Raw genomic sequence first — 54,707 nt, 5'->3', positions numbered from 1 at the left:
TGCTGCGCGATCGAGGAGCGCTCGGCATCGGAACAGGGCAGCGGATCGGGCGGGTCCGAGATCACCCCGCCAATCTCGACGCGCGCCTGATCGACGCCAAGCGCCAGAAGTGTCGCGGAGGTTTCCGCGTCGCGCACCAAAACCCGCCGCACCCGCCGCAAAAGTGAGCGTGCCTCGTTGCGCAGCAACGGGTTGCGGGTGGTGCCACCGGCCAGATGCACATCGACAAGCAGGATCGGCACGCTGCGCGCGGCGCAGATCAGTGCGGCGGGCAGGTCATTGCCGATCAGCACGATCAGATCGGGCCGCCAGCCATCCAGCACCATGCGCATCGACGCGGGGGTGTTTTCCGGCATCGCCTCAATCCGGGTGCGCTGCGGCCAGGTGATACTGTCCGCGATAGGGCCTCGGGTTGTGACGATCAGGTTCAACTGCGGGCGCAGGCGGTTCAGTCGGCGCGCCAGAAGCGCCGCATCGGCGGCCGCCTCGGCGCTGTCGTTCAGAACCAGCCAGATCAGCGCGCCTTCCTTGCGCGTCTCGGCGGCGATGCGGCGTGCTTCCGGCCCCGGCCGGCGCAAACCGGCCAGCGCAAGGCGTAGCCAGAGCAGGAAGGAGCGCTGCATAACCGCTGTGCGGCTCAGTTGCCGAGTTCTTCGGTCGAGGAGGCGGCGGCTTCCTCGTCGCGCAGGCGGTGCAGGTGCGCGATGAAATAGCGGGAATGGGCGTCATCGACGGTGCGCTGCGCCTCGGCCTTCCAGGCCGCATAGGCAGAGGCATAGTTCGGGAAGATGCCTACGACGTGGATCTTTTCCACATCCTTGAATTCGCTGCGCTGCGGATCGACCAATTCACCGCCGAAAACGAGGTGAAGGCGCTGAGGGCTTGCTTTGGACATGGGGCCTCCTGTCGGGTAATGCTGCGCTGCGGGACACTAGTGCAAGGGCAGCAATGCCACAAGCGCCGCGTTGCGGCGACTGGTTGCGAAATCCGCGCAAACGCCTTCTTTTCAAAGCCCGCACCACGCGATACCTAGTCCGAATGAAACAGACGCTGACCGAGATCTACGACGCGCGGGTCGCCGCGGGAACGCTCCATGCCGATGCGGCGCAGCGCGCGGTGCTGCCGATGCTCGAACAGGTACGCGAGCAACTGGAGGCCCCGGCGAAGAAGGCGGGGATCTTCGGGCTCTTTGCCAAGCCGCCCGAGGCGGTGCGCGGCCTTTATCTCTGGGGCGGGGTCGGGCGCGGCAAATCCATGCTGATGGATCTGTTTTGCGATGCGGTCGATGTGCCCAAGCGGCGCGTCCATTTCCACGCCTTCATGCAAGAGGTGCAGGCCAAGATCGACGTCGCCCGCCGCGCCAAGGTGGAAGACGCCCTGATGCCCGTCGCGAAAGAGATCGCGGGTTCGCTGCGGCTGTTGTGTTTCGACGAGATGCAGATCACCGACATTGCCGATGCGATGATCGTGGGCCGCCTGTTCGAGACGCTGTTCAACCTGGGCGTCACGGTGGTCACCACCTCGAACCGGGTGCCCGAGGATCTTTACAAGAACGGCCTCAACCGGCAGCTATTCCTGCCCTTCATCGGCGTTCTGCGCGCGCAGCTTGATGTCCATGAGATCGAGAGCGAGACTGACTATCGCCAACACCGGCTGGCAGGCGCGCAGGTCTATTTCCAGCCACTCGGCAAGGTCGCGCGCACCCAGATGGATGCGCTGTGGGACGAGCTGACCGGCCATGACGAGGCCACGCGCCTTGTGCTGACCGTGAAGGGCCGCAAGGTGGTGATCGAGCATTTCCACAACGGCGTCGGGCGCGCGTCCTTTTGGGATCTTTGCGCCGCGATGCTGGGGCCGGCCGACTACCTCGCCATCGGCGAGGCGGTCCGGGTGTTGTTGATCGACGACATCCCGCTGCTGTCCGCGTCGAACTTCAACGAGGCCAAGCGCTTCGTCATCCTGATCGACGCGCTTTACGAGGCCAAGGTGCGCCTGATCTGCTCGGCCGCCGATGTGCCCGAGCGACTTTATATCGAGGGCGAAGGCACCTTCGAATTCGAGCGCACGGCCAGCCGCCTGCGCGAGATGCAAGGCGCCGACTGGGGCGCCGAGGCCTAGGCCAGCAACTCGCGCACCATGGGCGCGACGCGGGTGCCATAAAGCTCGATCGTCTTGAGCAGGTTTTCCGGCGCCTGCGGACCTGCACTGTATTTAAGCGTGAAGCGCGCAAGGCCAAGCGTCTTGACGGTCGTGGCGATCTTGCGTGCCACCGTCTCGGGCGAGCCGACATAGAGCGAGCCATGCGCGATCTCGGATTCGAACGCCTCGCGGGTCAGCCGCGGCCAGCCGCGCGAGCGGCCGATAAGGTCATGCATCTCGGCATAGGCGGGGAAGTATTCCTCTTTCGCCTCGGTATCGGTACGGGCGACATGGCCGGGCGAATGCACGCCGATGGGCTGCACGGGCGTGCCGATCTGCGCGTGGGCACGGTGGTAAAGATCGACCAGCGGTGCGAAGCGCGCCGCATTCCCGCCGATGATCGCCATGACCAGCGGCATGTTCATCGCCGCGGCCTCGACCACCGATTGAGGGCTGCCGCCCACGCCACGCCAGACGCGCAGCGTCTGTTCGGGGCGCGGATAGACCGTCACGCCGCGCAGATCGGGCAGGTGACTGCCCTGAAAGCTGACCTTGGCCTGCGTCGTCAGCAGATGCAGAAGCTGGGATTTTTCCTCGAACAGCGTCTCGTAATCATCAAGCTTGTAGCCAAAAAGCGGGAAGCTTTCGGTGAACGAGCCGCGCCCGATGGTGATCTCGGCCCGGCCCGGCGCGATGGCGTCGAGCGTGGCAAAGCGCTGGAATAGGCGGATCGGATCGTCCGACGAGAGCACCGTCACCGAGGTGCCCGCCTTGATCCGCTCGGTTCGGGCAAGGATCGCAGCCAGGATCGGCTCGGGTGCCGAGACTGCGAAATCGGGGCGGTGATGTTCGCCTATCCCGAAATAGTCCAGACCCACCTGGTCGGCGAGGATCCCCTCGGCCACCGTGTCGCGGATGACCTGCGCGCCCGAACGGTTGCCGCCCGCATCGCGGGTGATGTCGCCAAAGGTGTCGAGGCCGAATTCAAGGCTCATGATGCGCTCCTGCTGTTGGGCGCAAGATAGGACCAGCGGGCCTGTGCGTATAGCGCACTTTACGCACAATGCTTGCTATATGGGCGCGCGGAAGGCCTAGCCGTTGTCGCGCAGAACCTGCCCGGCAAGGTAAAGCGAGCCGCAGATCAGCACGCGGGCTTGTGCGTCCTTCGCGGCGATCGCGGCCAGCGCCTCGGCCACCGACGCCGCCGTGCCGCTGCGCGCGAAACCCGCGCGGGCGGCAGCCTCGGCCGTGGTCTCGGCGGGCAGGGTGTTCGGCTCACCGGGGATGGCAACGGCGGTCAGGCTTTGCGCATGGGCCGCCAGTGGGCGCATGTAGCCCGCGACATCCTTGGTATTGAGCATCCCGCAGATCAGATGCGTGGGACGCACGGGCATACGCGCGAGCGTCGCGGCCACGGCCTCGCCCCCCGCCGGGTTGTGCCCACCGTCGAGCCAAAGCTCGATCCCCGGCGCCTGTTCGACCAGCGGACCACGGCGCAGACGTTGCATCCGCGCGGGCCATTCGGCGCGGGTTACGGCGGCCTCGCAGGCGGTCTCACCATAGCCGAGCGTTCGCAGCGCCGCGATGGCCGCGCCCGCGTTCTGGATCTGATGCGGCCCGGGCAGGTTCGGCAGCGGCAGGTCCATCAGCCCGTTCTCATCCTGATAGATCAGGCGGCCGCGTTCTTCGAAGGCGTGCCAGTGCTGGCCATAGGCGAAGATGGGCGCGCCGAGGCGCTCGGCCCGCGCCTCGATCACGGCCAGGCCTTCGGGCTCTTGCGGGCCGACCACGACGGGCACGCCGCGCTTGATGATCCCAGCTTTCTCGCCCGCGATCTCGGGCAGGGTCTCGCCCAGGAATTGCTGATGGTCGATCGAGACAGGCGTGATGATGCTGAGCGCGGGGCGGTCGATCACGTTCGTCGCGTCAAGCCGCCCGCCGAGGCCGACCTCGAGCAGGGTGTAATCGGCCGGGGTGCGGGCAAAGGCCAGGAAGGCCGCCGCCGTGGTGATCTCGAAGAAGGTGATCTGCACGCCGCCGTTCTTCGCCTCGCATTCGTCAAGCAGCGCCGCGAGCGCGGGTTCCGAGATCAGATCGCCCGCGAGCCGAATGCGTTCGTGGAAACGCGCGAGATGGGGCGAGGTATAGGCGTGGACGCGCTTGCCCTCGGCCTCAAGCCCCGCGCGGATCATCGCCTGGGTCGAGCCCTTGCCATTGGTGCCCGCGATATGGGTCGCGGGGGGGATGGCGCGCTCGGGGTGATCGAGCGCGGCCAGAATGCGGTGCATCCGGTCAAGCGTGAGGTCGATCACCTTGGGGTGCAGCGACATCAGCCGCGTCAGGATCTGGTCGGAAGGCAGGGTCATCTGGGTCACCCGTTCAAGCCGGGCCGGGGGCGCTGCCCCCGGACCCCCGGGATATTTATGCCACGTTGAAGATCAGGCCTTGGTCGCTTCGGCCGATTTGCCCGGCGCCGGAAGGTCGCCCGCAACGGCCGGCGGCAGGCCCATGAGCATCCGCAGGATCGTGATCAGCTCCTCGCGCAGTTTCATGCGATGGGTCACGCGATCGAGCATACCGTGATCGAGCAGGTACTCGGCGCGCTGGAAGCCCTCAGGGAGTTTTTCGCGGATAGTCTGCTCGATGACGCGCGGGCCGGCGAAGCAGATCAGCGCGTTGGGTTCGGCGATCTGCACATCGCCCAGCATCGCGTAGGAGGCCGTCACGCCGCCCGTCGTCGGGTGGGTCAGCACGACGATATAGGGCAGGTTGGCTTCCTTGAGCATCTGCACGGCGACCGTGGTGCGCGGCATCTGCATGAGCGACAGGATGCCTTCTTGCATCCGTGCACCGCCTGCAGCCGAGAACAGCACGAGCGGGCGCTTGAGTTTCACCGCGCGCTCGGCCGCCGCGATGATCGCGTTGCCGACATACATGCCCATCGAGCCGCCCATGAAGGAGAAGTCCTGCGCGGCGGCGACGATCGGGGTGCGGCCGATCTCGCCCTCGGCGACCAGCATGGCTTCTTTCTCGCCCGTCGACTTCTGCGCGGATTTCATCCGGTCGGGGTATTTTTTCTGATCCTTGAACTGGAGCGGGTCCGCGATCGGATCGGGCACCTTGACCTCGGAGAAGATGCCGCCGTCAAAAAGCGCGGTGAAGCGTTCGCGCGGGGTGATCGCCATGTGGTGATCGCAATTCGTGCAGACGTTCAGGTTGTCGGCCAGTTCGCGGTGGAACAGCATGGTTCCGCATTCGGGGCACTTGGTCCACAGGTTCTCGGGCACCTCGCGGCGCGAGAACAGCGAGTTGATCTTGGGTCGGACGTAGTTCGAGATCCAGTTCATCTGCCTGTGTCCTTCTGCAATGCGCCTTCCGTCACGTCCGCCCCAGATAAGCCCGTAGCGCGGGAAATGCAATCAGACGCGCAGCATAAGCCGCGCCAGAAGCCACGAGACGAGCATCCCGACGAAGTCGGTCGCAAGATAGGGTGCGAGCGAGGCCAAGTCCCGATTGTTGATCACCAGCGTATAAAGCGCCAGCCCGTCGAGATTGCCATAAAGCCCTACAAGGAAGATCGACGAGAAATTCGTGGCGAAATGCATCGCCAGCGCCGCGCCGAGGTTTCCGGTGCGCGCCGTCAGATCGGCGGCAAGGCAGCCGAACACAAAGGCCCAGAGCGCGGGCCAGATCGCATTCGCGCCGAAATCGCCTGGCGCGTAATGCAGCACACCGAAGAGGGCCGAGGGCAACGCCATCCAGACAAGCGGACGCGCGCTGCGCACACCAAGTTGTTGCAGCAGGTAGCCGCGAAAGACGACCTCTTCGGCGGTAACCTGAATCAGCAAGAGCGGCAGCGCCACAGGCAGCCAGCGCAATAGCACCGCGAAAGGCGTCGCCGCGCCGACATCGGGGTTGAGCAGCGACAGCGGCATCATCAGCAAGACCAGCAGCAGAAGGGGTGCGGAAACCTTCACGAAGTCACGCAGCGCCCCGCGCCCGGTCAGCGTGGACAGATCGCGCCCATGCAAAAGCTTGGCCACCAGAACCACCGCCATCAGCATCGGGATGAAGGTGGCCAGTGTCAGCGACAGCCCGACCGGCGTCGAGGCGCCGACCATCCCGGCTACGAGGCGCGCGAATTCGAACTCGCTCATCATCTTGGCGACGGCGCTGAGCGCACCGAAGACGAAAGCCATGTAAAGGACCGAGATCCCGACCACACCGGCGAGGGTGCGCCAGATCTCGGCGCTGTTACGTGCCGGGGCGCTGAACTGGGAAAGACGCGGATAGGGGGCCACGGCGGTCACTGCATTTGTCCGAGGAGTCTGAGATCGCCTTGATAGAGGCGCGCGATGCGGGCTTGCAGATCCGGCGTCACAAGCTGTCCGCGCGCAGCTGGCGGGGTCAGCGTCGGATTCTTGCGCGGCAACGTCTCCAGCGCCGCTAGCTGCGCCGTGCCAAAGCCCATCTCGCGCAGCGTGGGCATTAGCGCTTCGTCGAGTGTTTCAAGCATCAGCACGCGATCGTATCGAATCAGATCTTCTCCGATGATCCGGCCCTGCAGACTGAGATGCGAATTCCATTCGGAGCCGTGCCGCTCCATCCCGGCCACGAACTGCTCGAACGGGATCAGCTTGCGGATATGGCGGTTCGCCTGCTCGATATGGGGCCAGGCGCCGAGGCCGCTCAGGGCCTGGCGCAGCTTGCCCCACAGATAGGCGTGTCGGGCAAAGCGCTTGGCATAACGGTTGATCTTGCTGAAATAGCCCGACACGAAACGCTGCGTCGGATCACGCAGGACGGTCATGAAGCGATAGCCCGGGTCGCTTTTCTGCATCTGCGTCAGCTCAGTGAATCGAGCGACGCGCACCTCCAGCCCCGCAGCGAGCATCTGCGCCCTGCCCTCTTCCGAGCGAATGAAATTGCGGGTGCTCAAAGCATGTGCCCCCAGACCCGCAAGCGTCAGGAACGCCGCGATCATCGTCGTCGAGCCGCATTTGGGAACGAGAACCACCACCAGCTTGGCGGGCGCGTAGTGGATGATCGTGGTCGAGCGTTGCATTGGCCTTGGGTCCCCGCAGGTGCCGAACGGTAATACGCGCACCGCAGAGCCGCAAGCAATCGGCTCTCTTTACATTGGGCGGAGGGCAGCCGATGAAAGGCGGTCTGACCCTTTGGTGCCGCATGTTCGAAGTCTCGTTGGAGCTTGCCCTGATGCTGATCGCCGCGGCCTTTGCCGCGGGCTTCGTGGACAGTATCGCGGGCGGCGGCGGGCTGATCACCCTGCCCGTTCTACTACTAGCCGGCGCCACGCCCTTGCAGGCGCTCTCGACAAACAAGGTGCAGGGCTCGTTCGGCGCGGCCACCGCGGCGCTGTCCTATGCGGCCTCTGGGCATGTGAACCTTCGTCGCCAGATCCGCGCGGCGGGATTGGCCTTTGTCGCCGGGTTGGTGGGCGCGCTTCTGGTATCCGTCATCCCGACCGAGGGGCTGCGGCTTGCGCTGCCCGTCGTGCTGATCGGGATCGCAGCGTTCTTTGCACTAAAAAAGGGCCTTGATGACACCGATCGGACCGAACGGATCCGCCCTGCGAGTTTTACCGCCTTCGTGGTGCCGCTGATCGGGTTCTATGACGGGCTGATCGGCCCTGGCGCGGGGGCCTTTTACATGATCGGCTTCGTCACGCTGGCGGGTTACGGCGTGCTGCGCGCGACCGCGCATACCAAACTGCTGAACTTCGCCTCGAATGTCGGGGGGCTCGTGGCTTTTGCCGCCGTGGGTGCCCCCTGGTGGATCACCGGGCTTGCCATGGGGCTGGCACAGGTCGCGGGGGCGCGGCTTGGCTCGCGCCTTGCGATGCGGGTGGGGGCCAAGGTGATCAAGCCGCTTCTGGTCGTGACCTCAACCGCGCTTGCGCTGCGGCTGATCTGGCAGATGATCTAGGCGAATCCCGGAGCAAGCCGCATCTCGCCCACCACCAGCCCGCGCCGATTGGTCATGGCGCGCGGGATATACTGCTCGACCACCGGATCGGCGGCCTCAAGCGCCCCGAGCCGCACAAGGATCGCGGTGATCGCGGCCTCCGCCGCGCGGGTCGCACCATCGGCGAACTTGACGGCGATACCCCGGCTCTGTTCGGGCAGGATGGCGACGAACACGCCCTCGGCCCCGGTCTTGACCGCGCCCTTGCCGTTCAACGCACGCATGAGCGCCGTGCAGGCCCGCCCTTCGCCCGCGACCAACTCGGGGAAGGTCATCATGGCACGGGTCAGCCGCGCGGCGGCGGCCTCGCGCAGCGGGCCATCGGGGTTCGCGGCGGCGAAGAACTGCATCGCGCGCGCAAGCCCGGTGATCGTGCAGGCGAAATTCGGGGCCGAGCAGCCGTCGATCCCGAAGCGGGGTGAGGTCTCTTGCGTGACCTCTTCGAAGGCCGCCTTGACCGCGCGCTGCACGGGATGGTCGATCTCGACATATTCCGGGCCTGCGCCCAGATGGCGGCCGAGCGTCAGGAAACCCGCATGTTTGCCCGAGCAGTTGTTATGCAGCTGGCAGGGCGCAGCCTCCGAACAGATCACTTGTTTCATCTCGGCCCGGTCGCGCGGCATCTGTGGGCCGCAACGCAGGTCGGGCTCGTCCAGACCCAGGGTCGCAAGCCACGCCTGCAGGCCTTGCACATGCATGGCGCCCCCGGAATGCGAGGCACAGGCCAGCGCCAGCTGCCGCTCGCCCAGACCCGCCGCATGGGCCGCGCCGCTTTCAATCAGCGGCAGCGCCTGCACCATCTTGCACGACGAGCGCGGATAGATCACCGCGCCGGGATCGCCCCAGACCGCCTCGATCCCGCCGGGGCCATAGATCACCGCATGGCCCGCATGGGCCGATTCCAGCATCCCGCCCCGCCACAACTCGATCATCGGTGCTGCCGTCATCGCCCTCTTTCCCGTTCACGCATGCGCGAATTCCCGCCGTTGGGGCTTTCCCCGATTGGCACTTTTACGTTATCTGTGGGATATCGAGTTGAAATCCCTTCCGCCATTGGAAAAAAGGGCACAAAGCCCGCCTGGCGGGGCAGAGGCATCTGGCAGCTGGAGGCTGTAATCATGAAGAATTCCGTTCTGCGCGGCGCTGCGATCCTTGCCGCTTCGGTCCTGACCCTCGGCACGGCTCAGGCGCAAGAAACGATCAATCGCGTTGCCGCGAACACCGACTGGGGTGTGTTCGTCGGCGAAAATCCCAAAGAGTGCTGGGCCGTCTCGGCGCCGATCGAGACGGTGAACACCAAGGACGGCAAGGTCGTGGAGGTGCGCCGTAGCGACATCCGCCTGTTCGTGACTTTCCGCCCCGGCAAGCCGGGCGAGATTTCTTTCGCTGGCGGATATACCTTCAAGGACGATTCAAAAGTGGAAGTCGTGGTGAACACTGGCGCCAAATTCTCGCTCTTCACGTCTGGCGAAGGCGCCTGGACCGCTCCGGGAGAGGACACTGGCGTCATTACCGCCCTCAAGGCGGGGGGGGATGTCACGCTGACGGGCATTTCGAGCCGCGGCACGCAGACCCAAGACAAGTTCTCGCTCATGGGTTTCACCGCAGCGATGGACGAAGCCGCCAAGCGCTGCCAGTAAGCCGCGCGCACCGCGCCAGGGCCCCGGCTTGGCCGGGGCTTTTGCATTTGCACTACACGTTTGGCAGCGAATCCCCTATATGAGGCGCTTGCCCAGCCAGGACACTGCCATGAACACGCCCTCCGCACCGATCACCCAAGACGTGCACACGATCCCGCGCAAGCTGCCCGAGGGCGGCAAGGTCAACCTTGTGGGTCTGACCCGCGAGCAGTTGCGCGATGCGCTGATCGAGGCCGGCACGCCCGAAAAGCAGGCCAAGATGCGCGTGGGCCAGATCTGGCAATGGGTCTATCACTGGGGCGTGCGCGACTTCGCGCAGATGACGAACCTGGCCAAGGATTACCGCGCGCTGCTGGACGAGAAGTTCGATATCTCGGTCCCCGAGGTGGTAACCCGGCAGGTCTCGATGGACGGCACGCGCAAATACCTGCTGCGCATCGCAGGCGGGCATGAGGTCGAGGTCGTCTATATCCCCGAGGAAAACCGCGGCACGCTGTGCATCAGCTCGCAGGTGGGCTGCACGCTGACCTGCTCGTTCTGCCACACCGGCACGCAGAAGCTGGTGCGCAACCTGACGGCGGGCGAAATCGTCGGTCAGGTCATGGTCGCGCGCGACGATCTGGACGAATGGCCCCAACAGGGCGCCCCCAAGGACGAGACCCGCCTTGTGTCGAACGTCGTTCTGATGGGCATGGGCGAGCCGCTTTACAATTTCGACAACGTCCGCGACGCGATGAAAGTGGTGATGGATGGCGAGGGGATCTCGCTCTCGCGCCGCCGCATCACGCTGTCTACCTCTGGCATCGTCCCCGAGATCGCCAAGACCGCCGAAGAAATCGGCTGCCTTCTGGCGATCAGCTTCCACGCCACCACCGACGAGGTCCGCGACAAGCTGGTGCCGGTGAACAAGAAGTGGAACATCGAGACGCTGCTCAACACGCTGCGCGACTATCCGCGGCTGTCGAATTCGGAACGGATCACCTTCGAATACGTCATGCTCAAGGACGTCAATGACAGCGATGCCGACGCCAAGCGTCTGGTCAAGCTGATCCGCGGCATCCCGGCCAAGATCAACCTGATCCCGTTCAACGAATGGCCCGGCGCGCCCTATCAGCGCTCCGACTGGGAGCGGATCGAGGCTTTCGCCGACATCATCTACAAGGCGGGTTATGCCAGCCCGATCCGCACGCCGCGCGGCGAGGATATCATGGCCGCCTGCGGGCAGCTGAAATCCGCGACCGAGCGCGCGCGCAAGTCGAAGGCCCAGATCGCCTCGGAGGCGGGGCTCTAGGCCCGCCTCACCCGGCCTTGCCTTCCCACAGGCACCAATCGGCACCGTAGAAATAGACGTGCTCCGCCTTGGTGGGGTCGAGCGGGACTTTCTTGCAGATCCCGGCGAGCATCCCGCTGGGGTGCGCGGCCAGCCACTCTGCCGCCTCTTCCGCCTTGGGCAAGTCGATCGCGTTGAAGAGGCGGCCTTCAAAATCGAACTCGTCGTTGTAGCGGTCGGTGACCACCGCGACGCCATCGGCCTGATGCAGCGCAAGCTGGCGCCCGATGACCCCGGCGTCATAGGCGCGGTGCAGGCCCGTCGTGGCGATCAGCCCCACCGCCGCAAGGATCAGCCCCAGCCCCAGCGTCGCCATCCCCGCCGCGCGCGGCTGTCGCAGCGCGGCCACGGCCAAAAGGGCACAGACCAGTGCAAAACCCACCACCGGCGCAACCGGATGCAGAAGCGCGCTGAGCTTGGCATCGCCCCAAAGCCCAAGAGACACCCCAAGCGCACCACCCCCCAGCAGCACGGCCAGCACCGCGGCAGGCAGCGCCCCCCAAAGCCCCCGCACAGCCGATTTGCCGCTGACAACAAGGCCGCGCCCGAAGATCAGCGCCACTGCGGGCATTTCGGGCAGCAGGTAATGCACCTGCTTGCCCGAGATCAGCGAGAAGAGCACGAATCCCGCCCCCGCCTGCACCAGACACAGGCGCAGCGCACGATCGCTCGGGCGCAGGCTGCGCAGCCCCGACCAAAGCGCGGGCGTCCAGACCCAGGGAAAAAGCACAAGCGGCAGCGTCGCCAACAGCCAATACCACGGCCGGGCATGGGCAAAGCTTTGCACGGTGCGGCCGGCGGTCTGCTCCCACAAGATCATATGGCGATATTCGGCCCCGCCGGTGATCGCGGCGGGAACGACCCAAAGGCCAACCAGCGCCAGCGCTACACCGAAGGCAAGTCCCGCGCCCTTTGCGATATCGCGCCCCGCAGGGCGTTGCGCGGGATCGGACCAGAGCGCATAGGCCGCCAGCGCGGGGCCAAGGTGGAACAGGATCACCGGCCCCTTGGCCAGAATGCCGAAACCAAGCGCCAGACCCAGCCCCGCCCAGGCCCGCCGGTTTAGCCCCGGCGCTGCAAGGGCCGACAGCATCGCCCAAAGCCCCGCCAGCGTCGCGGTGGAGAGCATCGTGTCGAACATCGTCGCGCCCCCATAAAGGGCGAACACCGACATCCCCGCCAGCACCACAGCGGCCAGCGCGCCGCTGGCATCATCCCACAACCGGCGCCCAAGCGCCCAGGTGCCCATCAGCGTCAGCACCGCGAAGATAGGGCCGACAAGGCGCGCTGCGAACTCGCTGACGCCACCCGTCACAGTCCAGGCGAGGTTCATCAGCCAGAACAGCATCGGCGGCTTGTCGGTATAAAGCTGGAAGTTCTTGAGCGGCAGGAACCAGCTGCCGCGCTGGCGCATCTCCCATGCGACGTCGATATAACGGGTCTCGTCAATCGGGATCAGCGGGCGCAGCAACACGCCCAGAACAGCCACCGCCGCAAAACCCGCAATCATCGCCAGCCCGAGCTGGCGGGTCGAAAGACCCTTTTCAGTCACAGCCATACTCCCAACCATCGATGATCGCGATGGCTTCCTCGGCGTTGTCGACAAAGCTGATCAGATCCAGATCCTCGGGCGAGATGGTCCCGGCATTGGCCAGCGCCTGCCAGTTCACGACCTCTTCCCAGAAGGCGCGACCGAAGAGGATGAACGGGATCCGCCGCATGCGCCCGGTCTGAATCAGCGTGAGGCTTTCGAACATCTCGTCGAGCGTGCCGAAGCCGCCCGGGAAGATACAGATCGCCTTGGCGCGCATCAAGAAATGCATCTTGCGGATCGCGAAGTAGTGAAAGTTGAAACACAGGTCAGGTGTCACATAGGGGTTGGGCGCCTGCTCGTGCGGCAGCACGATATTGAGGCCGATTGAATGCCCGCCCGCCTCATGCGCACCGCGGTTCCCGGCCTCCATGATACCCGGCCCGCCACCGGTCACCACGACCTCCTCGCGGCCATAGGTTCTCATGCTGCGCTCGGTGATCAGCCGGGCCAGCTTGCGCGCCTCGTCATACCAGCTCGACAGCGCCGAGGCCTTGCCCTCACCGCCCGGCTCGGGGATGCGCGCCGAGCCCATCAGCACCACGGTCGAGTTCACGCCGCGCTCATCGAGGATCATCTGCGGCTTGAGGAGTTCCAGCTGAAGCCGCACCGGGCGCAGCTCTTCGCGCATCATGAAATCGGTGTCGCTGAAGGCCAGACGATAGGCCGGGGCGCGGGTTTGCGCGGTATCGGGGACGCGCTTGGCGGCCTTGGCGTCTTGATGGCTGTGGCGGAACGGGTGGCTGCGTGAGTCATCCATCGGAACGATCCTTTCGCGCGTTGATCCAAGCGCCGCATTGCGCGAGGCCTGCCTTCCAACTATAGGCTGTTCCCTGACAAGACCATATACAACGCGCCAATCTGCAAAGGGGACACCATGTCGAACGCCGCCCTGGAAACCGCCATCGAAGCCGCCTGGGAGGCGCGCGACACGATCACCCCGCACACCAAGGGCGAGGTCCGCGACGCTATCGAGTCGACGCTGCACGCGCTTGACCAGGGTCAGCTGCGCGTGGCCGAGCGTCAGGCCGACGGCAACTGGCACGTCAACCAATGGGCCAAGAAGGCCGTTCTGCTCGGCTTTCGCCTGAAGGACATGGAAGTGCAGACCGGCGGCCCGCAGGGCGGTTCCTGGTGGGACAAGGTCGACAGCAAGTTCGCCCATTGGGGCGAGGCGCAGTGGAAGGCCGCGGGCTTCCGCGCTGTTCCGAACTGCATCGTGCGCCGCTCGGCCTATATCGGCAAGGGCGTGGTGCTGATGCCGTCCTTCGTGAACCTCGGCGCCTTTGTCGATGAGGGCACCATGGTCGACACTTGGGCCACCGTCGGCTCCTGCGCGCAGATCGGCAAGAACGTCCACCTGTCGGGCGGCGTCGGCATCGGCGGCGTGCTTGAACCCATGCAGGCCGGCCCGACCATCATCGAGGACAACTGCTTCATCGGCGCGCGCTCCGAGGTGGTCGAGGGCTGCATCATCCGCGAAGGCTCGGTCCTGGGGATGGGCGTCTATATCGGCCAGTCCACCAAGATCGTCGACCGCGAAACCGGCGAGGTCATGTATGGCGAGGTTCCGGCCGGTTCGGTCGTCGTCTCGGGCTCGATGCCCTCGAAGAACGGCATCAACCTTTACTGCGCGGTGATCGTGAAGCGTGTCGACGCCAAGACCCGCTCGAAAACCTCGATCAACGAGCTGCTGCGCGACTGATCGCAGATCGCACCCTGTGCAAGGCCCGCCCTCGCGGCGGGCCTTTTGCGTAAGGGGCGCGGAAGAACTTGACATGACCAGCCCGACGGGTGACCCCGGACAGGCAGAACCCCGGAGATCGCCATGACCGACACGCCCGAAAAACCCGTCAAGGAAAAGCGCCCGCAGCAGGTTTACACGCTGCTGGTCGAGGTTGGCCGCAAGGCGGGCGACGGTCTGCCCAAGGGCGCGACCGGCGCGGGTATCCTGTGCTATGCCTCGGGCGTCGATGAGGCCGAGGCCGTACGCGAAACCGTGGCGATCCTCAAACTGGCCGACATGGCGCCGCTTGATGTCACCGGCTACGGCACGCTGGCCGAGCGCGAAAAACAGGGCGACGAGATCGACCCCGAGGAACGCGCCCTGATGGACCGCGCGCTTGAGGAAAACTCGGTCATCGTCGTGCAGATGACGCCCTTCTTTGGCGAGAGCGAATAGGCGGTTTGCCGCGAAGCCGATTTGCGCCTGCCACTGCATTTGCTAGACTGCAGCAAAACAACGAACAGCAGGCAGGCCATGAAACGAGCAGTCAATCTTGCCACCGTCACCGCTTTGGCCTTCAGCGGCCTGTCGGCCTGTGCCGGCCCGCTGGAGACCTCGCCCCGCCCGGCGATGCGCGCAGGAGCCCAGATGATCGACGAGATCCCCCCCGTTGACCCCGCCGTGCAGCGCGGCTTTGAAAACTGGCTGGAGGGCTTCAAGCCCCGCGCCACGGCGGCCGGCATCTCCGACGCGACCTGGGCGCGCGCCACGCAAGACATCCGCTACAACCCCAAGGTCATCGAGCGCGACCGCAACCAGGCCGAGTTCACCAAGACGATCTGGGAATATCTCGACAGCGCGGTTTCGGACACGCGCATCGAGAACGGCCGCGCGGCACTGGCTGAAAACGCGGCGCTCCTGCGCCAGATCGAAGCGCGCTACGGCGTCGAGAAAGAGGTCGTCGTCGCGGTCTGGGGGATGGAATCGAACTTCGGCAAGAACCGGGGTAGCACGTTGATCATCCCGGCGCTGGCGACGCTGGCCTATGACGGGCGGCGTGGGAACTTCTTTGCGCAGCAGTTCATCGCGGCGCTGCAGATCATCCAGGCCGGTGACACCGACGCGCGGCACATGACCGGCTCCTGGGCCGGGGCGATGGGCCATACCCAGTTCATCCCCAGCTCCTACCTTGCCTTTGCGGTTGATTTCACCGGCGACGGAAAGCGTGACATCTGGTCGGAGAACCCGGCCGATGCGCTGGCCTCGACCGCCGCCTATCTCGCCCGGTCCGGCTGGTCCAAGGGGCAACCCTGGGGGGTTGAGGTGCGCCTGCCGCAGGGTTTCAACTACAACCTCGCCGGCAAGACGGTGAAGAAATCGCCCGACGAATGGGCGGCGCTTGGGGTGCGGTCTGTGAATGGCGGGCGGGTGCCGAATTACGGCTCGGCCTCGATCCTGCTGCCTGCGGGCGCGCAGGGGCCGGCGCTGATGATCTTTGGCAATTTCACCGCGATCTCGCGCTACAACAACGCCAATGCCTATGTGATCGGCGTGGGCCATCTGTCGGACCGGCTGAAGGGTCACGGCCCCTTCGTGCAGGCCTGGCCGCGCGACGGGCGCGCGCTGAACGCGGCCGAGCGGCAAGAGCTGCAAGAGCGCCTGACCGCGCGCGGCTTCGACACGCAGGGCACCGATGGCAAGATCGGCCCCAACACCATATCGGCCATCATGGCCTGGCAGCGCGCCAATGGCCACGCGCCCGACGGCTATGCCTCGATGGAGATCCTGCTCGCCCTGCGTTAAGGCAGCGGCGAGAACCCGATGACCGGCGCGTGCAGGTGGAAGATCGCTGCCCAGAGCACCACGGCCAGACTCAGACGCAAGAGCGACGGCCCCTGCCGGGGCTGCCAACGCCCGGTGATCAGCGCCTGAAACGGCCAGTCAGAGGTGCGCCCGGACAGCCGCGCCCACTCGGCCTCGCCCCAGAGGCGGCGCTTGCGGGCCTCCATCGCGCGCATCCCCATCAGCGAGAAAGCAAAGAACACGCCAAAGAGGATGACATGCGCCAGATCGCCATTGGCGATCAGATGCGCGCCCGACCACAGGATCAGCGCCCACAAAAGCGGCTGGCGCACCACGCCCGCGATGCCGGGGTGATCGGGGTCAAAACCCTCGGCCCGCCCCTCGAAGGCGAAGGGGTTGGGCGCGGCAACACCGAATGTTCCCAGCACGACCGCAAGTGGCATAGCGATGTTGAGCAGCCAGCGCGGCCAGCCCGCCTGCGGCCAAAGCTCGACAAACGGCGCGCGACCGGCGGCGAAGATCACCCAGAACAAGAGCCCGGTCGAAAGCAGGCTGAACCCCCAGACCCAGCCGCGCTGACCCATCACCGCCACGATCCGCCCCTTGATGCGCGGATTGGCTGGCACCGCGTGGGATGCCATGAAAATAAGCCCCGCGATCAGAAACTCGGCCCAGCCTGTCATTTGCCTCTCCTTCTTGCCGTGGACCCTGCCACGAAATCATGCGAACGTGCCTTGACGAAAATCAGCCCCGGAACGCCATGACCACGCCCCTCGCCCGCGCGCTGCGCGCCATCGACGCCGCCAACTCCGCCGACCCGACGATCGAGGCCAGCCAGCCCGCCGCGCTGCTGTATGGCCAGCGCATGTCGTCTGAACTGGCGCGGCTGTTTCCCGATGCGTCCGAGCCGCTGCAAATCGCCGCGCGCGGCCAGCATATCGAACGCTGGCTGCTGCCGCGCGCAGAGTTTCCCGAGGGGCGCGAAGGCTATCTGAACTGGCGCCGCGAACAGGGCCGCCGCCATGCCGAGCGCGTGGCCGACATCATGCGCGAGTCGGGCTATGACGAAGACGCCGTCGAACAGGCCGCGAAGATGCTGCGTAAGGAGGGCATCAAGCGCGACGCCGAGGTGCAGGCGCTTGAAGACGTGATCTGCTTTGTCTTCGTGCGGCACTATTTTGCCCCCTTCGCCCCCTCGCAAGAACCCGAGGCGCTGCTGAAAATCGTGCAGAAGACCGCGCGCAAGATGTCGCCCGAGGGCCGCGCCCGCGCACTGGCCGAGTTCGACCTGCCCGAGCCCTTCGCCTCCGCCTTCCGCGACTAGGCCTGTTTCGACAGCTGCACCGCAAGAATACCGCCCGCGATCACCGCGACCCCGGCCAGATCGAGCCAGCCCAGCCGTTCGCCCAGAACGGCTGCGGCGATGGCCACGCCGAAGAACGGGTTGAGGAAGTGGAAGGTCGCCGCCTTGACCGCGCCGATCCGCCCGACAAGACGAAACCAGATCCAGGTTGCCAGAACGCCCGGCACCAGCGTCGTATAGGCGAAGGCCCCAAGTAGGCGCGGCGTCCAGTTGACCTCATAGGTCTCAAGCCCGGCGGAGGCCACGGCCAACACCGCCGAGCCCACGAACATCTGTAGCCCCACGATCATCATCACATTGCCGCCCGAGGCCGCGCCGCGCACGCTGAGCGTGGCAATCGACAGCGCCAGCGCCGCGACAAAGCACAGCGCCATGCCGACCGGATCGACGCCGCCCGACAGGCGCGCCCCCATGATGATGGCCACGCCCACAACCCCGGCCATCAGGCCCAGCACGCCCAAGGGCCGCACCCGGTCTCGGAACACGGCCCATCCAAGGCCCGCCACCATCAACGGCATGGTCGAAGCGATGATCGAAGCGACCGAGGCCTCGACCCATTGCATCGCCACGAAGTTGAGGCCTAGGTAGAGCGCGTTCTGGCACAGCCCGAAGATCAGCGTCGCGCGCCATTGCGCACGGCTCAGCCGCCAGGTTTGCCCGGCCGCAAGCGCGATCCCCACGCCGATCATCCCCGAGATCAGGAAGCGCAGCGCCAGCGAGGCCAGCGGCGGCGCATCGGCCACGATCATCCGCGCCGAGGTGAACGCCGAGGACCACATCAGCGCGAAGGCCAGCCCCATTGCGATTGCGCGAAGATCCATCGAAACCCTTTCCCGGCCAAAGAAAAAGGCCGCCCTGCTCGCAGGGCGACCCTATCGGATGGTGCAGCCCCCGCAAGGGGGTGCGAACCGATCAGGCGTTGACGCTGTCTTTCAGCGCCTTCGCGATGGTGACTTTGACCTGCTTGTCAGCTTCCTTGGTCTTGGTCTCACCGGTGGCCGGATTGCGGACCTGACGCTCGGGGCGGGCCTTGCAATAGACCTTGCCGATACCCGGCAGGGTCACGGCGCCGCCCTGGGCGACTTCCTTGGTGACGACTTCGGCAACAGCGTCCAGCGCGGCCGAGGCGGTTTTCTTGTCCGAGCCCATGACTTCGGCCAGAGCGGCCACCAGCTGGGTCTTGGTCAGCGGTTTCGACATTGCTTTTCCTCTCATGCGCCCCGTTTGTTGCGGGGTCAATTTCAGGCCGCGTTCCACGGCTTCGTGTGCCCCTAACACACGCTTTTTCAGGGCAAGGCAAGCCTTTTTCGCCTTTATCCACGGGATTTCCCGCAAAGGCGGCGTTGCGTCACAGGAATGCGGTTTCCTCGAAGCTGCGCAATTTCCGGCTGTGGATACGCTCCAGCGGCATCTGGCGCAGCTTTTCCATCGCCCTTATGCCAATCTGCAAATGGTTGGCCACCTGGGTGCGATAGAACTCGGTCGCCATGCCGGGCAGCTTCAATTCGCCATGAAGCGGCTTGTCCGAGACGCACAGTAGCGTGCCGTAAGGCACACGGAACCGAAACCCGTTCGCCGCGATCGTCGCACTTTCCATATCGAGTGCGACCGCGCGGCTCTGGCTGAGGCGATGCACCGGACCGGACTGGTCGCGCAGCTCCCAGTTGCGGTTGTCAATGGTCGCGACGGTGCCGGTGCGCATGATGCGCTTGAGCTCATATCCATCCAGCCGCGTCACCTCGGCCACGGCCTCTTGCAGGGCGATCTGGATCTCTGCCAGCGCCGGGATCGGCACCCAGACGGGCAGGTCATCGTCGAGAACGTGATCCTCGCGCAGATAGGCGTGGGCGAGGACGAAGTCGCCCAGGCTCTGCGAGTTGCGCAGCCCGGCGCAGTGCCCCACCATCAGCCAGGCATGGGGGCGCAGCACGGCGATATGGTCCGTCGCGGTCTTGGCGTTCGACGGCCCCACCCCGATATTGACGAGCGTGATCCCGTTCCCATCCGCGCGCTTGAGGTGATAGGCAGGCATCTGCGGCATCTTCGCCAGATGCGGGATGGCCCCGTCGGGCGTCGTGATTTCGGTATTTCCCGGCGCCACGAAGGCCTCGTAACCCGAGTCCGGGTCGGCGAGCATACTCCGGGCGACCTTCTCGAACTCATCGACGTAGAACTGGTAGTTCGTGAACAGCACGTGGTTCTGGAAATGCTCGGCCGCGGTCGAGGTATAGTGCTGCAACCGCGCGAGCGAGTAATCGACCCGCTGCGCGGTGAAGGGCGCCAGATGCCCCGAGCCGTCCGGGTTCGGCCCCGCCATACCGTTGACGATGTCGTCGTTCATATTGGCCAGATCCGGCACGTCGAAGACATCGCGCAGGCTGAAATCGAGAACGCCCTCCTGCGGCACGCTGACCTCGGGGTGGGCCGCCACCGCGAAATGCACCGGGATCGGCGTGGCCGAGACACCGATCTGCACCGGCACGCCGTGGTTGCGGATCAACAGCGCCAGTTGCTGCGTCAGGTAGTTGCGAAACAGGTCGGGCCGGGTGATCGTGGCCGCAAATGTTCCCGGCAGCGCGACATGGCCGAAACTCAGGCGGCTGTCGGCCTTGGTATGAGAGGCCACGGAAACCCGCACCTCGGGGTAGAAGGCGCGGAAACGCGCGCTCGGAAGTCGGGCGTTCAGCGTCTCGTTGAACTTTTGCAGCAAGAACCCGGTCGCCTCGGCATAAAGCGCCTCAAGATGCGCGACGGCCTCGGCCGCATCGGTGAACAGCTCGGGCTCATGCGCATGCGGGGTCAGGGTGGTCAGCGGTTCATTCATTCGAAAAGCTCCGTCAGTTCGAAGCGCGTCACATCGACCAGCCCGAGGTCGGAGATGCGGATTTCGGGGATCACCACCAGCGCCAGAAGCGAGTGCTGCATATAGGCGTTGTTCAGTGTGCAACCGCATTCGGCCATCGCCTCGACCATGCGCGAGGCTCGGTCTGCCACGGTGACGGCCGGATCGTCCGACATCAACCCCGCGATCGGCAGCGGAACCGAGGCAATCTCGGCCCCGTCCTTCCAGACGCTGATCCCGCCGCCCATCTCGCCCAGACGATTGGCGCAGGCCGCCATCATCTCGCGGTCGGTGCCGACGACGATCATGTGGTGGCTGTCATGCGCCACGGTCGAGCCCATGGCCATGCGGCCCTCGTAGCCAAAGCCCGAGACAAAGCCGTTGACCACGCCGCCGGTGCCGCAATGCCGCTCGACCAGCGCGATCTGCGCGATGTCCTGCGCGGGGTCGCCATTGACGCGGCCATCGAGCACCGAAAGCTCGGCAGTAAGCGCCTTGGTGGGGGCCTGGTTCTCGACCACGCCGATGACGCGGGCGGTGACGGTATTGGCGCCTTCGGGGGCAGTGATGACGAAGTCATCCGCCACAAGTTCCTTGCCCAGATGCACCGTCTGGCGCGCGGCCTCGGGCCAGTTGTAATGCGGGCAGTCAACCGTGATCTTGCCGCCCATCGCCACGGTGCGCCCGCGCGCAATAACCTGCTCGACTGGCAGAGTGACCAGATCCGAGGTCAGGATCAAATCGGCCCGCCGCCCCGGCGCGATGGAGCCCAATTCGCGCTCCAGCCCGAAATGGGTGGCGGTGTTGATCGTGCACATCTGCAACGCCACCAGCGGGTCGGCGCCGCAGTCAACCGCATGGCGATAGACGCGGTTCATATGCCCGTCATTGACCAGCGTGCCCGAGTGGCAATCGTCGGTGCAAAGGATGAAGTTGCGCGGATCGAGGCCCTTCTCGGTCACCGCCGTGATCTGCGTCTTGACGTCATACCACGCGGACCCCAGCCGCATCATCGAGCGCATCCCCATCCGCACCCGCGCAATCGCATCGGCCTCGCAGGTGCCCTCGTGGTCATCCGCCGGGCCGCCCGCGACATAGGCCCGGAACGGCCCGCCCAAATCGGGGCTGGCGTAATGCCCGCCCACGGTCTTGTGCGCGTTCTGCGTCGCCGCGATCTCGGCCAGCATCTTCGGGTCGGCATGGATCACGCCGGGGAAGTTCATCATCTCGCCCAGACCGATGATACCCGGCCAGGTCATCGCCTCGGCCACATCCTCGGGGGTGATCTCGTAGCCCGTCGTTTCCAGCCCCGGCGCCGAGGGCGCGCAGGATGGCATCTGGGTGAAAATGTTGACGGGCTGCATCAGCGCCTCGTCATGCATCATCCGCACACCGGCAAGGCCCAGCACATTTGCGATCTCATGCGGATCGGTGAACATGGTCGTGGTGCCATGCGGGATCACGGCGGCCGCGAATTCGGCGGGGGTGAGCATCCCGCTCTCGATATGCATATGCCCATCGACAAGGCCGGGGATCATGTAGCGACCATTGGCCTCGATAACCTCGGTCTGCGGGCCGATATTGACCGACAGATCAGGCGCAATCGCGGCAAAGCGCCCCTCGGCCACGGCGACATCGTAGCCCTCCAGCACCTCACGCGTGTGGACGTTTACCCATTTGCCGCCCCGGATCACGAGGTCGGCGGCCTCGCGGCCCGCGGCGACGGCGATCAGGCGCGGCGCGGCCTCGGGCCATGTTTTCAAAGTGTTTTTATGTTCCATGGCTCAGGGTGCCACCGAGTACGAAGGCTTGCAAGTGACGTTGTTATGACCGGCTTGGCGCGCTATCTGTTGGCCATGGAACATGCATCGAAACCCATCGTCACGATCACCTATTGCACCGGCTGCAACTGGCTCTTGCGCGCCGGATGGATGGCGCAGGAACTGCTCTCGACCTTCGGCGAAGACCTTGGCGGGGTGACCATTGTCCCCAGCCATGGCGGCGCCTTCGAGGTCACCGTGGACGGCACGCTGCTGTGGGAGCGTAAGCGCGACGGTGGCTTTCCCGATGCAAAAGAACTCAAGAAACGCCTGCGCGACGTGATCGAACCCGACCGCGACCTGGGCCACATCGACCGGAGCGGCACATGAAAACCCTTCTAAGCATCGGCCACGGCTATTCCGCGCAGGAACTGGCCAAGATCCTGCTGCCACAGGGCTGGCGCATCATCGGCACGACCCGCAGCGCCGAAAAGGCTGACGCCCTGCGCGCCACGGGCATCGAGGCGATCATCTGGCCGGGCGACCCCCTGCCCCTGTCCGAGGTCACGCATCTGCTGACATCGGTCGCGCCCGATGACGATGGCGACCCGGTTCTGCGCGCCCATGGCGCCGAGATCGCCGCCGCCGCGCCGCATCTGGAATGGGCGGGGTATCTCTCGACCGTGGGCGTCTATGGCGATCATGGCGGCGAGTGGGTCGATGAGGACACCGCCCTCACCCCTGCGACCAAGCGCGGTCAGGCACGCGTTCTGGCCGAGGGCCAATGGCAGGCCGTGCCCGGCCTCAACCCGCATATCTTCCGCCTCGCTGGCATCTATGGCCCGGGCCGTGGCCCCTTCGCCAAGGTGCGCGCAGGCACGGCGCGGCGCATCGTCAAGCCGGGGCAGGTCTTCTCGCGCATCCATGTGGCAGACATCGCTCGGGTGCTCGCGGCCTCGATCGCGCGGCCCGATCCGGGGCGCATCTACAACGTCTGCGACGACGAACCCGCGCCGCCCGAGGATGTGCTGAGCCTTGCCGCCGCGATGCTGAACCTGCCCGAGCCGCCCATGGTCCCCTATGACGAGGCCGCCATGAGCCCGATGGCCCGCAGCTTCTACGCGGAATCGAAGCGTTGCCGAAACGACCGGATCAAGCAGGAGCTTGGCGTCAGCCTGCTCTACCCCGATTACCGCGCCGGACTGGCGGCACTGCTTCAGACGGACTGAGCCTGCATCGGCCGCTCGCGCACCGGCAGGTGCACGATGGCCGAGAAGGCACCGACGCCCACGCCGACCCACCACACCATCGTGTAGTCGCCGTAGATGTCATACAGCTTGCCGCCAAGCCACACGCCCAGGAACGCTCCGATCTGGTGGCTGAGGAAGACAAAGCCATAGAGCGTGCCCATGTAGCGCAGCCCGTAGATATAGGCGACCAGCCCCGAGGTCAGCGGCACGGTCGCCAGCCACAGCGCGCCCATCACCAGCGAGAAGATGAGCACCGTTGCGGGCGTCATCGGCAGCAAGATGAACGCCGCCGCGGCGATTGTCCGGCCCAGATAGATCAGCGCCAGAAGGTTCTTCTTCGACCAGCGCTTGCCCGCCCAGCCGGCGTAGATCGAGCCCGCGATATTCGCCAGACCAATGACCGAAATCGCGATGGCCCCAAGGGCCGATTGCGTCTCGATCCCAAGCGCGGCCAGCATGCCGGTCGGGTCCACGGCGCCGCACATCTCGGTCACCATGGCGGGGAAGTGAGCGGTGATGAAGGCCAACTGATAGCCGCAGGAAAAGAAGCCCAGGAAGATCAGCGTATAAGAAGGGTCCTTGAAGGCGCGCTTGAGCACGGTGCCCATGCTTTCCTCAAGCTCGGCCCGGGTAGCGCGCTGCGGCGCGCGCAGCATCGGCAGCGCGAACAGGCTGGCCATGATGACAACGGCGAAGATCAGGAACACGCTCTGCCACGGGAAGTAACCCAGCAGCATCTCGGCCACCGGCGCGCCGAAGACCTGCCCCGCCGAACCCGCCGCCGTGGCGATGCCAAGCGCGAGCGAGCGGTTCTCATCGGAACTGGCGCGGCCCACGACCGCGAGGATCACGCCAAAACCCGTGCCCGCGATGCCGAAGCCCACGGCGATCTCAAGCAGGTCATGCTGCCAGGGCGCGGTGGCAAATGCCGAAAGCACCAGCCCCGCAGCATACATCAGCGCCCCCACGATGATCGCGCGGCGGTCTCCGAAGCGTTCCGCCAGCGCGCCGAAGATCGGCTGGCCGATACCCCAAGCGAGATTCTGGATAGCGATGGCCAGACTGAACTCGGCCCGCGGCCAGCCGAACTCGGAGGCAATCGGGATCTGGAAGACACCGAACGAGGCCCGCACCGAGAAGCTCAGCATCAGGATGATCGCCCCGCCGATCAGGACGGGGGTGAACAGGGGGGCTTTGGTCATGGGTGTCTCCCGTTGCGCGAAGGTCCATTTCGCCATGCTGCAACAGCAGCGTCAATCGCGCGATTGTGTCCCGAACAATCGCCTTGCACTGCCCCGCGCCCCGTGAGCCAATGGCGCAAAACGGAGGAGCCAATGTATACCGTCATCGGTCCTGTCGCCTCGCGCGCGCTGCGGGTGCTGTGGATGCTCGAAGAGCTTGGCCAGAGCTACGAACACATCAAGGCCGCGCCGCGTTCCGAGGGCGTTGTGGCCTTCAACCCGGCGGGCAAGGTGCCGGTGCTGATCGTGGATGGCACGCCGGTGACCGACTCGACCGCGATCATCCAGTTCCTTGCAGATCGCCATGGCGCGATGACCCATCCGGCGGGAACGCTGGCGCGCGCACGGCAAGACAGCCTGACGCAATTCCTGCTTGATGAATTCGACGCGGCGTTGTGGATGGCCGCGCGGCACAGCTTCATCCTGCCCGAAGAGCTGCGCCTGTCGGGCATCAAGAACACGCTGCGGTGGGAATTCGAACGCTCGCAGCACGTGCTCGTGCAGCGCATGGGCGAGGGCGATTTCGTCATGGGCGACGAGATGACCGTGCCCGACATCATCCTGAGCCATTGCCTCAGCTGGGCCTTGGCGGCCAAGTTCCCGATCGTCGAACACCGGCTGACCGACTATCTCGACCGGATGCGCGCGCGCCCGGCCTACAAGCGGGCGCTGGCAAAATAAGGGGGCCAGAGCCCCCTTATTTTGCGTTCATTTCCGCCTCGACTTCGGCCTGGTGCTGGCCAAGACGCGGAGAAGGCTTCGCAATCGACAGATCCGCCCCCGAGAAGGCGATCGGCAGGCGCACGCCGGGCACGCCTTCGGGCGCGATCTGCATCTTGCGCGCGACGATCTGCGGATCGGCGAAAACATCCGCCATCTCGTTGATCGGCCCGGCCGGAACGCCCTTGGCCTCGCAGGCCGCCAGCAGATCGGCGCGGGTAAAGCCGCGACTGCGCTCCGAGATCAGCGCAGTCAGCGCCTCGCGGTTGGCGATGCGGTCGGCGTTGGTCAGGTATTGCGGCGCCTCGGCCAGATCCTCAAGATCGAGGATTCCGCACAGCTTGCGATACTGCCCGTCATTGCCCGTCGCCAGGATCACGTAACCGTCCGAGCACGGGAAGACCGCGTAGGGCACAAGGTTCGGATGCGCATTGCCCATCCGCTTGGGCGAGGTGCCGGTGGCCAGGAAGTTCATCGCCTGGTTGGCCATGATCGAGGTCGCCACGTCCAGCAGCGACAGATCGACCATCTGCCCCTCGCCGGTGGTGTTGCGCTGATGTACGGCGGCCAGAATGCCGACCGCAGCATAGACGCCGGTGAAGACATCGGTCACCGCCACACCCACCTTCTGCGGCTCGCCATCGGCGGGGCCGGTCACGCTCATCAGGCCCGACAGGCCCTGAATGATGTAATCGTAGCCCGCCCGATGCGCATAGGGCCCGTCCTGACCAAAGCCCGTGACCGAGCAATAGATCAGCCGCGGGTTCACCTTGCGCAGGCTTTCATAATCCAGCCCGTATTTCGCCAGCCCGCCGACCTTGAAATTCTCGATCAGCACATCGGCGTCAGCGACCAGACGGCGCACGAATTCCTGCCCCTCGGGAGTGCGGAAATCCGCCGTGACCGAGCGCTTGCCGCGGTTCGCGCCGTGGAAATAGGCGGCGCTCTTCTCGCCCTCATGCTCGATGAAGGGCGGACCCCAGCGGCGGGTATCGTCACCCTCCGGGGCCTCGACCTTGATCACATCCGCGCCCAGATCGGCCAAGATCTGGCCCGCCCATGGGCCAGCCAGAATCCGCGCCAGTTCGACGACCTTCAGACCTGCAAGTGGCGTCATCTCAGAGCTTCGCGTCCAGAATGGCCTTGAGCTCGTCATAGCTCATGTTCGAGTGCTTCACGCCATCGATCACCAGCGTGGGGGTCGAGTTGATATCGTCCGCCGTGGCGTTCTTCTGATAGGTCGCGATCATGGCGCTCATCCGGGCCTGATCGGCCATGCAGGCGTCGATCTGTTCCTTGCCGAGCCCGGCCTTGAGGCCGATCTTGCGCAGGTTGTCCGCGATGGTGGCGTCCTTGCCGTCGCCGATCCACTCTTTCTGCGTCTCGTAGATCATGCCCGACAGGGCGTGATATTTCGGCGCGCCGCCGCATTGCGCGATCAGCCCGGCCCACAGACCGTATTTGTCGAAATAGACCTCGCGGTGGATGAACTTCACCTTGCCGGTGTCGATGTAGTCCGTCTTGAGCTTGCCGAAGACAGTGTCATGGAAATTCGCGCAATGCGGACAGGTGTAGGACGCGTATTCGATCAGAGTGATCGGCGCGTTCGGATCGCCCATCGGGATATCGGGCAGGATCTCGGCGCTCTCGTCGGCTGCGGCGGGCAGCGCGAAGGAGGTCTGGGTGCCCGCGTTGCGGCTTGCGATCCAGCCGCCAGTCACGGCGATCGCGGCGGCCCCGGAAATGCCCAGAAGGAGGGTGCGTCGGTTCATCAGTCAGCCTTTCTTGAGTTTGGCCCGGCTCTCGGACCTCGATAGGACGTTTTGCGCCAGCTGTTCAAGCGCGGCGCGCAATGTGGGATCGCCAAAGCCCTCGGCGGTGTCATGGGCGCGGGCGCGCAATTCGGGCGAGGGCGGCGGTTTCTCGGCCTTGGGCGCGGGGGTGAACTGCGCCTGGCCCTCGGCGAAGCCGATGGGCGCGGTCTGCGTCAGCACAATGCGCGAGATCGCGTTGTAGCCGTAACAGGCGTTCACCTTGTCGCGGATCTGCGGCAGCTGCATCTGCAACATGGGCGCCGAGGCGCCCAGCGTCAGCAGGGTCAGCGTGGCGCCAAATCCGTCCCTTGCGTAGCCGATCTTGACCGGGCGGGTCTGGGCGGCGACGTCCTCGCCCACGATCTCGGCCCAATGGGTCAGCAGACGCGACACCGCGAAGCCCCGGCTTTCGCCCGCCACGCGAATCCGCTCGCGCAAGAGCCGCCCGGCGGGTTCGAAGCCCCGCAGGCGCCGCTCTGGCGTCTCACTGATTTGCGGCGGTTTCTTCGGTGCCATACCTGTCTTTCCCGAGTTTCGCGGTTATCTTATGCGCCCTGCGAGGCATTGCCAGCACAATGGTCAAGGCGGAGGCATAAAGATTGCGTGACGGAGATGAGAGCGCAGCCGGCACGGCGCTGCTGGCGTGGTATGACCGCGCGGCCCGCGTGATGCCCTGGCGCGTCGGCCCCGCCGAGCGCGCGGCGGGCGCGCGCCCCGATCCCTACCGCGTCTGGCTCTCCGAGGTCATGCTGCAACAGACCACCGTTGCCGCCGTGCGCGACTATTTCCGCCGCTTCACCGAACGCTGGCCCCGGGTCGAGGATCTGGCCGCCGCCGAAGACGCCGAGGTCATGGCTGAATGGGCAGGGCTTGGCTATTACGCGCGGGCCCGGAACCTTCTGAAATGCGCGCGCGCGGTTGCACAAGATCACGGCGGGCGCTTCCCTGATACTGCCGAGGGGCTTCGTGCCCTGCCCGGCATCGGTCCCTATACCGCCGCCGCCATCGCCGCGATTGCCCATGACGAACCCGCGACAGTCGTCGATGGCAATGTCGAGCGCGTGGTGGCACGCCTCTGGGCAATCGAGACGCCCCTGCCCGCAGCCAAGCCCGAGCTGACCGCGCTGGCCGCGCGGTTGACGCCGCCGCAGCGCCCCGGCGATCATGCGCAGGCAATGATGGATCTGGGCGCCACGATCTGCACGCCGCGCAAACCGGTCTGCGCGCTTTGCCCGCTGCGGCTCTTTTGCGCTGCTGCCGCGCGAAGCATCGCAGACACCCTGCCGCGCAAGATCCCGAAGCCCGAGAAACCCACCCGTGCGGGCTTTGCCTATGTCGCGCTCGATCCCTCGGGCGGGGTGCTGCTGGAGCGGCGGCCCGAGAAGGGGCTTCTGGGCGGCACGCTCGGATTTCCCGGCTCGGACTGGGTCGAGGCGCCAAGCCCCACCCCGCCGCTGGCTGCCGAATGGACCGAAGCGCCCATCGAGGTGCGCCATACCTTCACCCATTTTCATCTGCGTCTACGGGTGATGGTCGCGCGCGCTGAAGGTGATGGGTTTACACCGCGCGCGGCGTTCCGGCCGGGCGATCTGCCCACGCTCATGCGCAAGGTATGGGATGCGGCGCAAAGCGTCGAATGGCCCCAGGGGCAGTGATTGCGGCGCGGGCCGCGCGCGCTATGATCGCCCCGTAAGCATGAGGCCCCGATGTCGAGCCCCAAGGAAATCCGCAAGCCCATCCGCGCGCTGCCCTTCTGGCTGTCGCTAGGCACCGTGCCTCTGGCCGTCATCGAGGCACGCTTTGGTGGCTGGACGCTGATCTTGCTGCCCGCCTATGCGTGGTGGCTGGTCAGCCTGCTCGACCAGCTTCTGGGCCGCAATACCGATCAGCCCGACGTCGCGACGCCCGAGGCGGATCTGGTCTGGTATCGGCTGATCACGCTGATCTGGTTCCCGATCCAGTTTGCGGTGATCTATGGCGCGATCTGGTATGTGAGCCATAGCGATCATCTGCGCCCCACCGAAATGGCCGGGCTGTTCTTCGGGTTGGGCGTGATCTCGGGGACAATCGGGATCGTCTATGCGCATGAGCTGATGCACCAGAGGACGCGGCTGGAGCGATGGCTGGGCGATCTGCTGCTGGCAATGGTGCTTTATTCGCATTTCCGATCCGAGCATTTGCAGGTACATCACCTCTGGGTCGGCACGCCGCGCGATGCGGTCAGCGCGCGCTATAACGAGGGGTTCTATCGCTATTTCCTGCGTGTGCTGGGCGACTGTCCCGGATCGGCCTGGCGGGCCGAGGCGCTGCGTCTGGCGAGGGCGGGGCGCCGGGTTTGGCATCGCAGCAATCCGTTTTGGCGCTATGGCGCACTGCAACTGGCGGCGTTGGCGCTGGCTTATGCGATCGGGGGTTGGATCGGGTTGGGGTTGTTCCTTTATCAGGCGTTCATCGCGGTGTGGCAGCTGGAGCTGACGAATTACGTCGAGCATTACGGGCTGACCCGCGCCTATCGCGGCGAGGGGCGCTATGAGCCGGTGCGGCCGCATCATTCCTGGAACGCCGATCACCGGGCGACGAACTGGCTCTTGATCAATTTGCAGCGTCATTCGGATCATCACACCAAGCCCGATCGCCGCTTTCCGCTGTTGCAGACCTATGCCGAGGAAGAGGCGCCGCAGCTGCCGCTTGGCTATCCGTTGATGACGCTGATGGCGATGGTTCCGCCGCTATGGCGACGGCGGATGAACCCCCGCGTGCGCGCTTGGCGGCGGCGGTACTACCCGGAGGCTACGGATTGGAAGCCTTACAACAGGGGCGCAAACCCGATGCCGCGCGGCTCGGTCTGAGCGCCGGGGGCTTCGCGCCCCCGGACCCCCGCGGGATATTTTCACCACATTGAAGGGGATCAGGTGACAACCCGCATCGTCACGTTGATGCGTCCGCCCTTGGGCAGGAGGGTCGAGGTGCCGGGCGCGATACGGTCTATGCCGTGGTAGGTGAGGCGCGCGGGCCCGCCCATCACCATCACATCGCCCGAGCGCAGCCAGAGGCTTTGGGTGGTGCCGCCGCGCATCTGATTGCCGATGCGAAAAAGCCCGTCGTCGCCGAGGCTGACCGAGACAACGGGCTGGGTGAAATCAGCCTCGTCGCGGTCCTGATGCAGGCCCATGCGCGCGCCCTCGGGGTAGAAATTGATCAGGCAGCATTCGGGTTGGCGTTCGGTGCCGGACACCGCGTTCCAGATGGCGGTCAGCATGGGCGGGATTGTCGGCCATGCCGTGCCGGAAGGATGCGTTTCGGAATAGCGGTAGCCGCGCCGGTCCGACACCCAGCCAAAGCGGCCCGCCGAGGTCATGCGCACCGACATGGGTTTGCCGTAGGGCGTCATCGACGAGAAAAGCGGGGCGTCAGTGACCACCTCGCGGATCTGCGCGACGAGTGCTGCCTGTTCGCGCGCCGTCAGCCAGCCCGGAAAATGCTGGAATCCGCGAATTTCCTGCGGATCGGGGCGTTTGGGCGCGCTTTCGGCGGAATCATTCATTTGTTGCGATCTTCCCGGGTCGCGGTTCTTGCAGGGACTTTTTACCCTCCTTATATACGCCGGGAAGCCGGAAACGGACATGCGCCGTTCGCCGACATTTGAACCGAAACCCTGGGATTGGGGTCGGGGGCCTTACGGGACCCGAGCCCACCAAATCGCCGAAAGAAGAGGTAAAGACATGGCCAAAGTGATCGGGATCGACCTCGGGACGACCAACAGCTGCGTCGCCATCATGGACGGCTCGCAACCCCGCGTGATCGAGAACTCGGAAGGGGCGCGCACCACGCCCTCGATCGTCGCATATACCGACAGCGAGCGCCTTGTGGGCCAGCCCGCGAAGCGTCAGGCTGTCACCAACCCCACCAACACCGTTTTCGCCGTCAAGCGCCTGATCGGCCGCCGCGTGACCGATGCCGAAGTCGAGAAGGACCGCAAGCTGGTTCCCTACTCGATCGTCGATGGCGGCAATGGCGACGCCTGGGTCGAAGTGAAGGGTGAGAAGTTCTCGCCCGCGCAGGTCTCGGCCGTCATTCTTCAAAAGATGAAGGAAACCGCCGAGAGCTATCTGGGCGAGACCGTGACGCAAGCCGTCATCACCGTTCCGGCCTATTTCAACGACGCGCAGCGTCAGGCCACCAAGGACGCCGGCAAGATCGCGGGCCTTGAGGTTCTGCGCATCATCAACGAGCCGACGGCGGCGGCACTTGCCTATGGTCTCGACAAGAAAGAATCGAAAACCATCGCGGTCTATGACCTTGGCGGCGGCACCTTCGACATCACCATCCTTGAGATCGACGATGGTCTTTTCGAGGTGAAATCGACGAACGGCGACACTTTCCTGGGTGGCGAAGACTTCGACATGCGCATCGTGAACTACCTCGCAGAGGAGTTCAAAAAGGAGCATGGCGCCGATCTGACCAAGGACAAGATGGCCCTCCAGCGCCTGAAAGAGGCGGCTGAAAAGGCCAAGATCGAGCTTTCGTCGAGCCAGCAGACCGAGATCAACCAGCCGTTCATCTCGATGGATGCCTCGACCGGCACGCCGCTGCATATGGTCATGAAGCTGACCCGCGCCAAGCTGGAAAGCCTTGTGGGCGACCTAATCAAGGCCTCGCTCAAGCCCTGCCAGGCGGCGCTGAAGGATGCGGGCGTCTCGAAAGACGAGATCGACGAGGTCGTTCTGGTCGGCGGTATGACCCGTATGCCGAAAGTGGTCGAGGAAGTGACCAAGTTCTTCGGCAAGGAGCCCCACAAGGGCGTGAACCCCGACGAGGTCGTGGCGCTTGGCGCGGCGATCCAGGCCGGCGTTCTGCAAGGTGACGTGAAAGACGTCGTCCTGCTCGACGTGACGCCGCTGTCGCTGGGTATCGAAACGCTCGGTGGCGTGTTCACCCGCCTGATCGACCGCAACACCACGATCCCGACCAAGAAGTCGCAGATCTTCTCGACCGCCGAGGACAACCAGAACGCGGTGACGATTCGCGTGTTCCAGGGCGAGCGTGAAATGGCGGCCGACAACAAGATCCTCGGCATGTTCAACCTCGAGGACATCCCGCCCGCACCGCGCGGCATGCCGCAGATCGAGGTGACCTTCGACATCGACGCCAACGGCATCGTCTCGGTTTCGGCCAAGGACAAGGGCACCGGCAAGTCGCAAAACATCACGATCCAGGCCTCGGGTGGCCTCTCGGATGAGGACATCGACAAGATGGTGCGCGATGCCGAGGCCAATGCCGAGGCCGACAAGAAGCGCAAGGAACTGGTCGAGACCAAGAACCAGGCCGAAAGCCTGCTGCACTCGACCCGCAAGTCGCTCGAAGAGCATGGCGACAAGGTGGATGGCTCGACCGTCGAGGCGATCGAACTGGCCGCCAACGCGCTCGAAGAGGCACTCAAGTCCGACGACGCCGGCAAGATCAAGGGTGGCATCAGCAACCTGACCGACGCCGCGATGAAGCTGGGCGAGGCGATCTACAAGGCGCAGGCTGCCGAAGGCGGCAACGCCGATGTGGACGAAGATGGCCCGCGCGGCGTGGACGACGATATCGTCGATGCCGATTTCGAGGACATGGGCGAAGACAAGCGCAAGTAAGCGCAGGAACCTGAGGAGCGGGCCCTGCGGGGCCCGTTCCCATGTTCCCCCAAGGGGGTTCTGCAATGGCAAAACGTGATTTCTACGAGGTTCTGGGCATCGCCAAAGGTGCCTCGGCCGAAGAGATCAAGAAGGCCTATCGCAAGAAGGCGAAGGAACTTCACCCCGACCGCAACCAGGACAATCCCGACGCCGAGGCCCAGTTCAAGGAAGCGAACGAGGCCTATGACGTGCTCAAGGACGCCGACAAGAAGGCGGCCTATGACCGCTTCGGTCACGCGGCCTTCGAGGGCGGCATGGGCGGCGGTGGCGGCCCGCGCGGCGGTTTCGGCCAGGGCGATTTCGGCTCGGCCTTCTCGGATGTGTTCGAGGATCTGTTCGGCGATTTCATGGGTGGGCGCGGCGGCCCCGGCGGCGGGCGTTCGCGCGCGGCGCGGGGTTCGGACCTGCGCTACAACATGCGCGTGACGCTGGAAGAGGCGTTCACGGGCGCGCAGAAGACCATCACCGTGCCCGGCTCGACCCAGTGTTCGTCGTGCAACGGCACCGGCGCCGAAGGCGGGGCTGAACCGCAGACCTGCCCGACCTGCTCGGGTATGGGCAAGGTGCGCGCGCAAAACGGCTTCTTCACGGTTGAGCGGACCTGCCCGACCTGTGGCGGTCAGGGTCAGGTGGTGAAGAACCCCTGCCGCGCCTGCCACGGCGCGGGTCGGGTCGAGAAGGAACGCACGCTTTCGGTCAACATCCCGGCAGGGGTCGAGACCGGCACCCGCATCCGTCTGGCCGGTGAGGGCGAGGCGGGCATGCGCGGCGGCCCCTCGGGCGATCTCTACATCTTCATCGAGGTGCGCGAGCACGCGATCTTCCAACGCGAGGGCGTGAACCTCTACTGCCGCGTACCGGTCAGCATGGCCTCGGCCGCGCTTGGCGGTGAGGTCGAGGTGCCGACGATCGACGGCGGGCGTTCGCGCGTGAAGATCCCGGTTGGCTCGCAATCGGGTCGCCAGATGCGCCTGCGTGCCAAGGGCATGCCCGCACTGCGTGGCGGTGGCGTCGGTGACATGGTGATCGAGCTGGCGGTGGAAACCCCGGTGAACCTGACCACCCGCCAAAAGGAACTGCTGCGCGAGTTCGAGAAGATCGAGGCCGAGAACAACCCCGAAGGGGCGAGCTTCTTCAAGAAGGTCAAGAGCTTCTGGGATGGCATGAAAGGTTGAACGGGCGCCTTCGGGCGCCCTTTCCATTTTCTTAACGCTTTCTTCACCAAGCCTGCCGCAAGATCGCGGCATGAAGCCGCCCTCTGCCTTCCACGAAATGCCCCTGCCCCTCTTCGGTGACCCCGACGAGGCCGCGCCGATTGCACTCCCCGAGGGCAAGCTGCCCTCCTACATTGCGGACCATCGTAAACGGCTCAGAGAGCGTTTTGTGGAGAGGGGCGCCGCGGCACTCGCCGATTACGAAATGCTTGAATTGGTCTTGTTCCGGGCCATCCGACGGCAAGATGTGAAACCTCTCGCCCGCCGCCTGATTGATACCTTTGGTGATTTCGGCAGGGTCTTGTCTGCCTCGGAACCCCGACTAAGGGATGTTCATGGTGTCGGCGACGCCGTGATCTTGGAACTCAAGATCGTCGAGGCCGCCGCGCATCGGCTGGCCCGCTCGAAGGTCATCCACCGGCCGGTGCTGTCCTCATGGCAGGCGCTGCTCGATTACTGCCACACCGCCATGGCGCATCGTGAGGTCGAGCAGTTCCGCGTCCTTTACCTCGACCGCAAGAACATCCTGATTGCCGATGAGGAGCAGGCGCGCGGCACGGTCGATCATGTGCCGGTCTACCCGCGCGAGGTGGTCAAGCGCGCGCTGGAGGTGAACGCCTCGGCGCTGATACTGGTGCATAACCACCCCTCGGGCGACCCGACGCCCTCAGAGGCAGATATCGCCATGACCGACCGGATCAGGATGGCCGCCGACGCATTGGGCATCGTGCTGCACGATCACCTGATCATCGGAAAGGACACAGAGCTAAGCTTCCGGTCGTCCGGGTATCTTTAGGGAGGGATCAGTTGCTCAGCGGAGCCGGGACCGACACGGGGCCGCCAAAGCCGCCGAACTGCGGGGCTGCGGGCTCACCCGGCGCCTGAAGCGCGGCGATGCCAACATCATGGGTCAGTTCGCGCGTTGCAACCTCGGGCAGAGAGGCGACGCCGCCGATGGTCTGGCCGGTCAGGGCAAGGCGCGGGCGCGCGATGATTTCCTCGGCCTGCGGGATTTCGGTCGCATAGACAAGCTGGCCATTTTGCAGGCGCGGGCGCTGTTGCGCCGTATCCGCATCCTCCATCACGTTACCGGTCGCGGCGGCCAGCATGAAGGTCGCGATCAGAATGCGCGCATTGTGCAGCTTGTTCTTTTGCTTCCGCATGGCTTTCCCCAGCCGAATCGTAACCTTTCAATCACCCTAGGATTGAAAACGGGCAAAGCCGTGACGATTGCGGGGCAATGTTGACCAAATATCAACCCTATTTCCTCTACATATCGGGCTGGTTAAAAATTCATTAACTATATATGGAAATGCGCCCGCACCGAACGGGGCGAGCGCCTCAGCTTTGCCATATTTTCGTCAAGCGATCCGACCGTGGCAGTGCTTGAACTTCTCGCCCGAGCCGCAGGGGCAGGGATCGTTGCGCGAGGGCTCGCCCCAGGTCGCCGGATCGTTCTCGTCGAAGCCCGCCTTGGCGGCGGGGGCAGCCGGGGCTGCGGGCGCTTCGGGTTCGGGCTGCGGCATGGCTTGCGCCATCATCGCGGCGCGCTCTTCCTCGGTCAGCGGGCGGATCTGGCCAAGGCGCTTGGTCACCTCGGAACGCAGCCCATCGAGCAGAGTCTCGAACAGCTGGAAGCTTTCGGTCTTGTATTCCGACAGCGGGTCGCGCTGCGCATAGCCGCGGAAACCGATGACCGACCGCAGATGCTCAAGCGTCACCAGATGCTCGCGCCACTTGGTGTCGATGGTTTGCAGCAGGATCTGCTTTTCGATCGTGCGCATGGTCTCGGCACCGAAGGCCTCGGCCTTTTGCGCCATGAACGCGTCGCTGGCCTCTTCGATACGCTCGATCAGCACGTCCTGATCGACGCCCTCTTCGGCGGCCCATGCGGCGATCGGGAGCTGCATGTTCAACCCCTCAAGCACCGCATTCGTCAGCCCCTCGACGTCCCACTGGTCGGCATAGGACTTGGGCGGCGCGTATTGATCGACCAGATCCTCGACGACCTGGTGACGCATGTCCTGCGCGATCTCGCCGATATCCTTGGATTCCATGATCTCGCGGCGCTGGCTGAAGATCGCCTTGCGCTGGTCGTTCATCACGTCGTCGAATTTCAGCAGCTGCTTGCGGATGTCGAAGTTGCGGCCCTCGACCTTCGCCTGCGCGCGTTCCAGTGACTTGTTCACCCAGGGATGGATGATCGCCTCGCCTTCCTTCATGCCCAGTTTCGACAGCACGCTGTCGAGCTTCTCCGAGCCGAAGATGCGCATCAGATCGTCTTCGAGCGACAGGAAGAACAGCGAGCGCCCCGGATCCCCCTGACGGCCAGAGCGGCCGCGCAGCTGGTTGTCGATGCGGCGGCTTTCGTGGCGCTCGGTGGCCAGAACGAACAGGCCGCCCGCTTCAAGCACCTTGCGCTTTTCTTCCGCGTGCTCAGCCTCGATGCGGGCGCGCAGCTCCTCGGGGTTGGCCTCGGGGTTCGCGGCCAGTTCTTCGAGCACCTTCATCTCGACGTTACCGCCGAGCTGAATGTCGGTGCCGCGACCGGCCATGTTGGTGGCGATGGTCACTGCGCCCAGACGGCCGGCATCGGCCACGATCTTGGCCTCCTGCTCGTGCTGGCGGGCGTTGAGGACGTTGTGCGGTATGCCTTCGGCCTTGAGCATTTCCGAGATCATCTCGGATTTCTCGATCGAGGTCGTGCCCAGAAGCACCGGCTGCCCCTTTTCATGGGCAAGCTTGAGCGCCTCGATCACGGCGGCGTATTTGTCGCGCGCGGTGCGGTAGACACGGTCGTGTTCGTCCTTGCGCTGCACCGGGCGGTTGGTGGGCACCTCAACGACGCCGAGGCTGTAGATCTCGGCGAATTCCTCGGCCTCGGTCGCGGCGGTGCCGGTCATGCCCGCAAGCTTTTCATAGAGGCGGAAGTAGTTCTGGAAGGTCACCGAGGCCAGCGTCACGTTCTCGGGCTGGACCGGCAGGCCTTCCTTGGCCTCGATCGCCTGGTGCAGGCCATCCGACAGGCGGCGGCCCTTCATCGCGCGGCCGGTGTGCTCGTCGATCAGGATCACTTCGGTCCCCATCACCACGTAATTCTGGTCCTTGTGGAACAGCTTGTGGGCGCGCAGCGCCTGGGTGACGTGGTGCACGATGGTCGTGCTTTCGGGATCGTAGAGCGACTGGCCTTCCGGCAGGATGCCGGCCTCATGCAGGCGGCGTTCCAGATATTCGTTGCCTTCCTCGGTATAGGTCGCGTTGCGGCCCTTCTCGTCGAGGGTGAAATGCTCGGCCGTCAGTTCGGGGATGAACTTGTCGAGCGTGTTGTACAGTTCCGAGCGGTCCTGCGACGGTCCCGAGATGATCAGCGGCGTGCGCGCCTCATCGACCAGGATCGAGTCGACCTCGTCCACGATGGCGTAGAAATGGCCGCGCTGCGCCATTTCCTCGACCGACCCCTTCATGTTGTCGCGCAGGTAATCGAAGCCCAGCTCGTTGTTGGTGGCATAGGTCACGTCGCAGCGATAGGCGGTGCGCTTTTCGTCATCGGGCTGGAACGGCACGACAACGCCGGTGGTCAGGCCAAGCGCGCCATAGACCTTGCTCATCCATTCGGCGTCGCGGCGGGCGAGGTAGTCGTTGACGGTCACGACATGCACGCCCTTGCCCGGCAGCGCGTTCAGATAGGCCGGGAAGGTCGCCACAAGGGTCTTGCCCTCGCCGGTCTTCATTTCCGAGATATTGCCCTGATGCAGGAAGATGCCGCCCATCAGCTGGGTGTCGAAGGCGCGCAGGCCAAGCGCGCGCTTGGCGGCCTCGCGGCAGTTGGCGAAGGCTTCGGGCAGCAGCGCATCGAGATCCTCGCCGCCCTGTGCGCGGGTCTGAAGCTCGCGCGTTTTCTCGATGATCTGGGCATCGGTGAACTTTTCGAACTCGGGTTCGAGCGCGTTGATCTTTGCGACCAGCGGACGGACCGATTTCACCTTGCGGTCATTCGGCGTGCCGAAAACCTTCTTTGCGATAGTTCCAAGGCCCAGCATGTTCTCTCCGCGGGTTCATCTGACCAAATCGTGTGACAAGCGACCTTGTCGCGCCCCTGCTTGCCGCCTAGAACGGCTAACGAAAATAGGGCGAAGCTGCCTTCACAGGACCCTAGGCGATGTAAGGGGCTGCCGTCAGAGTGTCAACGCCGCGGGGTGCCGCGGCCCTTGCAGGAGTGGCCTTGATGCCGAAACTCGCGAAATATCTTGGGTCTGTTGCCGTGATTTTGACCATGGGCGGCGCCGTCCAGGCCGAAGAGGTCAAGGCCGACACCGTTGTGGCCACCGTCAATGGCACCGAGATCACCCTGGGCCACATGGCCAGCGTGCGCGAAAGCCTGCCCGCGCAGTATCAGCAGCTTCCCGATGACGTTCTGTTCGAGGGCATCCTGGAACAGCTGATCCAGCAGACCGCTCTGGCCGAAATCGGGCAGGACATGATGACGCACCGCGACGAGATCGCGCTTGAGGTCGATCGCCGCGCCTATCTGGCCAATGCGGTGCTGGAACACACCGCGGGCGGCGCCGTGACCGATGACGCGCTCAAGGCGGCCTATGACGCGAAATACGCCAATGCCGAACCCACGCGCGAATATCACGCCGCGCATATCATCGTGGAAACCGAGGAAGAGGCCGCGAACATCAAGAAAGAGATCGAGGACGGGCTCGATTTCGGCGAGGCCGCCAAGAAATACTCGACCGATGGCGCCGCGCCCAATGGCGGCGATCTGGGCTGGTTCGGGCTTGAGGCCATGGTCAAGCCGTTCTCGGATGCGCTGGCCGAGATGAAGGATGGTGAGGTCAAGGGCCCGGTGCAGACCGAGTTCGGCTGGCATGTCGTCAAGCTGATGGAAACCCGTCTGGCCGAAGCCCCCACGATGGAAGAGGTCCGCGCCGAGCTGGAAGGCGATCTGCGTCAGACCGCTGTCGAAAAGCGCGTGACGGAAACCGTTGAAACGGCGAAGGTCGAGAAGATGACCGAGGGTGTGGACCCGGCGATCCTGAAGGACGCGGCGATCCTCGGCGAATGATCCGGCTCGGGAGGGCATGATGGCGAAGAAAAGCGAACTCAAGGCCAAGATCGACAAGCTCAAGGCCAAGGTGAAAGACCTGCGTGTCAAGCTTGAGGGCACGGCGGGCGAGGTTGTGGCCGAGGTCGGCAAGGAACTGGCCGAGGCCAAGGCGGCGGTTGAGGCCAAGGTCAAAAAGGCCAACCCGGTCTCGCCGCTGGCACCTGCGGCATTCCCCGCGCTGCCGGTGATCGACGGCGTCGAGTTCGCCGCCATCGGCGCGGGCGTACGCTATGCGGGCCGCACCGACGTGATGCTGGCGCGCGTGGCGCCGGGTGCCGCGATCGCGGGGGTGTTCACCACCTCCTCGACCCGTGCGGCCTGCATTCTGGATTGCCAGGAGAAGCTCAAGCTGAAGGTGGCCGCCGATGCAGGCGCCGCGATCATCGTGAACTCGGGCAATGCCAATGCCTTTACCGGCGCGCTTGGCCAGGAGGCCGTCGATGCGGTGACTTCCGCCGTCGCGCAGGCGACCGGCGTGCCCGCGTCGCGCGTCTTCTCCTCCTCGACCGGCGTGATCGGCGAGCCCCTGCCCTATGACCGCATCACCGCCAAGGTGGGCGATCTGGTGGCGACCCTCGACCCCAAAGGGATGGAGGCCGCGGCCCGCGCGATCATGACCACCGACACCTTCCCCAAGGGCTCGGCCGCCGAGATCGCGGGCGAAGGCGGCACGATCAAGATCGCCGGTATCGCCAAGGGCTCGGGGATGATCGCGCCGAACATGGCGACGATGCTGGTCTATATCTTCACCGATGCGAAGATCTCGGCCAAGAACCTGCAGAAGATGCTCTCGCGCAATACCGATGACACGTTCAACGCGATCACCGTGGATAGCGACACCTCGACCTCGGACGCGCTGATCCTGGCGGCCACGGGCCGCTCGACTGCCGCCGAGATCACGGATCTGCGCTCCAAGGTCGCGCGCGATTTCGAGGCCGCGCTGCGGGACGTGATGATGGATCTGGCCCATCAGGTGGTGAAGGACGGCGAAGGCGCAACCAAGTTCGTCGAGGTCCGCGTGAGCGGCGCCGAGACCGCCGAGGATGCGCATAAGGTGGCGATGGCGGTGGCGAACTCGCCGCTGGTCAAGACCGCGATCGCCGGACAGGACGCGAACTGGGGCCGCGTGGTCGCCGCCGTCGGCAAGTCCGGTGCCAAGGCCGACCGCGACAAGCTGCGCATCAGCTTTGGTGACATGGTTCTTGCCGAGAACGGCTGGCGCGTGCCGGATTACTCGGAAGAGGCCGCGAGCGCCTATATGAAGGGCCAGGAGCTGGTGATCGGCGTGGACCTTGGCATTGGCAAGGCGAAGAAGTCGGTCTGGACCTGCGATCTGACGCGTCGCTACATCGACATCAACGCGGATTATCGTTCGTGAGCGGTGGCTGTGGACCCGAGGGGGCGCCCCCGCCCCCTCCGCCCGCACGCGTGATCCTTGTCTCGGCGGTGGCGCTGATCGACCCGGACGGGCGCATCCTTCTGGCGCAGCGCCCTGAAGGGAAATCGCTGGCGGGCCTTTGGGAGTTTCCCGGCGGCAAGGTCGAAACCGGCGAAAGCCCCGAGACCGCGCTGATCCGGGAGCTGCACGAGGAGTTGGGCATCGAGACCTGGCACAGCTGCCTTGCGCCGCTGACCTTCGCCAGCCACGCCTATGACGATTTCCACCTGCTGATGCCGCTGTTCGCGTGCCGCCGATGGGAAGGCATCGTGACCCCGCGCGAGGGGCAAAAACTGGCCTGGGTGCGTGCGCGCGAGTTGCACAGCTACCCGATGCCCCCGGCGGATGAGCCCCTGATCCCGATTCTCCGCGACTGGCTTTAAGCCAGCGCCGCGCCCGATAGTTTCGCTTTGCGCTTTGCGCAAGCTGTGAGATCATTGGGTCCGCAAAGGGGATTTGGGAGGAGAACTGATGCTGCGAACCATCGTGGTGGGAAGCTGTGTTTCGGTGCAGGGCACCTTCGTGACGCAACTCGACAGCGAAAGGATTGTCGTAAGCGTAGACGGTCGACTTTACGCGGGCCGGGCCGTGACGAAACCCTGACCAGCGATAAACGGAATGCAAAAGGGGGGCCGCAAAGCCCCCCTTTTCGTTTCCGGGTCGCAGCGGCCTTAAAGGCTACGCTGCACTTCCTCGCGTTCGAAGATCTCGATGACGTCGCCCTGACGGATGTCGTCGTAGTTCTCGAAGGCCATACCGCATTCCTGGCCCGAGATGACTTCCTTGACCTCGTCCTTGAAGCGCTTGAGCGTCTTGAGGTTGCCCTCGTGGATGACGACGTCGTCGCGCAGCAGGCGCACACCAGCCGAACGGCGCGCAACGCCCTCGGTGACCACGCAGCCTGCAACCTTGCCGACGCCCGAGACCTTGAAGACTTCCTTGATCTGGGCATAGCCGATGAAGTTCTCGCGGACCTCGGCCTTGAGCAGACCCGAAGCGGCGGCTTTGATGTCGTCAACCAGATCGTAGATGATCGAGTAGTAACGGATCTCGACGCCCTTCTGGTTCGCCGCGGCACGGGCCGGGGCGTTCGCACGGACGTTGAAGCCGATGACCGGCGCACCCGAAGCTTCGGCCAGGCCGATATCGCTTTCGGTGATGGCGCCGACGCCCGAATGCAGCACGCGCACGCGCACCTCTTCGTTGCCGACCTTCTCGAGCGCCTGAACGATCGCTTCGGCCGAACCCTGCACGTCGGCTTTCACCAGAACCGGCAGTTCGGCGACACTCTCGTCCGCCTTGGCCTTGGCCATCAGCTGCTCCAGCGTGGTCGCGGCACCGGCGGCGGCGCGCTTGTCCTTGGCGGCCTGGATCCGGTAATCGGCGATCTCGCGGGCCTGCGCCTCGGTCTCGACGACGTTGAGAACGTCGCCCGCCTCGGGGGTGCCGTTGAGGCCGAGAACCTCGACCGGAACCGACGGACCGGCCTCGTCGACACGGTCGCCCTTGTCGTTGATCAGCGCGCGCACCTTGCCCCACTGCTCGCCCACGACGAAGATATCGCCGCGCTTAAGCGTGCCGTGCTGCACCAGAACGGTGGCAACCGGGCCACGGCCCACGTCGAGCTTGGCCTCGATCACCGCGCCTTGCGCCGCGCGATCGGGGTTGGCCTTGAGCTCAAGGATCTCCGCCTGAAGCGCGATCGCTTCGAGCAGGGTATCAAGGCCCTTGCGGGTCTTGGCCGAAACCTCGACCGTCTGCACCTCGCCGCCCATCTCTTCGACGACGACTTCGTGTTGCAGCAGGTCGGTGCGCACCTTCTGCGGGTTCGCAGCCGGCTTGTCGCATTTGTTGATCGCCACGATCATCGGCACACCGGCCGCTTTAGCGTGGTTGATCGCCTCGATGGTCTGCGGCATGACCGCGTCATCGGCCGCAACGACCAGAACGACGATATCGGTCACCTGCGCGCCACGGGCACGCATCGAGGTGAAGGCCGCGTGGCCGGGCGTGTCGAGGAAGGTCAGCACCGCCCCGTTCGCCGCCGTCACCTGGTAGGCGCCGATGTGCTGAGTGATGCCGCCAGCCTCGCCCGAGACCACGTTGGTCTGGCGAATGGCGTCAAGCAGCGAGGTCTTGCCGTGGTCGACGTGACCCATGATCGTGATGATCGGCGGGCGCGTGGCCAGATCTTCGGCCTTGTCCTCGACCGTGTCGATCACCTGTTCCACGTCGGCATCCGACACGCGCACGGCCTTGTGGCCGAACTCGTCGATCACCAGTTCCGCGGTATCGGCGTCGATCGGCTGGTTGGCGGTGACCATCATGCCCATCTTCATCAGCGCCTTGACGACATCGGCGGCGCGCTCGGCCATACGGTTGGCCAGCTCGGACACGACAATGGTTTCGGGCAGCTGAACTTCGCGCACCATCTTCTCGGCCTTCTGGCCGAAGCCCATGGCCTTCTGGCGCGCTTTTTCCTGCTTGCGCTTCATCGCGGCCAGCGAACGCTGACGCCCGCCTTCGCCATCGACATCCGACAGCGAGAGCTTGCCGGCGCGACGGCCCTCGTCGCCCTTGCCACGGCCACCACGGTTGTCGCGGTCAGGCGTCGCGGCGCGGTCGTCGCGGTCGCGGTCGGTCTTGCGCGGACCGGTCGCCGAAACGCCCTTGGTCGCGGCGCGCGCGGCGGCGGCCTCGGCAGCGGCGGGATCGGCCGGGGTCTCGGCCTTGGCCGGGGCCTTGCGGACCTCTTCCTTCTTCTGGGCGCGCAGTTCGGCCTCGCGGGCCTTGCGCTCCTCTTCTTCCTGCTTCAGGCGCAGCGCTTCTTCGCGCTCGCGCTCTTCGCGTTCCTTGGCCTCGATCTCGGCACGGCGACGCTCGCGCTCTTCCTCGCGGGCCTTTTCCTCGGCCTCGCGGGCGGCAGCCTCTTCGACCTCGCGCGCCTTCGCAGCCTGAAGCGCCTTCAGGCGGCGCTCCATCTCGGCATCCGAGATCCCGGCAGGACGTCTCGAGGGATCACCAAGCGCCGGCGAGCCCGAGGGTTTGGAGCCGGCCGCGCCCGGTTTCGGCACGACCACCTTCTTGCGCTTGGTCTCGACCACCACGCTCTTCGTGCGGCCATGAGAGAAGCTCTGCTTCACCTGACCGGGGCGCGCGCCGCCAAGACCCAAGGGTTTCTTTCCGTCCGTATCGCTCATGCCGTCTTCGTATCCTTCATGGCGGGTTTGCCGCCGTCCTGCTTGCGCATTCCCGCAAGCCTTGCCGCTTCGTCTATAACACGTCGGGTGAGTCCGCCAGCCGCAAGCGCGCCGTGTATGGCATGATCGCGGCCGAAAGCCAAACCCAATTCCGAACTTGTGAGGCAGCCAAACCAGCGCCCGCCTTCGGGCGTCCAAAGCTTGCCCTTGCCGCGGTCCGATCCGTCGGAGGCCTGGAACAGGACGCGGGCGCGTCCTTCGGCCAGCCAGCCCTTCACCTTCTCAAATCCTACAACAGCCCTGCCGGATTTGCGCACAAGGGAGATAAGCTCCACCACGCGATGTGCAAGGCCTGCCTCGACCATGTCGGCGAGGTTCTCGGGCACTTTCGCAGGCGCCTTGGCCGCGCGGGCGAATAGCCCCTTGGCCGCGGCCTTGTCGATGGCCGAACGCTCTGCGGTTACCCAGATGCCCCGACCCGGCAGCTTTTCCGCCAGGTCGGGATAGATCACGCCATCGGGGCCCAGCACGAAACGCACCAGCCCGGCCTTGGGCTGCACGTCACCCGTGACGATGCAGCGCCGCTCCGGCACGTCCGATGTTTTTTCCTGGCCCCCTCGGCTCATCTTATTCCTCGATCTCTTCCTCGGTGTCGTCTTCCTCGGCCTCGGCGGCCAGTTCCGACGGATCGACCCAGCCAAGCTGGATGCGCGCGGTCATGATCAGGTCTTGCGCCGCTTCAAGCGAAACGTCGAACTTCTCAAGCAGACCTTCGTCCTTCACGCGCTGGCCATCGACCGTGGTCCAGCCACCGGCCAGTTCCCAGTCGGCGCAGGTCGCGAAGTCTTCCAGCGTCTTGATGCCGTCCTTGGCCAGCGCCTCGATCATCTGCGGGGTCAGGCCCTCGAAGTCGAACAGCGACTGCTCGACGCCCAGTTCCTTGGCCGCTTCGATGGCCTTGCGGTTCTGCTCTTCGATGTAGTCGCGGGCTCGGGCTTGAAGTTCCTCGGCGGTGCCTTCGTCCACACCCTCGATCGAGAGCAGCTCGTCGATATCGACATAGGCCACTTCCTCGAGGTTGGTGAAGCCTTCGGCCACCAGCAGCTGCGCGAAGAACTCGTCCAGATCCAGCGCATCAACGAAGAGCTTGGTGCGCTCGGCGAACTCGGCCTGACGACGTGCCGATTCCTCGGCTTCGGTCAGGATGTCGATGTCGAGACCCGTCAGCTGCGAGGCCAGACGCACGTTCTGACCGCGGCGACCGATGGCGAGCGAGAGCTGCTCGTCGGGCACCACGACCTCGATCTTGCCGGCTTCCTCGTCGAAGACGACCTTCGAGACCTCGGCCGGCTGCAGCGCGTTCACGAGGAACGTCGCGGTGTCTTCGTTCCACGGAATGATGTCGATCTTCTCGCCCTGAAGCTCGCCCACCACGGCCTGCACGCGCGAGCCGCGCATACCGACGCAGGCGCCGACCGGGTCGATCGAGTTATCGTTGCTCAGCACGGCGATCTTGGCGCGCGAACCCGGATCGCGGGCGACGGCCTTGATCTGAATGATGCCGTCATAGATTTCCGGCACTTCCATCTTGAACAGTTCCGCCATGAACTGCGGATCGGTGCGTGACAGGAAGATCTGCGGGCCACGGGTCTCGCGGCGCACGTCTTTGACATAGGCGCGGATACGGTCGTTCGGGCGATAGGATTCGCGGCCGATCTTCTCGTTGCGGCGCAGGATGGCTTCGCCACGGCCAATATCGACGATGATATTGCCGTATTCCTCGCGCTTGACCACGCCGTTGATGATCGTGCCCTTGCGGTCCTTGAATTCGTCGAACTGGCGATCACGCTCGGCTTCGCGGACCTTTTGCAAGATGACCTGCTTGGCCGATTGCGCGGCGATACGACCCAGATCGACCGGGGGAACCTCGTCGATGACCTCGTCGCCCACCTTCGGGTCGGCCAGATACTGCTTGGCCTGCGCGACGGTCAGCTCTGCCTGGTAGTTCTCCAGCGCCTCGTCCTCGACCACGGTGCGCACACGCGTGAAGGTCGCGCGGCCCGACTTGCGGTCGATATGGACGCGGATGTCCATCTCGGCACCATACCGTGACTTGGCGGCACGGGCGAGGCTGTCTTCCATCGCCTGGATCACCAGATCCGGGTCGATCATCTTCTCGCGCGCGACGGCCTCGGCGGTCTGCAGAAGTTCCAGCTGGTTGGCAGAGGTAATTGCCATCTCTCAGTTCTCCTCGTCGGGGGAATTCGTGTCTTCGGTTTCGATGTCGTCGAATTGGCTCTCGTCGATGATGCCCGCATCCTTGCGTTGGCGCAGCATCTCGGCGATCAACTCGTCGGTCAGGATCAGCTTGGCATCGGCCAGCCAGTCGAATTGCAGGCCGATGGTGACCATCTCGCCCTGTTCTTCAATCTCTATCAGCACCTCGTCGCCCTCGGTGCCGCGCAGAATGCCCTTGAAGCGCTTGCGCCCGTCGATCTGCTCGAAGGTTTCGATGCGGGCCTCGTAGCCCTCCCACATGTCGAAATCCTTCAGGCGCGTCAGCGGACGGTCGATGCCGGGCGACGAGACCTCAAGCGTGTAATTCTCCTCGATCGGATCCTCGACGTCGAGCACGGCCGAAACGGCGGTCGAGATCGCGGCGCAGTCATCCACGTCGATGCCGCCCTCGGGGCGGTCGGCCATGATCTGCAACAGCGGATGGCGTCCGCCTTGCAGGCGGATGCGCACCAGCTCGAATCCCAGCCCCTCGATGGTGGGGGCGACAATTTCTGCCAGACGCCGGTCGATGGCGGTCTTGGCGATCAGGTCGGTCATCTTCCGATCCTTCAAAACAAAAAACGGGCCAGAGCGGCCCGTTGCACTTCTCCGGTGGGCGCCAGGTTTGGACCCCGGCACGCCGCTGTTGATGTGCAGATACGCTTTTACAGGGGATTCCGCAAGCAGAACTTCAGAGCGCGCGGTTGTCGCGCCAGATCCGCCAGTTCAATGCGGCCGCAAGGCTTAGCCAGATCAGGTAAGGCGCGACCAGCAGCCCCGCGACAAGATCATGCCGCAGGAAAGCCACCCCCATCGCCGCCACCGCCCACCATAGAAGCACGATTACCGCCATACCGAATCCCATGCGTCGCGCCCCGAAGAAGACCGGCGTCCAGAGGGTATTGAGCGCGATCTGAAGCGCGAAAATGACAAGCGCAAACTGACTGCCCTCGACCCCCGCGACCCGCGCGGCGGCATAGGCGACCGAGACGTAGAGATAGCTCCAGACCACCGGAAACACCCATCCGGGCGGGGTGAAGGCGGGCTTGCGCAGCGCGGCATACCAATCGCCGGGCTTGAACACCATGCCGGTCGCTGCCGCCGCGCAGGAGGCGGCCAGAAACATAAGAAAGTAGCCCAGAACGGTCATGCGCCCCCGCCCTCAGTGCCGTAGCGCGTCCATCGCGCGCACGAGGGCCGCGGTGATGCCCGGCTCGCTCAGCGCGTGGCCCGCAGCGGGCACCATGCGCAACTGCGCCTGCCGCCAGCCCTTCGTCAGCCGCCAGCTGGAGATCGGCGGGCAGATCATGTCCATCCGGCCCTGAACGACAATGGCGGGGATATGCTCGATCCGGGCGCGGTCGCGCAGGATCTGGCCATCTTCCTCAAGGAAGGCGGCGTTGCTGAAATAGTGGTTCTCCAGCCGAGCAAAGGCGCGGGCGTAATCGGCGGGCGCCTCGCCGGGAAAGCCGTCATACTCGACCGAGGCCAGCGCGTTTTCCCACATCGCCCAATGGCGGCCAAAGCGCGCCTCTTCGGCGAAGTCGCCCGAGAAGAGCCGCTTGTGATAGGCGCCGATCAGGTCGGCGCGCTCATCCTCGGGGATCGGGCGGATGAATTGCTCCCACAGGTCGGGGAAGAACTGGCCCGCGCCGCCCGCGTAGAACCACTCAAGCTCTGCCTGCGTCGCAAGGAAGACCCCACGCAGCACCAGCGCCTGCACCCGGTCAGGATGGGTCTGGGCATAGATCAGCGACAGCGTCGCGCCCCAGCTGCCGCCAAACACCATCCAGGCGTCGATGCCCAGGATCTTGCGAATCCGCTCCATATCCGAAACGAGATGCCAGGTCGTGTTGTCCTCGACCGAGGCGAAGGGCTTCGACAACCCGCAGCCACGCTGGTCGAACAGGATCACGCGGTAATGCGCCGGGTCGAAGTAGCGCCGCATCTGCGGGCTGCACCCACCCCCCGGACCGCCGTGACACACGATCACCGGCTGGCCCTGCGGATGGCCCGACTGCTCGACGTAAATGCGATGGCCGTCGCCCATGTCGAGCATCCGCTGATCGAAGGGCTCGATCGGCGGGTAAAGAAAGGCGCCCGATGTGCGCTTTTGCCCTGCGGTTCTGTCCATGATCAGACTATATAACGCGTTGAGCGCCCCCGCCATGGGGGCCGGACAAATTCGAGAGGTAGATCCATGCAAGGCGCTGCAAGCAGCATCGACCCGGCCGAAGTGGCGAAATTCGAGGCGATGGCCGCCGAATGGTGGGACCCGAATGGCAAGTTCAAGCCGCTGCATATGCTCAACCCCTGCCGCCTGGATTACATCACCACCCAGATCGCCGCGCAATTCGGGCGCGACCTGAAGGTCCCGCGCCCGTTCGAGGGGCTGCGCATCCTCGATATCGGCTGCGGCGGCGGGTTGCTGTCCGAGCCGATGGCCCGCCTTGGCGCCACCGTCGTTGGCGCCGACGCGGCCGAACGCAACATCCCCGTCGCGCGCCTCCATGCCGAGCAATCGGGCCTTGAGATCGAATACCGCCACTGCGCCGCCGAGGATCTGGCCGCCGCGGGCGAGCAGTTCGACGTGGTTCTGGCGATGGAAATCATCGAGCATGTCGCCGTGCCGCAGGATTTCGTGAACACCTGCGCGGGGCTGCTGAAATCGGGCGGGCTGATGCTGTGCTCGACCCTCAACCGCAATGCCAAAAGCTACATGGTCGCGATCGTGGGGGCCGAGCAGATCATGCGCTGGCTGCCAAAGGGCACGCATGAGTGGTCGAAATTCATCACCCCGGATGAGCTTTACGCCCTGATCCGCGCCTCGGGCCTTGATCCGGTGGATCGCAAGGGGATGGTGTTCAACCCGCTCTCCTGGCGCTGGTCGATCTCGGATCGTGACCTGTCGGTGAATTACGTCACCGCCAGCGTCAAAAGATAAGGGGCGCCCAAGGCGCCCCGTTCATACGATATCCCGCAACGGTCAGATCAGCAGCACCTGCGTGCCGACCTTGGCGTAGCCGAACAGCTCCTTGATATGCTCGTTGTAAAGGCCCACGCAGCCGTTCGACGACTTGCGCCCGATCTTGCGCGTGTCGTGGGTGCCGTGGATGCGGTAATACTGCCAGCTAAGGTAGAGCGCATGGGTGCCAAGCGGGTTATCCGGCCCGGCGGGCACGAAATCCGGCCAGTCAGGGTTGCGTTCTTTCATTGAGGGGGTCGGCGACCAGGTCGGGCCCTCGACCTTGCGGATCACCTCGGTGCGGCCACGGCGCGTCAACTCTTCCGACACCGGAACCGAGGTCGGGAAGAGGCGATAGATCGACTGATCCTCGGACCAGTAATGCAGCGCGCGCGAGACGGTATCGACCAGAATCGCGCCGTTCTTGAGGTTGCTGAAGTAGGGCTGCCACTCAAGCGCGCGGAAACTCGACATATTTCGCCGCATGTTGGTATAGGCGTTTTCCTCGTGCTGCACGACGCCCGCATCGAGCGTCTGTGCGAAGCCGGCCGGCGCCGCGAGGCTGGCACCGGCGAAGACCGCAGTGCTCAGGAAGGCCCGGCGATCGAGGGTTTTGCGCGCAATAGTCATGGTCGAACTCCGTTTCGCCCAAGAGAGGCGTCGATTCGCTGCTTCATTATTGCGCGCCGCCAGCAGAAGCAAATCAAACCGCCGTCATCACGCGGTCTCACGAAACTGTTGGTTTGCAGGGGTGCACACAAGAGTGTAAGCCTCTGCCGAAAATTCAAGGGGCTCCACCGATGAACTTTGTAAAGACGCTGCTACTGCTTGGCGCGATGGCGCTTGCGGCCTGTCAGCCGACCGAGCCCGTGCTCGGCCCCGACGGCAAGCCTTTGCCGCAGGTCTATCGGATCAGCACCAAGGACGCGGAACTTATACCTCTGCGCGTACTTGAGTCGGTCAATTCGCTGCGCGCCGTCCGGGGGACGCCCCCCATGATGCTGAACGAGCAGCTTCGGGTAGCTGCCGAAGCCCATTCGCGCGATATGGCCGCTCAGAACCGCGCCTGGCACTGGGGGTCCGATCTCTCGTCCATGCTAGATCGAGGCGTACGTGCGGGATACCCAGGGCAGGTTCTTCGTGAGAACGTCAACGAAAGCTATGAAACTGAGATCGAGACACTGTCCGCCTGGATGGGCGCTCCTGACACGCGCGACACGATCCTCGACCCGGCCGCGACCCAGATGGGCTTTGGCTGGTATCAGGAGCCTTCGGGAAAGATCTGGTGGACGATGGTCACCGGAAACTGAAAAAGGGCCCCGCGGGGCCCTTTTCGTTTACGGAAACAGGAAAACCGGTGTGCCGTTGGCGACCATGGCGTAGATCTCTTCGATCTCGGGGTCGGTGACGGCGACGCAGCCCGCCGTCCAGTCCTTGCCGCGGCCCCGGTCCTTGCCCGCGCGGCCATGGATGAAGATGTCGCCGCCGGGCTTCTTGCCCTGCGCCTCGGCAAAAGCCGTGTCCTGCGGGTTCGGATAGGAAATCCCCAGAGACAGGTGATAGGCCGAGTTCGGATTGCGCCGGTTGATGAAGTACAGCCCCTCGGGCGTCTTGCCGTCGCCTTCGAACTCCTTCTTGCCGACCGGGTTGCCACCAAGGGCAACCTTGTATTCCCTGACCAAGGTCTGTTCCGAGAACAGGTACATCACGCGCGCGGCCTTGTGGACCTGCACCTGAGTGATTGGCGGACCCGAATAGGAATGGAATTTCTGCGCGACCTGCGCGCTGTCGCCGCAAGCGGCGAGAAGGCCCAGAGAGCCAAGACCCATGAGGGCGGTACGACGGTGCATTTTCTGCCTGTTATGACTGCTCGTTTTGTCCACAACCTATCTCAAATCAGGGTGCGGCGAAAGGCTGCTAGCCTCGCCGGAACCGCGCCGCAAGCTCGATATGCGAGGACCAGCGGAACTGATCCACCACGATCAGATCGGCCAGCGCAAAGCCCGCATCGATCAGCAGCTGCGCATCGCGGGCGAAAGTGACCGGATTGCAGGAAACATAGGCAAGTTCGCGCGTTTTCGAGGCACAGATTTCACGCACCTGCGCCTCGGCCCCGGCGCGCGGCGGGTCGATCACGATCGCGTCATAACGGTCCAGTTCATCGGGCAAGAGCGGGCGGCGAAACAGGTCGCGCGCCTCATGCGTTACACGTTTGAGCCCCTGCGCCCCGCGCCATCCTCGGTCGAGCGCCTCGAGCATCGTGGCCTCACCCTCGACCGCATGGACCTCGGCGCGGTCGGCAAGGGCAAGCGCGAAGGTGCCGCAACCCGCGAAAAGATCCGCGATCCGGTCGGCGCCCGCAAGCGCCGCGCGCACGATACCGACCAGCGCGGCCTCGCCTTCTTCGGTGGCTTGCAGGAAAGCGCCGGGGGGCGGCGTGACCCGCGCACGGCCGAAGCTTTGCAGCGCGGGGCGGCGCGCGGCGACGGTCTCGCCGTTCCAAGACAGGCGTGCGAGGTCATGATCGCGCGCAAGGCCCGAGAGAGATTCGAACAGCGCAGGGTCCATCTCCTTGCCGCCCTGTGCCGCCATCTCGACACCGGCCTCCGACAAGGTCAGGGCAAAGGCCACCTCGCCCTTGCGCGAGGCCCCAAGCGCGGTCGCGGCGTGCAGCGCGGGTATCTTTTCCATCAGTTCGGGGCGCAGGATCAGGCACTCGGGCACCTCGACCAGCGTATCCGAGGCCCGCGCGTGGAAACCTACCAGCGTACCCTTCTTGGTGCGCCGCCCGGCCAGCGTCGCACGGCGGCGGGCATGGAGTGGCGAGGTCTCGACCCGCGTCACCTGCGCCGCGATCCCGCGTGCCGAGAGCGCATTCTCGACCACCTCGGCCTTCCAGCGCGCAACGAAAGCGTCCGAGGCATGTTGCAGCACGCAGCCGCCGCAGGCGCGGTAATGCGGACACGGCGCTTTCACGCGCTCGGGCGAGGGGGTGACGATCTTGGCTTGCGCGATGCGACCGCCCTCGGCCTCGCCCTCGACCTGCTCGCCCGGCAGGGCCATGGCGACATGCACGGACCCTTCCGGGCCGTGGGCAACCGCATCGGCATGCAGCGACAGGCGTTCGATGGTGAGCAACATGGCAATCCCCTTTTGCCGCCCGATTAGCAGGGGGCGGGGGCGCGCGCCAAGGCTTATTGCGCGGCTTCGGTTTGCGCGTCCTCATCCGTGCCGATGAATCCACCCGACTGGCGGTTCCAGTAGCGCGCGTAAAGCCCGCCGCGTTCGAGCAGTTCGGCATGGCTACCCTGCTCGACGATGCGGCCCTGATCCATAACCACGATCCGGTCCATCTGCGCGATGGTCGAAAGCCGGTGCGCGATGGCCAGCACGGTCTTGCCCGCCATCACCCGCGACAGCGCCTGTTGGATCGAAGCCTCGACCTCGCTGTCCAGTGCCGATGTCGCCTCATCCAGAACAAGGATCGGCGCATCCTTGAGGAAAGCGCGCGCGAGCGCGATCCGCTGACGCTGCCCGCCCGACAGCTTCACGCCACGCTCGCCCAGGGCCGCGTCATAGCCGTGCTTGCCGGTGTGATCGACAAGGCCCTCGATGAACTCATGCGCCTCGGCGGCCTTGGCGGCGGCGATCATCTCGGCCTCGGTGGCGTCGGGGCGGCCATAAAGGATATTCTCGCGTGCCGAGCGGTTGAACATCGCGGTTTCCTGCGTGACCATGGCGATCTGGCGGCGCAGGCTTTCCTGCGTGAGGCCGCGCACATCCTGCCCGTCGATCAGCACCGCGCCCTTCTCGGCATCGTAAAGCCGCAAAAGCAGCGCGACGAGCGTCGATTTCCCCGCGCCCGAGGCACCGACGATGCCGATCCGCTCGCCGGGGTGGATGGTCAGGGCGATATCCTCGACCCCGCCAGTGCGCCGCCCATAGGCAAAGCTGACATGGTCAAAGGCGATCTCGCCGCGCGAGGTGGCGATGGCGCGCGCGTCTGGTGCGTCGCTCAGCGTATGGGCGGGGGCAAGGGTGCGCATCCCGTCCTCGACCTCGCCGATATTGCCCCACATGCCCATCAGCGCCTGCGACACCCAACCCGACATCTGGGCAATGCGGATCGACACGGCACCTGCGGCGGCAATATCGCCAACCGAGGCCTGCCCGCGCTGCCACATCAGGATCGCCGCGCCGACCAGGATGACCGGCAGCAGTCCCGAAAACGCCATCTGCGTCGCGCGATACCAGGTCTGGATCACGCCGAACTCGCGCGCTTTCAGGCGGAACTTCTCCATCGCGCCAAGGGCCGCGCGGTCTTCGTGATCGGAATGGGCGAACAGCTTGACCGTCTTGATATTGGTAATCGTATCTACCACCTGCCCCGTTACCATGGCGCGGGCCGAGGCGCGCTCTTTCGAGCGGGCACGGACGCGGGGCAGGAAGGCGCGGATCAGCAGGAAGTAAAGCACCATCCAGATCGCCAGCGCCAGCGCCCCCCATTTGTCGATCCCCATGAGAAGCGCGATCGAACCAATGACCGAGGCCAGCGCGAACATCACCGTGTTGACCATCTCCGAGGCCACATCGGTCACCGCCCGCGCGGTCTGCATCTGCTTTTGCGCGATGCGCCCGGCGAAATCATTGTCGAAGAAGGTGACCGACTGGCCCATCGTCCAGCGGTGCAGCCGCGACAGCACTAGCGGCATCACATTGGGGTTGATGAGCAGGTTCGAGGTCGAGGACGACAGGCCGAAGGCCATGGGCCGCAGCACGAGGTAGAAGACAACGAAGCCGACCAGCAGCGTCCAGTGCTCGGCAAACACCGTGGCCGGATCGGCGGAGGTGGCGGTATCGACAACGCGCCCCAAGAGCCAGGCCGAGATCACCTCCATCGAGCCTGCAAGCGCGGCCATGGTTCCCGCTACGAACAGGGCGGGCCATGCCCCGGTCAGGCACCAGCGGAAAAAGGCGCCCAGGCGTTGCGGCGGTGGCCCCTCGGCGGGGCGGAAGGCGTCGATCATCAGGTTCTCACTTTCACCCGCAGGATATATGTCTGCGGCGCCAAAGGGAAAGAGCGGCCTAGCCGAGCAGATCGTCGCGGGTCGGCTGAAAATCCTCGGTGATCCAGCGGGTCTCAAGTGCGCGCAGCCGCGCACCAAGGGCCACACCTTGAAGGCCGGGCATCAGATCGGCGGCGGTGACAGGGAACACCTGCGCCGCACCGCGCAGGATCGGCGCGCGCCAGTCATCCGGCAGCGGCTGGCCAAGCGAGGCCGCGCGGATCAGCGCGGCGTCGGCTGCCGCCTCGGCCCCGAAGCGATAGCCAAGCGCGGCGGGGGCCGCGTCGCTTTGCAGTGCCGCACGAATCTGCTCCAGCCCGCGCAGCTCGGCCTTGGACAGGCGCAGCCGTTCGGCCGGGTCTTCGCCGCCAAGTGCGGCAAGCCGGCGCAGGAAAGCGGGCGCGGTGCCATCCTCAAGATGCACCAGCGGCGCAATCGCGCGGGTATCGGCGCCGGGCAGCACATGGGCCAAAACCCCCGTCGCCTCCATCGCAGCCAATGCGGGCGCGGGATCGGGTGCGGCCAGAAGCCTGCGCATCTCATGCCCCACCC

55 protein-coding genes (2 of these 55 cut by a window edge) are annotated in these 54,707 nt (G+C 65.1%); 22 read left to right on the top strand and 33 right to left on the bottom strand.

Annotation, left to right across the window (positions count from 1 at the left end; translation table 11 throughout):
- Positions 1 to 623 carry the 5' portion of a 3-deoxy-D-manno-octulosonic acid transferase gene (locus LZA78_RS07275; RefSeq protein WP_233676277.1) on the bottom strand. 610 nt of this gene lie to the left of the window's left edge, so only the first 623 of its 1,233 coding nucleotides appear in the window; its start codon is at positions 621 to 623; its stop codon lies beyond the left edge, outside the window.
- A gap of 14 nt (positions 624 to 637) precedes the next feature.
- Entirely contained in the window at positions 638 to 895 is a 258-nt protein-coding gene (locus LZA78_RS07270) for a DUF4170 domain-containing protein (protein ID WP_233676276.1), read from the bottom strand.
- Between the two features lie 143 nt (positions 896 to 1,038).
- Between LZA78_RS07270 and zapE the strand changes: the two genes are divergently transcribed.
- On the top strand, positions 1,039 to 2,118 hold the full coding sequence (gene zapE / locus LZA78_RS07265; protein WP_233676275.1) for a cell division protein ZapE: 1,080 nt from the start codon (positions 1,039 to 1,041) through the stop codon (positions 2,116 to 2,118).
- On the opposite strand, the gene LZA78_RS07260 is transcribed toward zapE, so the two are convergent.
- From LZA78_RS07260 to LZA78_RS07240, 5 genes are all read right to left on the bottom strand, one after another.
- Positions 2,115 to 3,134 (bottom strand): LLM class flavin-dependent oxidoreductase, encoded by a 1,020-nt coding sequence (locus tag LZA78_RS07260; protein WP_233676274.1) that lies wholly within the window; start codon positions 3,132 to 3,134, stop codon positions 2,115 to 2,117. The two genes, zapE and LZA78_RS07260, sit on opposite strands and share 4 nt — an antisense overlap.
- A gap of 96 nt (positions 3,135 to 3,230) precedes the next feature.
- The gene (locus LZA78_RS07255; protein WP_233676273.1) at positions 3,231 to 4,505 is read right to left on the bottom strand and encodes a bifunctional folylpolyglutamate synthase/dihydrofolate synthase; all 1,275 of its coding nucleotides are present in this window, start codon (positions 4,503 to 4,505) and stop codon (positions 3,231 to 3,233) included.
- Between the two features lie 72 nt (positions 4,506 to 4,577).
- Positions 4,578 to 5,486, bottom strand: a complete 909-nt coding sequence (accD, locus tag LZA78_RS07250) for an acetyl-CoA carboxylase, carboxyltransferase subunit beta (RefSeq protein ID WP_233676272.1) — start codon at positions 5,484 to 5,486, stop codon at positions 4,578 to 4,580.
- A gap of 72 nt (positions 5,487 to 5,558) precedes the next feature.
- The gene (locus LZA78_RS17895) at positions 5,559 to 6,449 is read right to left on the bottom strand and encodes a CPBP family intramembrane glutamic endopeptidase (protein WP_233676271.1); all 891 of its coding nucleotides are present in this window, start codon (positions 6,447 to 6,449) and stop codon (positions 5,559 to 5,561) included.
- Positions 6,446 to 7,204 carry a sulfotransferase family 2 domain-containing protein gene (locus LZA78_RS07240; RefSeq protein ID WP_233676270.1) on the bottom strand — a complete coding sequence of 253 codons (759 nt, stop codon included), beginning with the start codon at positions 7,202 to 7,204 and terminating at the stop codon, positions 6,446 to 6,448. The genes LZA78_RS17895 and LZA78_RS07240 overlap by 4 nt, the downstream gene beginning before the upstream one ends.
- A 122-nt stretch (positions 7,205 to 7,326) precedes the next feature.
- On the opposite strand from LZA78_RS07240, the gene LZA78_RS07235 reads away from it, so the two are divergent.
- Complete coding sequence (locus tag LZA78_RS07235; RefSeq protein WP_233676368.1) at positions 7,327 to 8,085, top strand: TSUP family transporter; 759 nt, start codon at positions 7,327 to 7,329, stop codon at positions 8,083 to 8,085.
- Here the strand turns inward: LZA78_RS07235 and LZA78_RS07230 are convergent.
- The gene (locus LZA78_RS07230; RefSeq protein WP_233676269.1) at positions 8,082 to 9,071 is read right to left on the bottom strand and encodes an asparaginase; all 990 of its coding nucleotides are present in this window, start codon (positions 9,069 to 9,071) and stop codon (positions 8,082 to 8,084) included. The genes LZA78_RS07235 and LZA78_RS07230 overlap by 4 nt on opposite strands.
- Positions 9,072 to 9,092: 21 nt before the next feature.
- On the opposite strand from LZA78_RS07230, the gene LZA78_RS07225 reads away from it, so the two are divergent.
- Both LZA78_RS07225 and rlmN read left to right on the top strand, forming a co-directional pair.
- Positions 9,093 to 9,764, top strand: coding sequence for an invasion associated locus B family protein (locus tag LZA78_RS07225; RefSeq protein WP_306798964.1), 672 nt, complete (start codon positions 9,093 to 9,095; stop codon positions 9,762 to 9,764).
- Between the two features lie 109 nt (positions 9,765 to 9,873).
- The gene (gene rlmN, locus LZA78_RS07220; protein ID WP_233676268.1) at positions 9,874 to 11,055 is read left to right on the top strand and encodes a dual-specificity RNA methyltransferase RlmN; all 1,182 of its coding nucleotides are present in this window, start codon (positions 9,874 to 9,876) and stop codon (positions 11,053 to 11,055) included.
- Between the two features lie 7 nt (positions 11,056 to 11,062).
- Here rlmN and LZA78_RS07215 read toward each other — a convergent pair whose 3' ends face one another.
- A complete protein-coding gene (locus tag LZA78_RS07215; RefSeq protein ID WP_233676267.1) occupies positions 11,063 to 12,652 on the bottom strand; it encodes an ArnT family glycosyltransferase in 1,590 nt (529 codons plus the stop codon).
- A complete protein-coding gene (locus LZA78_RS07210; RefSeq protein WP_233676266.1) occupies positions 12,639 to 13,445 on the bottom strand; it encodes an LOG family protein in 807 nt (268 codons plus the stop codon). Before LZA78_RS07210 ends, LZA78_RS07215 begins: the two co-directional genes overlap by 14 nt.
- A 117-nt stretch (positions 13,446 to 13,562) precedes the next feature.
- On the opposite strand from LZA78_RS07210, the gene dapD reads away from it, so the two are divergent.
- The 3 genes from dapD (at position 13,563) to LZA78_RS07195 (ending at position 16,214) form a co-directional block, all read left to right on the top strand.
- Positions 13,563 to 14,390: a 2,3,4,5-tetrahydropyridine-2,6-dicarboxylate N-succinyltransferase gene (dapD, locus tag LZA78_RS07205; RefSeq protein ID WP_233676265.1), complete on the top strand. Its 828-nt coding sequence runs from the start codon at positions 13,563 to 13,565 to the stop codon at positions 14,388 to 14,390.
- Between the two features lie 123 nt (positions 14,391 to 14,513).
- Positions 14,514 to 14,867, top strand: a complete 354-nt coding sequence (locus LZA78_RS07200; protein WP_233676264.1) for a DUF8846 family protein — start codon at positions 14,514 to 14,516, stop codon at positions 14,865 to 14,867.
- 78 nt (positions 14,868 to 14,945) lie between these two features.
- Positions 14,946 to 16,214, top strand: coding sequence for a lytic murein transglycosylase (locus tag LZA78_RS07195; protein WP_438811061.1), 1,269 nt, complete (start codon positions 14,946 to 14,948; stop codon positions 16,212 to 16,214).
- Here the strand turns inward: LZA78_RS07195 and LZA78_RS07190 are convergent.
- Positions 16,211 to 16,897 (bottom strand): NnrU family protein, encoded by a 687-nt coding sequence (locus LZA78_RS07190; protein WP_233676263.1) that lies wholly within the window; start codon positions 16,895 to 16,897, stop codon positions 16,211 to 16,213. The two genes, LZA78_RS07195 and LZA78_RS07190, sit on opposite strands and share 4 nt — an antisense overlap.
- Before the next feature lie 77 nt (positions 16,898 to 16,974).
- Here LZA78_RS07190 and LZA78_RS07185 point away from each other — a divergent pair, with 77 nt between their 5' ends.
- Entirely contained in the window at positions 16,975 to 17,538 is a 564-nt protein-coding gene (locus tag LZA78_RS07185; RefSeq protein ID WP_233676262.1) for a DUF4202 domain-containing protein, read from the top strand.
- On the opposite strand, the gene LZA78_RS07180 is transcribed toward LZA78_RS07185, so the two are convergent.
- The 4 genes from LZA78_RS07180 to ade form a co-directional block, all read right to left on the bottom strand.
- On the bottom strand, positions 17,535 to 18,398 hold the full coding sequence (locus LZA78_RS07180; protein ID WP_233676261.1) for a DMT family transporter: 864 nt from the start codon (positions 18,396 to 18,398) through the stop codon (positions 17,535 to 17,537). The genes LZA78_RS07185 and LZA78_RS07180 overlap by 4 nt on opposite strands.
- A 91-nt stretch (positions 18,399 to 18,489) precedes the next feature.
- Positions 18,490 to 18,777, bottom strand: a complete 288-nt coding sequence (locus LZA78_RS07175) for an HU family DNA-binding protein (RefSeq protein WP_218630387.1) — start codon at positions 18,775 to 18,777, stop codon at positions 18,490 to 18,492.
- A 148-nt stretch (positions 18,778 to 18,925) separates the two neighbouring features.
- On the bottom strand, positions 18,926 to 20,401 hold the full coding sequence (locus LZA78_RS07170) for an AMP nucleosidase (RefSeq protein ID WP_233676260.1): 1,476 nt from the start codon (positions 20,399 to 20,401) through the stop codon (positions 18,926 to 18,928).
- Positions 20,398 to 22,200, bottom strand: a complete 1,803-nt coding sequence (ade, locus tag LZA78_RS07165) for an adenine deaminase (protein ID WP_233676259.1) — start codon at positions 22,198 to 22,200, stop codon at positions 20,398 to 20,400. Before ade ends, LZA78_RS07170 begins: the two co-directional genes overlap by 4 nt.
- 75 nt (positions 22,201 to 22,275) lie before the next feature.
- Here ade and LZA78_RS07160 point away from each other — a divergent pair, with 75 nt between their 5' ends.
- Both LZA78_RS07160 and LZA78_RS07155 read left to right on the top strand, forming a co-directional pair.
- Positions 22,276 to 22,569 (top strand): Rdx family protein, encoded by a 294-nt coding sequence (locus tag LZA78_RS07160; RefSeq protein ID WP_438811063.1) that lies wholly within the window; start codon positions 22,276 to 22,278, stop codon positions 22,567 to 22,569.
- Positions 22,566 to 23,408, top strand: a complete 843-nt coding sequence (locus LZA78_RS07155; protein ID WP_233676257.1) for an SDR family oxidoreductase — start codon at positions 22,566 to 22,568, stop codon at positions 23,406 to 23,408. The genes LZA78_RS07160 and LZA78_RS07155 overlap by 4 nt, the downstream gene beginning before the upstream one ends.
- On the opposite strand, the gene LZA78_RS07150 is transcribed toward LZA78_RS07155, so the two are convergent.
- Positions 23,396 to 24,631, bottom strand: a complete 1,236-nt coding sequence (locus LZA78_RS07150; protein ID WP_233676256.1) for an MFS transporter — start codon at positions 24,629 to 24,631, stop codon at positions 23,396 to 23,398. The genes LZA78_RS07155 and LZA78_RS07150 overlap by 13 nt on opposite strands.
- A 132-nt stretch (positions 24,632 to 24,763) precedes the next feature.
- On the opposite strand from LZA78_RS07150, the gene LZA78_RS07145 reads away from it, so the two are divergent.
- The gene (locus LZA78_RS07145) at positions 24,764 to 25,351 is read left to right on the top strand and encodes a glutathione S-transferase family protein (RefSeq protein WP_233676255.1); all 588 of its coding nucleotides are present in this window, start codon (positions 24,764 to 24,766) and stop codon (positions 25,349 to 25,351) included.
- Positions 25,352 to 25,367: 16 nt separating this feature from the next.
- Here the strand turns inward: LZA78_RS07145 and LZA78_RS07140 are convergent, their stop codons facing one another.
- Genes LZA78_RS07140 through LZA78_RS07130 form a run of 3 tightly spaced genes read right to left on the bottom strand, consistent with a single transcriptional unit; the run spans position 25,368 to position 27,720 of the window.
- Entirely contained in the window at positions 25,368 to 26,507 is a 1,140-nt protein-coding gene (locus LZA78_RS07140; protein ID WP_233676254.1) for a CaiB/BaiF CoA transferase family protein, read from the bottom strand.
- Between the two features lies 1 nt (position 26,508).
- Positions 26,509 to 27,162, bottom strand: coding sequence for a DsbA family protein (locus LZA78_RS07135; RefSeq protein WP_233676253.1), 654 nt, complete (start codon positions 27,160 to 27,162; stop codon positions 26,509 to 26,511).
- Between the two features lie 3 nt (positions 27,163 to 27,165).
- Positions 27,166 to 27,720, bottom strand: a complete 555-nt coding sequence (locus LZA78_RS07130; RefSeq protein ID WP_233676252.1) for a DUF721 domain-containing protein — start codon at positions 27,718 to 27,720, stop codon at positions 27,166 to 27,168.
- Positions 27,721 to 27,803: 83 nt separating this feature from the next.
- Here LZA78_RS07130 and mutY point away from each other — a divergent pair, with 83 nt between their 5' ends.
- A complete protein-coding gene (mutY, locus tag LZA78_RS07125) occupies positions 27,804 to 28,859 on the top strand; it encodes an A/G-specific adenine glycosylase (protein ID WP_233676251.1) in 1,056 nt (351 codons plus the stop codon).
- A 51-nt stretch (positions 28,860 to 28,910) separates the two neighbouring features.
- Positions 28,911 to 30,053, top strand: coding sequence for an alkane 1-monooxygenase (locus tag LZA78_RS07120; protein WP_233676250.1), 1,143 nt, complete (start codon positions 28,911 to 28,913; stop codon positions 30,051 to 30,053).
- A gap of 59 nt (positions 30,054 to 30,112) precedes the next feature.
- Here LZA78_RS07120 and LZA78_RS07115 read toward each other — a convergent pair whose 3' ends face one another.
- Positions 30,113 to 30,748, bottom strand: coding sequence for an alpha-ketoglutarate-dependent dioxygenase AlkB family protein (locus LZA78_RS07115; protein WP_233676249.1), 636 nt, complete (start codon positions 30,746 to 30,748; stop codon positions 30,113 to 30,115).
- A 178-nt stretch (positions 30,749 to 30,926) separates the two neighbouring features.
- On the opposite strand from LZA78_RS07115, the gene dnaK reads away from it, so the two are divergent.
- The 3 genes from dnaK to radC all read left to right on the top strand — a co-directional run bounded on the left by dnaK (position 30,927) and on the right by radC (position 34,892).
- A complete protein-coding gene (dnaK, locus tag LZA78_RS07110) occupies positions 30,927 to 32,840 on the top strand; it encodes a molecular chaperone DnaK (protein WP_233676248.1) in 1,914 nt (637 codons plus the stop codon).
- A gap of 65 nt (positions 32,841 to 32,905) precedes the next feature.
- Complete coding sequence (gene dnaJ / locus LZA78_RS07105) at positions 32,906 to 34,057, top strand: molecular chaperone DnaJ (protein WP_233676247.1); 1,152 nt, start codon at positions 32,906 to 32,908, stop codon at positions 34,055 to 34,057.
- Between the two features lie 70 nt (positions 34,058 to 34,127).
- Positions 34,128 to 34,892, top strand: coding sequence for a RadC family protein (gene radC / locus LZA78_RS07100; RefSeq protein WP_233676246.1), 765 nt, complete (start codon positions 34,128 to 34,130; stop codon positions 34,890 to 34,892).
- Positions 34,893 to 34,899: 7 nt separating this feature from the next.
- Here the strand turns inward: radC and LZA78_RS07095 are convergent, their stop codons facing one another.
- Together LZA78_RS07095 and secA are read right to left on the bottom strand one after the other, a co-directional pair.
- Positions 34,900 to 35,259 carry a hypothetical protein gene (locus LZA78_RS07095; RefSeq protein ID WP_233676245.1) on the bottom strand — a complete coding sequence of 120 codons (360 nt, stop codon included), beginning with the start codon at positions 35,257 to 35,259 and terminating at the stop codon, positions 34,900 to 34,902.
- Positions 35,260 to 35,457: 198 nt separating this feature from the next.
- Positions 35,458 to 38,136, bottom strand: coding sequence for a preprotein translocase subunit SecA (secA, locus tag LZA78_RS07090; RefSeq protein ID WP_233676244.1), 2,679 nt, complete (start codon positions 38,134 to 38,136; stop codon positions 35,458 to 35,460).
- A gap of 185 nt (positions 38,137 to 38,321) precedes the next feature.
- Between secA and LZA78_RS07085 the strand changes: the two genes are divergently transcribed.
- The 4 genes from LZA78_RS07085 to LZA78_RS17780 all read left to right on the top strand — a co-directional run bounded on the left by LZA78_RS07085 (position 38,322) and on the right by LZA78_RS17780 (position 41,250).
- A complete protein-coding gene (locus LZA78_RS07085; protein ID WP_233676243.1) occupies positions 38,322 to 39,167 on the top strand; it encodes a peptidylprolyl isomerase in 846 nt (281 codons plus the stop codon).
- A gap of 19 nt (positions 39,168 to 39,186) precedes the next feature.
- On the top strand, positions 39,187 to 40,587 hold the full coding sequence (argJ, locus tag LZA78_RS07080; RefSeq protein WP_233676242.1) for a bifunctional glutamate N-acetyltransferase/amino-acid acetyltransferase ArgJ: 1,401 nt from the start codon (positions 39,187 to 39,189) through the stop codon (positions 40,585 to 40,587).
- 50 nt (positions 40,588 to 40,637) lie between these two features.
- On the top strand, positions 40,638 to 41,030 hold the full coding sequence (locus LZA78_RS07075; RefSeq protein WP_233676241.1) for a (deoxy)nucleoside triphosphate pyrophosphohydrolase: 393 nt from the start codon (positions 40,638 to 40,640) through the stop codon (positions 41,028 to 41,030).
- 88 nt (positions 41,031 to 41,118) lie between these two features.
- Positions 41,119 to 41,250: a hypothetical protein gene (locus LZA78_RS17780; protein WP_255697242.1), complete on the top strand. Its 132-nt coding sequence runs from the start codon at positions 41,119 to 41,121 to the stop codon at positions 41,248 to 41,250.
- 68 nt (positions 41,251 to 41,318) lie between these two features.
- On the opposite strand, the gene infB is transcribed toward LZA78_RS17780, so the two are convergent.
- From infB to pip, 6 genes are all read right to left on the bottom strand, one after another.
- A complete protein-coding gene (gene infB / locus LZA78_RS07070; RefSeq protein ID WP_233676240.1) occupies positions 41,319 to 43,847 on the bottom strand; it encodes a translation initiation factor IF-2 in 2,529 nt (842 codons plus the stop codon).
- Positions 43,844 to 44,473, bottom strand: a complete 630-nt coding sequence (locus LZA78_RS07065) for an RNA-binding protein (RefSeq protein ID WP_233676239.1) — start codon at positions 44,471 to 44,473, stop codon at positions 43,844 to 43,846. The genes infB and LZA78_RS07065 overlap by 4 nt, the downstream gene beginning before the upstream one ends.
- 1 nt (position 44,474) lies before the next feature.
- Positions 44,475 to 46,085, bottom strand: a complete 1,611-nt coding sequence (gene nusA / locus LZA78_RS07060; protein WP_233676238.1) for a transcription termination factor NusA — start codon at positions 46,083 to 46,085, stop codon at positions 44,475 to 44,477.
- Positions 46,086 to 46,088: 3 nt separating this feature from the next.
- A complete protein-coding gene (gene rimP / locus LZA78_RS07055; protein WP_233676237.1) occupies positions 46,089 to 46,682 on the bottom strand; it encodes a ribosome maturation factor RimP in 594 nt (197 codons plus the stop codon).
- 133 nt (positions 46,683 to 46,815) lie between these two features.
- The gene (gene tspO / locus LZA78_RS07050) at positions 46,816 to 47,274 is read right to left on the bottom strand and encodes a tryptophan-rich sensory protein TspO (RefSeq protein WP_233676236.1); all 459 of its coding nucleotides are present in this window, start codon (positions 47,272 to 47,274) and stop codon (positions 46,816 to 46,818) included.
- Between the two features lie 12 nt (positions 47,275 to 47,286).
- Positions 47,287 to 48,258, bottom strand: coding sequence for a prolyl aminopeptidase (gene pip / locus LZA78_RS07045; protein WP_233676235.1), 972 nt, complete (start codon positions 48,256 to 48,258; stop codon positions 47,287 to 47,289).
- A 66-nt stretch (positions 48,259 to 48,324) separates the two neighbouring features.
- Between pip and ubiG the strand changes: the two genes are divergently transcribed.
- The gene (gene ubiG, locus LZA78_RS07040; protein WP_233676234.1) at positions 48,325 to 49,068 is read left to right on the top strand and encodes a bifunctional 2-polyprenyl-6-hydroxyphenol methylase/3-demethylubiquinol 3-O-methyltransferase UbiG; all 744 of its coding nucleotides are present in this window, start codon (positions 48,325 to 48,327) and stop codon (positions 49,066 to 49,068) included.
- A gap of 42 nt (positions 49,069 to 49,110) precedes the next feature.
- On the opposite strand, the gene LZA78_RS07035 is transcribed toward ubiG, so the two are convergent.
- Positions 49,111 to 49,719 (bottom strand): L,D-transpeptidase, encoded by a 609-nt coding sequence (locus LZA78_RS07035; RefSeq protein WP_233676233.1) that lies wholly within the window; start codon positions 49,717 to 49,719, stop codon positions 49,111 to 49,113.
- A gap of 170 nt (positions 49,720 to 49,889) precedes the next feature.
- Between LZA78_RS07035 and dalA the strand changes: the two genes are divergently transcribed.
- The gene (gene dalA / locus LZA78_RS07030) at positions 49,890 to 50,399 is read left to right on the top strand and encodes a divisome-associated lipoprotein DalA (protein ID WP_233676232.1); all 510 of its coding nucleotides are present in this window, start codon (positions 49,890 to 49,892) and stop codon (positions 50,397 to 50,399) included.
- Between the two features lie 27 nt (positions 50,400 to 50,426).
- Here the strand turns inward: dalA and LZA78_RS07025 are convergent, their stop codons facing one another.
- The 4 genes from LZA78_RS07025 to LZA78_RS07010 form a co-directional block, all read right to left on the bottom strand.
- On the bottom strand, positions 50,427 to 50,939 hold the full coding sequence (locus tag LZA78_RS07025; RefSeq protein WP_233676231.1) for a L,D-transpeptidase family protein: 513 nt from the start codon (positions 50,937 to 50,939) through the stop codon (positions 50,427 to 50,429).
- A 67-nt stretch (positions 50,940 to 51,006) separates the two neighbouring features.
- A complete protein-coding gene (locus LZA78_RS07020; RefSeq protein WP_233676230.1) occupies positions 51,007 to 52,230 on the bottom strand; it encodes a class I SAM-dependent RNA methyltransferase in 1,224 nt (407 codons plus the stop codon).
- A gap of 53 nt (positions 52,231 to 52,283) precedes the next feature.
- On the bottom strand, positions 52,284 to 54,116 hold the full coding sequence (locus tag LZA78_RS07015; RefSeq protein WP_233676229.1) for an ABC transporter ATP-binding protein: 1,833 nt from the start codon (positions 54,114 to 54,116) through the stop codon (positions 52,284 to 52,286).
- A 58-nt stretch (positions 54,117 to 54,174) separates the two neighbouring features.
- Positions 54,175 to 54,707: the 3' end of a CCA tRNA nucleotidyltransferase gene (locus LZA78_RS07010; protein WP_233676228.1), read on the bottom strand. 613 nt of this gene lie beyond the right edge of the window; the window shows 533 of its 1,146 coding nt (coding positions 614–1,146); the start codon falls outside the window, past its right edge; its stop codon occupies positions 54,175 to 54,177.

Origin of the sequence: Rhodobacter flavimaris, assembly GCF_021378075.1 — a bacterium.
GTDB lineage: Bacteria > Pseudomonadota > Alphaproteobacteria > Rhodobacterales > Rhodobacteraceae > Rhodobacter > Rhodobacter flavimaris.
This window is presented reverse-complemented; position numbering and strand designations above follow the sequence as displayed.

Excerpts from the sequence above, each read along its gene's own strand:
- tspO (WP_233676236.1), bottom strand. The coding sequence starts at position 47,274 with ATGACCGTTCTGGGCTACTTTCTTATGTTTCTGGCCGCCTCCTGCGCG.
- rlmN (WP_233676268.1), top strand. The coding sequence starts at position 9,874 with ATGAACACGCCCTCCGCACCGATCACCCAAGACGTGCACACGATCCCG.
- LZA78_RS07185 (WP_233676262.1), top strand. The coding sequence starts at position 16,975 with ATGACCACGCCCCTCGCCCGCGCGCTGCGCGCCATCGACGCCGCCAAC.
- LZA78_RS07015 (WP_233676229.1), bottom strand. The coding sequence starts at position 54,116 with ATGATCGACGCCTTCCGCCCCGCCGAGGGGCCACCGCCGCAACGCCTG.
- LZA78_RS07140 (WP_233676254.1), bottom strand. The coding sequence starts at position 26,507 with ATGACGCCACTTGCAGGTCTGAAGGTCGTCGAACTGGCGCGGATTCTG.
- LZA78_RS07240 (WP_233676270.1), bottom strand. The coding sequence starts at position 7,204 with ATGCAACGCTCGACCACGATCATCCACTACGCGCCCGCCAAGCTGGTG.
- LZA78_RS07130 (WP_233676252.1), bottom strand. The coding sequence starts at position 27,720 with ATGGCACCGAAGAAACCGCCGCAAATCAGTGAGACGCCAGAGCGGCGC.
- LZA78_RS07025 (WP_233676231.1), bottom strand. The coding sequence starts at position 50,939 with ATGCACCGTCGTACCGCCCTCATGGGTCTTGGCTCTCTGGGCCTTCTC.
- LZA78_RS07035 (WP_233676233.1), bottom strand. The coding sequence starts at position 49,719 with ATGACTATTGCGCGCAAAACCCTCGATCGCCGGGCCTTCCTGAGCACT.
- LZA78_RS07175 (WP_218630387.1), bottom strand. The coding sequence starts at position 18,777 with ATGTCGAAACCGCTGACCAAGACCCAGCTGGTGGCCGCTCTGGCCGAA.
- ade (WP_233676259.1), bottom strand. The coding sequence starts at position 22,200 with ATGGAACATAAAAACACTTTGAAAACATGGCCCGAGGCCGCGCCGCGC.
- LZA78_RS07120 (WP_233676250.1), top strand. The coding sequence starts at position 28,911 with ATGTCGAGCCCCAAGGAAATCCGCAAGCCCATCCGCGCGCTGCCCTTC.
- pip (WP_233676235.1), bottom strand. The coding sequence starts at position 48,258 with ATGGACAGAACCGCAGGGCAAAAGCGCACATCGGGCGCCTTTCTTTAC.
- LZA78_RS07170 (WP_233676260.1), bottom strand. The coding sequence starts at position 20,401 with ATGAATGAACCGCTGACCACCCTGACCCCGCATGCGCATGAGCCCGAG.
- LZA78_RS07020 (WP_233676230.1), bottom strand. The coding sequence starts at position 52,230 with ATGTTGCTCACCATCGAACGCCTGTCGCTGCATGCCGATGCGGTTGCC.
- radC (WP_233676246.1), top strand. The coding sequence starts at position 34,128 with ATGAAGCCGCCCTCTGCCTTCCACGAAATGCCCCTGCCCCTCTTCGGT.
- LZA78_RS07150 (WP_233676256.1), bottom strand. The coding sequence starts at position 24,631 with ATGACCAAAGCCCCCCTGTTCACCCCCGTCCTGATCGGCGGGGCGATC.
- LZA78_RS07225 (WP_306798964.1), top strand. The coding sequence starts at position 9,093 with ATGCGCGAATTCCCGCCGTTGGGGCTTTCCCCGATTGGCACTTTTACG.
- LZA78_RS07180 (WP_233676261.1), bottom strand. The coding sequence starts at position 18,398 with ATGGATCTTCGCGCAATCGCAATGGGGCTGGCCTTCGCGCTGATGTGG.
- LZA78_RS07115 (WP_233676249.1), bottom strand. The coding sequence starts at position 30,748 with ATGAATGATTCCGCCGAAAGCGCGCCCAAACGCCCCGATCCGCAGGAA.
- LZA78_RS07235 (WP_233676368.1), top strand. The coding sequence starts at position 7,327 with ATGTTCGAAGTCTCGTTGGAGCTTGCCCTGATGCTGATCGCCGCGGCC.
- LZA78_RS07260 (WP_233676274.1), bottom strand. The coding sequence starts at position 3,134 with ATGAGCCTTGAATTCGGCCTCGACACCTTTGGCGACATCACCCGCGAT.
- accD (WP_233676272.1), bottom strand. The coding sequence starts at position 5,486 with ATGAACTGGATCTCGAACTACGTCCGACCCAAGATCAACTCGCTGTTC.
- secA (WP_233676244.1), bottom strand. The coding sequence starts at position 38,136 with ATGCTGGGCCTTGGAACTATCGCAAAGAAGGTTTTCGGCACGCCGAAT.
- LZA78_RS07215 (WP_233676267.1), bottom strand. The coding sequence starts at position 12,652 with ATGGCTGTGACTGAAAAGGGTCTTTCGACCCGCCAGCTCGGGCTGGCG.
- LZA78_RS07135 (WP_233676253.1), bottom strand. The coding sequence starts at position 27,162 with ATGAACCGACGCACCCTCCTTCTGGGCATTTCCGGGGCCGCCGCGATC.
- LZA78_RS07200 (WP_233676264.1), top strand. The coding sequence starts at position 14,514 with ATGACCGACACGCCCGAAAAACCCGTCAAGGAAAAGCGCCCGCAGCAG.
- LZA78_RS07190 (WP_233676263.1), bottom strand. The coding sequence starts at position 16,897 with ATGACAGGCTGGGCCGAGTTTCTGATCGCGGGGCTTATTTTCATGGCA.
- LZA78_RS07065 (WP_233676239.1), bottom strand. The coding sequence starts at position 44,473 with ATGAGCCGAGGGGGCCAGGAAAAAACATCGGACGTGCCGGAGCGGCGC.
- LZA78_RS07160 (WP_438811063.1), top strand. The coding sequence starts at position 22,276 with ATGGAACATGCATCGAAACCCATCGTCACGATCACCTATTGCACCGGC.
- LZA78_RS07255 (WP_233676273.1), bottom strand. The coding sequence starts at position 4,505 with ATGACCCTGCCTTCCGACCAGATCCTGACGCGGCTGATGTCGCTGCAC.
- LZA78_RS07145 (WP_233676255.1), top strand. The coding sequence starts at position 24,764 with ATGTATACCGTCATCGGTCCTGTCGCCTCGCGCGCGCTGCGGGTGCTG.
- dalA (WP_233676232.1), top strand. The coding sequence starts at position 49,890 with ATGAACTTTGTAAAGACGCTGCTACTGCTTGGCGCGATGGCGCTTGCG.
- ubiG (WP_233676234.1), top strand. The coding sequence starts at position 48,325 with ATGCAAGGCGCTGCAAGCAGCATCGACCCGGCCGAAGTGGCGAAATTC.
- rimP (WP_233676237.1), bottom strand. The coding sequence starts at position 46,682 with ATGACCGACCTGATCGCCAAGACCGCCATCGACCGGCGTCTGGCAGAA.
- nusA (WP_233676238.1), bottom strand. The coding sequence starts at position 46,085 with ATGGCAATTACCTCTGCCAACCAGCTGGAACTTCTGCAGACCGCCGAG.
- LZA78_RS07155 (WP_233676257.1), top strand. The coding sequence starts at position 22,566 with ATGAAAACCCTTCTAAGCATCGGCCACGGCTATTCCGCGCAGGAACTG.
- LZA78_RS17780 (WP_255697242.1), top strand. The coding sequence starts at position 41,119 with ATGCTGCGAACCATCGTGGTGGGAAGCTGTGTTTCGGTGCAGGGCACC.
- LZA78_RS07210 (WP_233676266.1), bottom strand. The coding sequence starts at position 13,445 with ATGGATGACTCACGCAGCCACCCGTTCCGCCACAGCCATCAAGACGCC.
- infB (WP_233676240.1), bottom strand. The coding sequence starts at position 43,847 with ATGAGCGATACGGACGGAAAGAAACCCTTGGGTCTTGGCGGCGCGCGC.
- LZA78_RS07085 (WP_233676243.1), top strand. The coding sequence starts at position 38,322 with ATGCCGAAACTCGCGAAATATCTTGGGTCTGTTGCCGTGATTTTGACC.
- LZA78_RS07095 (WP_233676245.1), bottom strand. The coding sequence starts at position 35,259 with ATGCGGAAGCAAAAGAACAAGCTGCACAATGCGCGCATTCTGATCGCG.
- LZA78_RS07195 (WP_438811061.1), top strand. The coding sequence starts at position 14,946 with ATGAAACGAGCAGTCAATCTTGCCACCGTCACCGCTTTGGCCTTCAGC.
- dnaK (WP_233676248.1), top strand. The coding sequence starts at position 30,927 with ATGGCCAAAGTGATCGGGATCGACCTCGGGACGACCAACAGCTGCGTC.
- zapE (WP_233676275.1), top strand. The coding sequence starts at position 1,039 with ATGAAACAGACGCTGACCGAGATCTACGACGCGCGGGTCGCCGCGGGA.
- argJ (WP_233676242.1), top strand. The coding sequence starts at position 39,187 with ATGGCGAAGAAAAGCGAACTCAAGGCCAAGATCGACAAGCTCAAGGCC.
- LZA78_RS07230 (WP_233676269.1), bottom strand. The coding sequence starts at position 9,071 with ATGACGGCAGCACCGATGATCGAGTTGTGGCGGGGCGGGATGCTGGAA.
- LZA78_RS07270 (WP_233676276.1), bottom strand. The coding sequence starts at position 895 with ATGTCCAAAGCAAGCCCTCAGCGCCTTCACCTCGTTTTCGGCGGTGAA.
- dnaJ (WP_233676247.1), top strand. The coding sequence starts at position 32,906 with ATGGCAAAACGTGATTTCTACGAGGTTCTGGGCATCGCCAAAGGTGCC.
- dapD (WP_233676265.1), top strand. The coding sequence starts at position 13,563 with ATGTCGAACGCCGCCCTGGAAACCGCCATCGAAGCCGCCTGGGAGGCG.